The following is a 57,671-nucleotide window of genomic DNA, read 5'->3' as shown; positions in this document are numbered from 1 at the left end:
TGATTTTATGGTTGAAATATATCCATCCCAAATACGTAAGGTCTGATCTCATTGCGTCTTCGCGCCTTTGCGAGAAATTCCATGATCAAAACATCGTATGTCGTGTTTGTTTTCGGAGTCATCCAAGTTATTGTCGCGCCAAGCCGCCAGGTCGCCAAGTTGTTTGTTGTTGTTTTATTGAGTTGTGGTACAATTTATCATCTGACACATGCCCATTCAAATACGTAAGGTCTCATCTCATTACGTCTTCGCGCCTTTGCGAGAAATTCTATGATCAAAACATCGTATGTCGTGTTTGTTTTCGGAGTCATCCAAGTTATTGTCGCGCCAAGCCGCCAGGTCGCCAAGTTGTTTGTTGTTGTTTTATTGAGTTGTGGTACAATTTATCATCTGACACATGCCCATTCAAATACGTAAGGTCTCATCTCATTACGTCTTCGCGCCTTTGCGAGAAATTCTATGATCAAAACATCGTATGTCGTGTTTGTTTTCGGAGTCATCCAAGTTATTGTCGCGCCAAGCCGCCAGGTCGCCAAGTTGTTTGTTGTTGTTTTATTGAGTTGTGGTACAATTTATCATCTGACACATGCCCATTCAAATACGTAAGGTCTGATCTCATTGCGTCTTCGCGCCTTTGCGAGAAATTCTATGATCAAAACATCGTATGTTGTGTTTGTTTTCGGAGTCATCCAAGTTATTGTCACGCCAGGCCGCCAGCTCTCCAAGTTGTTTGTTGTTGTTTTATTGAGTTGTGGTACAATTTATCATCTGACACATGCCCATTCAAATACATAAGGTCTGATCTCATTGCGTCTTCGCGCCTTTGCGAGAAATTCTATGATCAAAACATCGTATGTTGTGTTTGTTTTCGGAGTCATCCAAGTTATTGTCGCGCCAAGCCGCCAGGTCGCCAAGTTGTTTGTTGTTTTATTATTGAGTTGTGGTACAATTTATCATCTGACACATGCCCATTCAAATACATAAGGTCTGATCTCATTGCCTCTTAGCGTCTTTGCAAGAAAAATAATGATCATCATCATTTTCTCCTGCTTACTTTCACTATCTTCGTCCTCAAAATAAACAACGTTGCAATCCATCATCGAAATACAGTCTCTTGTAAAACACTATCCGACAAATATGAGTCCTGCTGTTTCTCAAGTTGATTTCACAGTCTTGAAAGGTGAGAAATTCGGAATATTTGGTCCGAACGGAGCAGGAAAAACAACGTTGATTTCCATGATGTGCGGAATTTTACAACCCACATCAGGCAGCATACACTATTACATCAACGGAAAAGAAATAACTCCTAAAACAGCATTGCATACGATTGGTTATGTGCCGCAGGATTTTGCTTTTTACCCGGAACTGACAGCCGGACAGAACCTGGTGTATTTTGGAAAGATGTATGGTATCCCGACAAAACAACTGCATGAAAAAATTAATGTTTTGCTTGAACAATTAGGGTTGAGCCATGTAAAAAATAAAAAAGTGATGACCTTTTCCGGGGGAATGAAACGGAGAATAAACCTGGCTATCGGGATTCTCAATGATCCTGAAATTTTGTTTTTAGATGAGCCGACCGTTGGAGTAGATGTGCAAAGTAAACATGCAATTATTCATTTGTTGGAAGAGTTGAACAAGAACGGAACCAGCATTCTATACACCTCACACCACCTGAAAGAAGCAGAAGATTTTTGTGACCGGATTGCATTGATTGATCAGGGAAAAATCATTGGATTGGGAACACTGGAAGCATTGACAACACAACACGAAGTCGAAAACCTGGAAGAATTGCTGATTCGTTTAACTGGTAAAACCATGCGCGACTAATGCGAAAGTTATTGGCCTCCATAGTAAAAGAATTGCAATTGCTCGCACACGATAAAGTCGGGTTGCTGTTGTTGTATCTGATGCCTGTTGTACTAGTGTTTATCATTACCGTTGTGCAGGATAGTGCGTTTAAGTTGGTGAATGATAATCAGTTGGAATTGCTGGTTGCAAACAAAGATAAAGGGGCTTTAGGCGATTCTTTGGTGGCAGTACTCAAACAATCAGGGAACTTTTTGCTGGATGAGAAAAACGACCTGTCGGAGAAACAATTGCAGGAAGAAGGATTGTCCGGCGGTAAACTGGCGAGTATCTATATTCCGGAAAACTTTTCCGAGGCCATTGAAAACAATACGAGCACCATCACACAACTCATTTTAACTGAATTTGGTGTTACAGAAGATACACTTGCTGTCGCTGAACGAAAAGAAACAAGTCTTACCATCTATTTTGATCCGATTTTACAGGAAAATTTTCAATATACCCTGGTGACCAATCTTCAAACCATTCTATCGGGAATGGAAAACAAGGTTATGTTGGAGAACCTCTTCGAACAGATGGGCTACGATGAAATTCCTGAACACATTGCTGCGAAAATGACGGGAGAGAAAACGCCCATTATTGCGAAACACGCTTCATTGGACGGACAACAAAAAATGACGCCTAATTCAACACAGCACAATGTTCCGGCGTGGTCCATTTTTGCAATGTTCTTTATGGTGGTGTCATTAGGCGGAAACCTGGTGAAAGAACGGCTTTCCGGAAGTTTTGTTCGGTTGATGACCATTCCTCCGAGTTTTATGTATACGTTGATCAGTAAAATGCTGGTTTACCTGGGAGTTGCTGTCAGCCAGTTATTTTTACTGTTCTGTATCGGACATTTGATTTTTCCGTCAATGGGATTGCCGCAATTGCAAATTCCGGATGCATTTTTACAACTACTGATTGTTTCCATCCTCTCGGGAATGGCAGCAGTAAGTTATGCCGTAGTGATCGGAACGTATGCAAAATCCCAGGAGCAAGCCAATGGTTTCGGAGCAGTTTCCATTGTTATTTTCGCCGCAATCGGAGGGATCTGGGTGCCGACATTTGTAATGCCGGATTACATGCAGACAGTTGCGTTGTTTTCTCCTTTGCACTGGTGCTTAGAAGGTTATTATGTCTTGTTTTTAAAGAACGGCGATTGGAATGCTTTGAGTTCCAGTATAATTTTCCTTTCTTTGTTCGTTATAGTATGTCAAATACTTACATTTGTGAAATTAAAAATGCAGAATTACTTGTAATATGGAAATATCAAGAGACGACTTGAAATTGGAATTTAAACAGCACTTAATTACCTATCTGAACCTGCTGGACATTAAAGTGGAAGACATTAAAGACGATGAGCCGTTATTTGGCGGAGACCTGGGGTTGGATTCGATTGATTCAGTTGAAATGATCGTATTGCTGGACAGAGAATACGGGATTAAAATTAAAAATCCGACCGAAGGACGTCAGGTATTGGTAGATGTAAATACGATTGTTGATTACATTATTGCCAACCGCACAAAATAATGCCTATGCGAAAGGTATTTATAACCGGAATCGGTTCGATATCTTCTTTAGGTTTAACTGTTGAGCAACAGTTGAAAAGTCTTCGTGATGCCCGTTCAGGAATTGGCAAAGCGACACATTTTCAATCGGTATATACCGCTCAACTTCCGTTTGCTGAAATCAATGCCAGTGATGATGAACTGAAAAAACTCACAGTATGTGCCGATCCGGGAGTTACCCGTACCACACTCATTGCACTGAAAGCATTCCAGGAAGCGGTTGCAGACGGAAAACTTTCACAACAGCAACTCAGTGACCCGCGTACAGCATTCATTTCGTCCAGTACGGTTGGAGGGATGTGTTACACCGATTCCTTATATGCGGATGCAAATAACAAAGGAGAAACGTCGGAATTTTACGCATCGTACGAAGGGTCTAATCATACGCTTCAGATTGTAAAAAAATACGAGTTGAAAGGGTATACCGATACCATCAATACCGCTTGTTCTTCTTCTGCAAATGCCATTTTGTTGGGAACGCGACTGATTCAGTCGGGAAGAGCTGACAGAGCAATTGTCGGTGGTGCTGATTGCCTGGCAAAGTTTACGGTAAACGGATTCAATTCCCTGCGCATTTTAAATGAAACACCATGTCGCCCGTTTGATGAACACAGGGAAGGATTAACACTTGGTGAAGGCGCTGCCTATCTGGTGCTGGAAGCCGAAAACCTGGTAGGTGATAAAAAACGATATGCAGAAGTAAAAGGTTTCGGAAATGCCAATGACGCGTTTCATCCTTCCGCTACATCAGATGATGCCAGAGGACCGTTGCGGGCCATGCGGGATGCGCTTCAGTCAGCAGAATTATCTCCGTTTGATATTGATTACATCAATGCGCATGGAACAGGAACGGTTAACAATGACGAAACAGAGTCGTTTGCATTTATAACGATATTCGGTAAGCAGGTTCCGCCATTTAGTTCAACAAAATCATATACAGGGCATACCCTGGCTGCCGCAGGTGCTGTGGAAGCAATCATCAGCGTGCTGAGTATCTGTCACGGAGAAATCTATCCGAATCTGAACTTTGAACAACCCATTTCCGGTCGTGGCTTGATTCCTGTGACGAAATTGCAGCAAAATAAACAGATTAAACACGTAATGTCTAATTCCTTTGGTTTCGGAGGAAACGGAACATCGTTAATTTTTTCAAAATGTACATAAAGGAAGTCTGTGCCATATCGCCCCAACTGACCTACGGAACTGAATTTGAGTCCGGTCATTTTGAACTACATGACAAAGGAATTTTGTATGCAATTGAACCATCCTACCTCGATTTTATTCCTGCTTCCCTGCTGCGAAGAATGGGAAAAGCGGTGCGAATGGGAATTGGTGCCGGGTTGCCCCTGGTCAAAAAATATCCGGGTATCGAAGGAATTATCATTGGAACAGCAAACGGTGGATTGGAAGATTGCATCCGCTTTCTGAATCAGATTGTAGATTACAAAGAAGGTGTTCTGACACCCACCAGTTTTGTTCAGAGCACTCCCAATGCAGTTGCCGGACAATTGGCCTTGATGGGAGAAAAGACCGGGTACAATTCAACACATACCAATGGGTCGCTGGCATTTGACAATGCAATGCTGGATGCGCAACTCGTGCTGGAGACCGCTGTAAAACCGATGGAATTATTAATCGGAGCGGTTGAAGAAATTTCCGATTATAATTACAACATCGATACCTTAAACAGTCATTATAAATCAGAGTCAATAACCAATGAAGAATTGATCCGGTCGACAACTGCTGGCTCACTTTGCGGAGAGGGCGCCACCATGTGTGTTGTTGCCAATACTGCTGATCATGCAATTGCTGAGGTCGTGGATCAGTTCCAGGTCTGCTTTCCCGGAAAAGAAGAATTAACAGGACTTATCAATAATTTCCTGGATAAAAACGGGATGTCTCCAAAGGATATTGACCTGCTGTTGTTCGGAAACTCAGGTGATGGGCGTACAGATCATTGGTACAATGACTTGCAGCAAGAACTGTTTCCCGATAAACAAATAACTACGTTTAAACAATTCTCAGGAGATTACCGGACCGCAGGTGCATTCGGTTGTTATGTTGCCGTGAAACTACTGCAGGGAAATCACCGTATCTATGGTTTCGATCACCTGAGAAGACCCCGGACTGTTCTGGTGTACAACCAATTTGGAGGAGAACGCCACGGATTTATTCTCTTAAGAGGAAATCAGGCGTCAATTGCTTAATGATTAATCACCAAAGCATCTCAACCGAAAAACACATATTTCCCACAGTTGATAATTCATAATTGATAACTTTCAACTTTCAATTCTCTACTTTCAATTTTAATTACTTGATTATTAATTTTTAATACTCGTCTTTCTCCGGCGCAATGCGAATCACAATCATGGATAATTGATAATTAATCATTCATCATTCACTATTCAACATTTATACCCTTAGTTCTTAAAATAGGTTAAAAACTTTTGTCTATACATGAATTATTTCTACTTTGAGTGGAGTTAACAACTAAATCTAAAATAGTATGAAAAAGGTATTGATCGTTATGGCGGCAGGCTTATTGTTTGCGTCATGCAAAAAAGATTGGGCATGTGAATGTACCGCAGGAGACTTGACACATACAGAAACTCTTAACAACAAGACATTAAAAGAAGCAACCGATGAATGCAACGATAGCGGAAGTGTTTTGGGTGTTGATTATGAGTGCAAAGTCAATGTGTTTAAGTAATAATAGTTACACATAAGGTGATATCCGGTCACCATTTTTACAACTAAACAGGCTATCTTTTCGGATGCCTGTTTTTTTATGCGCGGGTATTCCCGAATAGTGACCTACTCTCAGTGAAAAAAAGTACCTTTGTTCAAATTTTTTTGAGAATGGGGAGTAATTTCATCAAGCGCTTAAAATATTACGGAATTGGTTTCGGAATCGGAATTATCATTGTAACTTTCCTGTTGCCCAACAGAAGTTGCTCATGGACACCTGCCAATCGGGTGAAAAACATGATTTTAGGAAGGCTGGTCACCGTGAATGAGGTAGAATGGAAGCTGATGGAGTCCAAAGGGTTGACAAAAGAAGACATTATTTCCGTGCTCAATGACGGAACGTTGAATTTCAAGATCAGTAAAAAGGACGGAGATTCAAAAGTCTATGTCATCGAAAAAGAATTCGACAAAAAAGGAAACTATAAGTTTTACTTCACATTGCCCAATGAAAGTTTTATTTCGGAAGTAAAGATCGGAGAAGTGGATGCGAAGAAGGTAAAAAATACAACTGTGGGGTACGGACGTTTTATCTCTATTCCGAAAGATGAATACCTCGTATATCCTGATTCTACTGCAAAAGTGACTTGTCAGATGGAGCAACTGCAGATCAAAAATGTGAAGCAATTGTACAAAGGAATAGAAAAAACAGGGCGAATCAATTTTGCGAAGTCTAATTTTGATGCAAAACCCAAAGCAGAACACCTGATTGAGTTTGTCGAAAAAGGAGACACAATTGAATTCCAATCGGTTTGGTATAAGAACAAACTATTTATTTCTAACTTTATTTCGGAAAAAGTAAGTAATTGTAATCCAACCGTTCAGGAATAGTTGAAAAAACTGCGTTGTCTGGACGAACTGATTGATTTTTTTATATTTTTGAAACATGGAATTTTCAGCGGAACAAATAGCAGGAATTATTCAAGGAGAAATCGTTGGAAATGCGACTGTTGTAGTTAATGGATTGGCAAAAATAGAAGAAGGTAGTGAAGGAAAATTATCTTTCCTGTCCAATCCGAAATACGAAGAATATATTTATACCACAGGATCAAGTGTTTGCATTGTTAATCATTCATTTGTTCCGGCAAAAGAATTGCCTTCCACCCTGACCCTTATCAAAGTGGAAAATGCTTATGCCTGTTTTGCTAAATTGCTCGAATTCTATGACCAGATGAAGCGCAAGCAACCGAAAATTGAGGCAAATGCATATATTGCTGAGACAGCGAGCATCGGAAAGGATTTATACCTTGGTGCCAATGCCTATATCTCTGAAGGAGTTGTAATCGGTGACAATGTGGTCATTTACCCGAACAGTTTTATCGGTGACAATGTGAAGATCGGAAACAATACTATCATCTACCCCAATGTCTCCATTTATTCGGATTGCCAGATTGGAAATAACTGTGTGATTCATGCAGGTGCCGTGATCGGAGCGGACGGATTTGGATTCAGCCCGGATGAAAATGGTGTGTTCAGCAAGGTTCCTCAGATCGGTATTGTCATCATTGAAGACAATGTAGACGTTGGAGCAAATGCAACGATCGACCGAGCAACAATGGGAGCAACCATCATCCGTAAAGGAGCTAAAATAGACAACTTGTGTCAGATTGCACACAACGTGGAAATCGGTGAAAACTCAGCAATGGCCGCACAGGTTGGAATTGCAGGATCGGCGAAAATCGGTAAGCGCGTATTGATCGGAGGACAGGCAGGTATCTCCGGACACATTACCATTGCCGATGGAACGATGATTGTTGCACAATCAGGAATCCCGAATTCCGTTAAAAAACCGGAAACACTCATGGGAGCACCGGGAATTCCAATCGAAGATTTTAAGAAATCTTACTTCGGATTTAGAAAACTACCATTCATCCTGAACAAAATACAGGAATTAGAAAAGAAAATAAAAGAATTAACTAAAGCAGATTAACATTCATGTCTGAAAAGCAAAGAACGCTGAAAAGCAGCATCAGGCTATCCGGAATAGGATTGCACACAGGGGAGAAAGTAAATGTGGAAATTTGTCCGGCTCCGGACAATCATGGATATAAATTTCAACGTATTGACTTAGAGGGAGAGCCGATTATTAAGGCAGATGCTGATTTGGTTGTTGCCACAGACCGAGGTACAACCCTGGAAGCGAATGGTGCACGTGTGTATACAACAGAACATTTGCTGGCGGCATTATACGGTTGTCAGGTAGACAATGCCTTGATTAAACTGGACGCTCCTGAAGTTCCGATCATGGACGGATCTTCTCTTCCGTTTGTAAAAGCAATTGAAGAAGCGGGTTACGAAGAACAACAGGCAGAAAGAGATTATTTTGTGCTGACTGAAAACATCAAATGGGAGGATGCAGAAAGAGGAATCGAATTTCTGGCTGTTCCGGATAGTGAATACCGTTTGACCGTAATGGTGGACTACAATTCGCCGGTTTTGGGAACGCAGCACGCTACCATCTATAACCTTTCTGAATTTGTTCCGAACATTGCAAAATGTAGAACCTTTGTTTTTCTGCGCGAACTTGAATTCCTGGCAAAGAATAATTTGATCAAAGGAGGAGACTTGGATAATGCCATTGTATTGGTTGAACGAGACAATATCTCCAAAGCAGAGTTAGACAGCCTGGCAAAATTGCTCGGGAAGGAAAACCTGGAAATAAAAGTTGACGGAATCGGTGTGTTGAATAGCACGAAACTGCAATATGAAAACGAACCTGCACGCCATAAATTATTGGATATTGTTGGAGATTTAGCGTTGGTTGGAAGGCCGATTAAAGCACATATTCTTGCAGCGAGACCCGGACATTCCGGAAATGTTCGGTTTGCAAAAGTATTAAAAGAACAAATCAAAAAACAGGAAAAAGGAGGTCGCTCATTTGATCTGACACAAACCGTATTTGATATCAATACGATCGAAAAAATGCTGCCTCACCGGTTTCCATTCCTGATGGTGGACAGAATCATTGAAATTACGGAAAATTCCATTGTAGGAATCAAGAATATTACCATGAATGAGCCGATCTTTACCGGTCACTTTCCGGGGAATCCCGTGTTTCCGGGAGTATTGCAAATTGAGGCGATGGCACAGGTGGGTGGAATCTTTGCTTTAAACCAGGTGGAAGAACCTCATTTATATTCAACATACTTCCTGAAAATTGACAATGTGAAATTCAAACAAAAAGTAATCCCCGGAGATACAGTTGTGTTTGAATTGGTACTTGCCTCACCGATCCGAAGAGGATTGGTGAACATGATCGGAAAAGCATATGTAAACGGCCAGCAGGTCGGAGAAGCAGAAATGTTGGCGCAAGTCATTAAAGATAAAGTGGAAGCATGATCAGTGAATTTGCACAGATATCAGAAAAAGCCCAATTGGGAATAAACGTTCAGGTTGGACCTTTTACGGTGATTCACGAAGATGTAGTCATCGGAGATAATGTACGGATTCACTCAAATGTTGCAATCTATCCCGGAACGCGCATCGGGAACAATTGCGAAGTATACCCCGGTGCAGTGATAGGTGCTGTTCCGCAGGATCTGAAATTTGAAGGGGAAGAGACAACCGTTGAAATCGGCGACAATACAATTATCCGTGAGTGTGTAACCATTCACCGGGCTACAAAAGACAAATGGGTGACCCGAATCGGAAGCCGTTGCCTGATTATGGCCTATGTGCACGTAGCACACGATTGCCAGATCGGAAACGGAGTTATCCTGGCTTCGTATGTCGGTTTGTCAGGGCATTGTATTGTGGACGACTTCGCTATCCTTGAAGGAAATGTGGGAACCCAGCAATTCATGCGCATCGGGAAATATGCCTTTGTAGCAGGAGCAACACTGGTACGAAAAGACGTTCCACCGTATGTAAAGGCGGCGAGAGAACCGATCACTTTTGCGGGAGTAAATTCCATTGGGTTGAGACGCCGAGGCTTTTCAGACGAAGCTGTACGCGAAATTGAAGATGTTTACCGTACTATTTTTGTGTTGAACACCAATGTTTCCAAAGGAATTCAGGCAGTAAAAGAACAAATGCCGGATTCCGCTTATGCAAAAGAAATCATCGAATTCGTTGAATCGTCGGATAAGGGAATTATCCGGGGAATGATTTAGTTTTCTTAGCGAAAACAATCGAAAAAATAAATAGCACCTGTAATTTCCCGGAACGAATCTGTTTCCGGGTTTTTTAATAAGAATAAGATCAGAACAATGTTTCACAGAGGAGAATTAATCACAGTTACAATTTCCGGTTATGCATTCGGAGGAAATGGAGTTGCAAAAATACCGACAGATGATGGTGACTTTGTCGTATTTGTAGGAAATACGTTCCCGGGGCAAGTCGTACAGGCACGTGTAGATAAAAAGAAAAAACGTTATTGTGAAGCAAAATTGATTCAGGTAATTGAACGCTCCCCGCTGGAAGTGGTTTCAGACTTCCAGGAAATCTCAGGCGCTCCCTATATCTACGTTCCCGTTGCAGAGCAGGAAAAAGAAAAAGAACAAAGTACCCTGGAGATTTATAGAAAACTGGGCGGATTCCAGGATATCAAAGAACGTTTTGATACTTTTATTTCTTCCCCCGTGCATTATTTCTACAGAAATAAGATGGAGTACAGTTTCTCGTGTATTGAACACAATATGGAAACAGGAGAAGACATTGACGATGCGTTTGCCGTAGGTTTTAAGCGTCGTGGTACCTGGTGGAAAGTGGAAAATCTGAATAAACCGAGCGGAATGTTTGATCAAGAATGGGAGACAAAACTCATTCAAATTCGGAATTATTTGAAATTATCAGAACTTCCGGCATGGCATCCACCGAAAAAAACAGGATTTTTCCGCCACATTATCGTCAGAAAATCATTCGACCAGGATCAATTGCTCGTCAACCTGGTGACGTCTTCAGAAGGATTGAAACAATTTGATGTAGAAGCATTCGGATTGTTGCTGAAGCAGTTGTTTGGAGAGCGAATCGCAGGATTTCAGCATACCATCAATGACGATGTAGCCGATCGTTCCAAGATTGAGAATGGAAGTTGTAAACTGGTATTCGGAAAACCCATCGTGATTGAGAAATTACTGGGATTGTCGTTTGAAATATCTATGGAAAGCTTTTTCCAGACCAACCCGAAGAGCGCTGAATTGCTCTATACAAAAGCACTGGATTATGTGTTTGAAGAAACAATTCCTGAAAACGATATCGTGATGGATTTGTTTTGCGGGACGGGTACCATCGGACAAATTTTAGCAACCCGTCGCAAGGATGTAAAAATTGTCGGGGTAGACATCGTAGCGGAAGCAATTGAAGATGCACGTCGTAACGCCCGTCACAACGGACTGGAGAATGCGGTAGAATTTTATGCGGCAGATGTCGGGAAATTCCTACGGGAACACCCTGAATTTTCAGGAAGAATTTCCAGTATTATTTTAGATCCTCCAAGAGCTGGAATTGCACCGAAAACACTACAAAAAGTCATTGACCTGGGAGCTAAAAATATCGTGTACGTTTCCTGTAATCCGAGCACACAGGCGCGTGATGCTGATACGTTGAGAAAAGCCGGGTACGAACTCGAAAAACTTTCCCTGGTAGATCAATTCCCGCATACAGGACATATCGAAGCCATTGCAAAATTTAAAAAGAAATAAACACAGATCAAACGCATTAAAATCACGATGCTATTATATGTGTAACTGTTTTTATTTCAAAAATGTGTAGAGAAATAGCTTCATCAAAGGCGGATTAGAAAAGTGCGTTGGGTAGCATTTTTTACCTTGCTTGTTTGTTTCTTTTGGATCAAGCCAAAAGAAAATAAGAATGAATACTGGCACTTTTGTCATTTTACCGAATTTCATAATTACTTTTGAGTATTATTCTTTTAAGCTATGCAAGTCGAAATTATTTCCATCGGAGATGAATTGTTAATCGGGCAAACAATCAATACAAATGCCAGTTGGATGGGACAGGAGCTCTCCCGAAGAGGTGCGTTTGTATCCCGTGTAGTAACCATTTCAGACAAGACAGATGCGATCCGGTCCGCAATTGATGAAGGATTGAATAATGCAGATGTCGTGTTGGTAACGGGAGGCCTCGGCCCCACAAAAGATGACGTTACCAAGAAAGTCATTACCGACTATTTTGAAGATGAATTGTACATTCACGAAGAAACGCTGGAACGTGTAAAAGGGTTTTTCGCACGGATGAACCGTCCGATGCTGGAAGTGAATGTGCAACAGGCCGCTGTTCCGAAAAAATGCACTGTCCTGAAAAATATGCAGGGAACAGCTCCCGGAATGTGGCTGGAAAAAAATAGCAAAATACTCATCAGTCTCCCGGGAGTTCCATACGAAATGAAAGGAATCATGGAACAGGAAGTATTTCCCCGCCTGGAACACTTGTTCGGATTAAAACAATTTTATGCAAAAACAGCTAATCTGCAGGGAGTAGGAGAGTCTTACATTGCCGATAAAATGGCTGTTTGGGAAGATAATTTGCGTAGCAACGGACTGGAATTGGCATACCTGCCCTCTCCGGGGTTAGTGCGGTTGCGTATTACTTCACTCAACGGACAGAGCGATGAAGCATTGATAGATGCCTGTTTCCGGGAATTGGAAGAAGCATATCCTGAAAATCTATATGGCTATGGCGATGCTTCGCTGGCTGAAATCACAGGAAATTTATTGAAGCAGTACGGGGCAACGGTTGCAACAGCTGAAAGTTGTACAGGAGGTGCATTGGCGGCATCCCTTGTTTCCGTTCCGGGTTCTTCGGCTTACTTTCACGGAGGCTTTTTGACGTATACCAATGAATTAAAACACACAATACTGGGCGTTCAACAAGAGCATTTTACGACAGTTGGTGCTGTGAGTGAAGAAGTGGTTCGGGAAATGGCCGCAGGAGGGAAAAATAAATTGAACGTAGACTACTGTGTATCAATCTCCGGAATTGCCGGACCGGACGGAGGAACAGAAGAAAAACCGGTGGGAACAGTCTGGATTGGTATTGCCTCACCCAAACGCGTAGTAGCAAAACGATTTTTATTTTCAGATAACAGGGAACGTGTAATCAACAGGACTGTACTTTCTGCATTGAATTTCCTGAGAAACGAAATTTTGTGGAATCATCAGTGAAATCAGATTATCCTGATGCAATCACAATAAGAAAAAGTTGTTACTATTTTGTATCTTCGCTTTGAAAAAGACACGATAATTCAATGAATATCACTACCAATATCCTTGTTGTCGGAGCCGGCGTTTCAGGAGTCGCGGCTGCAGTCGCTGCTTCCAAACAGGGAAAACAAGTTGTATTGATAGATAATCATTCCTATCCGGGTGGTGCTGCCACTGCTGTTGAAGTAGGTACAATATGCGGGCTGTATTACAACGGAAAACAGGCTGAATCAACATTTATGGTAGATGGTTTTGTGCAGGAATTTGCACTTCGAACGGCTGATTACAGCGGGACGACGCCAAGCTGTAACCAATATGGACTGCATTACCTGCCTTATAACAAAGACGAACTAAAACGACTGATTGAAGACTACATTACCGAAAACAAGATTCGGTTTTTATCGGGATGCATGCTGACAGAAGTCACAGGCGATTCTATGAGTCTGAACCGTGTGAGTGTTGTCCAAAACGGGCAACAACTGACAATCGGATTTGATGCCATTATTGACTGCAGTGGAAATGCAACGGTCGCGGAATTATCAGGCCATCCGTTGGTTGAAAACCATTATTTCCAGGCAGCTTCAATTAGTTTTTACATTGAAAACAGCCAGATCGGAGACAATGAAATTTCAAATTTCAAATTGATCCGTGACTTAAAAACAATCATTCAACAACAGCAATTACCGGACTACTTTAAAAATCTATTTATTATTCCGGGTTCACAATCGCAGAAAAAAATCGGGTTTAAATTTACCATTCCCTGGCAGGTTTCCCATCAGAAAGGGGAAATTGAATGTTTGACAGTTCGTGCGAAGGAATTGGTTAATGAATTGTTTTATACCTTGAAACAACATTCATCCTTGTTCACCAATGCAGGCATTGATCACATTGCAGACGATTTGGGATGGCGAACAGGAAAAAGACCGTTGGGCAAGTATGTACTGACAGAAGAAGATGTGGTTACTGCAAAAAAATGGAAAAGCCCTGTTGCCAGATCATCCTGGCCGATTGAGGACTGGTTGCCCAACAAATCAGTTGATCTCACATTTGTTAAAGAAAACGATTATTATGAAATTCCTGAAGAATGCCTGATTTCTGCCACATATGACAACCTCTTTTTTGCCGGAAGAATTATCTCTGCTTCCGACCGGGCAATTGCAAGTGCCAGAGTCATGGGAGTTTGTTTACAAACCGGTTACGCTGCAGGAAAGGTAGCCGCTCAAATATCTGTAAAATAATATATCTTTGTTCCCCGAAAGAATAAGATCAAAGATCAATGCAGCAGAATAACGTGTACCAGGTTTTAGTGAATGCCGCCAATCAATGGCCGGAACACCCTGCTGTATATGATGATTTTGGAACCTTGACGTTTTCCGGTTTGTATGAAGAGGCGGAAGTATTGAAACAACAACTCATCAGCCGTGGAATCGGAGAGGGGCAGGCTGTTGGAATCATGGCCCGGAACGGACGCAATTTTATTGTCGGGATTTTTGCAGTTCTGGGGACAGGAGCATGTGTGATGCCGATGTCTCATCAGTTAAAACGGGATGAACTGGATGAGCAGATTAAACATGCTGCGTTGCACTTCATTCTCGATGACCTGAGCGGTATTGATCCGATGGGAAGTACTGATTTGATTGCATTGAAAAACGGACAAATCCGTGTTGCTGTAACAACCAACCCAAACATAGTTTTTGCTCCGCATGTCGACAATCCGGCATTTATGCGCTTTACTTCCGGGACAACCGGAACCGCCAAAGGAGTAATCATTTCTCATCAATCAGCAATTGAACGCATTGAAGGAGCAAATACGTCATTGAATTTGGGACCGGATGATACGGTAATATGGGTGCTTCCGATTGCCTACCATTTTGTGGTTTCCATTCTGCTATATGTACGTTACGGTGCTGCGATTGCCATTACAAAAGATTTTTTACCGCAGAGCATCATTGAAAGCATCAACCGGTTCAATGGTACATTGTTGTATGCTTCGCCCATGCAAATTCGTCTGATGGCACGTGCTGAAGAGAAAATCGCAATTCCGTCTATGAAAAACGTGATCTCTACTTCAGCGGCAATCTCTGAGGATGTGTGTGTTGAGTTTTATGAAACGTACGGAATTCCTGTGAGCCAGGCTTATGGAATCATTGAGATCGGATTGCCGATTATTAATTTTGCCAAATCAAAAGAATTTCCGAATGCTGTAGGTTATGCACTACAGGATTATGATGTTGCTATCCTGGACGATAATAATCAACCGGTTGAAGATGGAGAATCAGGACACTTGGCCATCAAAGGAAAGGGAATGTTTGATGCGTATCTCAACCCGCCGCTAACACGGGATGAGGTAACTAAAAACGGCTACTTCCTGACTGCTGATTTTGCCCGAAAGCAAACGGACGGATTGATTATTGTCGAAGGACGGCAAAAATCAGTTATCAATGTGTCCGGAAACAAAGTATTCCCGGAAGAAGTAGAAGGAATCCTCGAAACCCGCCAGGAGATTGAACAAGCAAAAATATCAGGTGTTCCACATCCGATTATGGGGCAGATCATACAGGCGGAGGTTGTGCTGAAAGCAGGTGAAACGATCAATGTGGAAGAAGTGCTGACCTATTGTCGCAAACGCTTGTCGACCTACAAAGTTCCGCAGCGAATTGTTGTTGTGCAAGAATTGGAAATGACGAAAACAGGAAAACTGGTACGGTAATTTGCTGTTTAGTTTACAAAATCAAATCCGAATTGCTCTGCCATTTTCCCTTTCAGAACTTCACTGACTTCTGTCATATCCAGTTCTCTTCCTAACTCTTGTTTTAAAGACGTAACGGCTTTATCTTGTATTCCGCAGGGAACAATATGAGAAAAATAACTTAAATCCGAATTGACATTAAACCCGATGCCATGCATTGTTACCCATCGGGAACTCTTGACTCCCATCGCACATATTTTGCGTGCAGTCGGCAAATCTCCGTCTAACCATACTCCGGTCATTCCCGGTACTCTTCCGGACGAAATTCCATATTCATTCAAGGTCTGGATAACAGATTCTTCCAGCAGACGCATGTATTTATGAATATCAGGAAAAAAATGATCTAAGTCAAAAATCGGGTAGCCTACCAGTTGCCCGGGACCGTGATAGGTAATGTCACCTCCCCGGTTGATTTTATAAAATTTAGCGTCGTGTTCGGACAATTCTTCGTCATCGAGCAGTAAATGCGAAGCATCTCCGCTTTTACCCAATGTAAACACATGTGGATGTTCGCAAAAGAGAAGGTAATTCTTTGTTTCTTCGGTTGTTTCACCATTGCGCGCACGAATCTTCAGGTCAATTGCTTCCTTAAACAATTTTTCCTGGTAATCCCATGCTTCCTGATAATCAATCAATCCAAGAGATTGAAAGATGACTTGCGGTTTCATTTTTCTTCGAAGTTTGCCAATTCCGATTTTAAACGGTCAATGATTTTTATTTCCATTGCATCTGTTTGTTTGAGCTCTGATAAATAGAATGAAGCCCAGTCAACCAGGTGAATGATGTAGATAGAACGCTCAACCAGGTTTGTCCCTTCGGCGTGTATTGTCTGTAATTTTGTTTTGGATGCAATGACTTCACAGGTAATCTCTACGCGTTTTTCATTGCGGGGCAATAAGTCTTTGGTATCAAAATAAACTGCTGAAAAGCGGTTGTCTCCACCTCCCCATCCAACAAGTTCATTGTGATTCATTTCAGGAATGACGTGCGTCCAGCAAAGCATTTTCGCATTTTCATTAAACTGCTGTTTCGCCCGGATTAGCACTGCTTCATATAACGAAGTAGCATAAAAAACAGGAACCGTTCCTTTTAAAAAAGCGGCAAGTGTTTTTGCTTCGGATTGAATGTGCTCTAATTTTTGCTCAATTAAGTGTTGAGCAGAAGCCAGGTTGCTCAGAACAGTATTCGAAATCAATCCTAATTTTGTCAGGATATTGGTGACTTGTACAAGTGAAAATGCCAATGCCGTACGAGGAGGATTTCCCCCCGGAACAATGACACAATCGTAGTTGTTTTTTGTACAATATTCCTGTAATTCTCCTCCGGAACAAACACCGATAATGTGTGCACCTTTCTCTTTTACTTCATCGACAAAGAATAGTGTTTCTTCTGTATTTCCTGAATAAGAAGACGCGATAACCAGCGTGTACTGATCAATGTATGCCGGAGCGGAATAATCATGAAAACATTGTACAGGAACACGGATCTCATTTTGTACCCAGAATGATACCAGACGCCCTCCGATTCCGGAACCGCCCATTCCGCAAATGACAACATTTCTGATTGTATTTTCAGGAGTTTTAAATGTTGCTTTTTCAGCAATTAGTAACGCTTCTTCAATATTTTTAGGGAAAGCTGCAATTAGTTTATCCATGAGTTAAATGAAATATTTTGTAAATATAAATATTCTACCGAAAAGTACAGAAAAATGGAGAATATTGTTTCCTTTTCCGTACGATATCAACAGTAAAAATGACTGATCGTTGTTTCGAACGGTATGTTTTTATCAATTATTACAAGTTGAGTTTTACCTGGTTCTGAAACTCCCTCCGCTTCGATTCCAAGCAGTTGAATACCAAATTGCAACAATGTTTCAATGTCGTGGGAAGAAAATAAAATCAAGCGATTCATTTCTATTGAAATAAGCGATAGCACTTCCAGCAACCGGCGCTTGTTCCTGTAATCCAGGTATCCTGTCGGTTCGTCTAACAGAATAATGGGAGTTTGTTGTGCCAATGCCCTGGCTACAGAGCATAACTGACGTTCACCATCACTGAGCTGACTGATAAATTTATCAGCAAGATGCCTGATGTTGAGCTGCCGGATTGTTTGCTGCACACATTCTTTGTCTACCTCTGAAAGAATCCCGAGACTGTTCTGGTAAGGTGTTCTCCCAAGAGAAATAAAATCAACTACCCGGACAAACTCTGCTTCCGGAAATCGACTCGGAACAAATGCAACTAATCGGGCCAATTCTGATCGGGATAACTCTGTTGTATTTCTTCCGTTGATGAAAACATTGCCTGCAAGTGGTCGCTGTTGGCCGGTAATTGTTTTCAGAAATGTAGATTTCCCGCTTCCGTTACTTCCGATAATTGCATAGATATTACCAGGAGTCAGTGCCGGAATAGTTACATGGGCCAGCGGCCGGTGATGTCCTATTGTTAAGTTGTTAAATTCAATCATGACCAGCGTTTTAGAATGATGTATATAACAAACGGCGCACCGATCATAGAGGTGATGGCATTGATGGGGAGAAGCATGAAACCTGAAAGTAATTGTACCAAAATGTCACACATGAGCAGAAAACTTCCGCCGGTAAGTAAACAACCAATGATGAGCAGACGGTGATTGTGTGTTGTAAGAATCATTTTCACAAGGTTGGGGACAGCCATTCCTAAAAATGCAATTGGTCCGCAAAAGGCGGTGATGAGCCCTGTTAGAACCGCCGCGATTAGAATCGCAAACACACGCATATTTCGAACGTTAATACCCAATAATGATGCATTTTCCTGTCCGAGAATGAGCGCATTGAGCGCACGGATGAAGAAAAAACTAAGGAAAACAGTCCCTGAGAACATGAGGCAGACCAGTGGCAATTGTTGAAAGGAAACTTGTTGCAGAGATCCCATTGCCCACAACGTATATAATTTAAGTTGATGGGCGTCACTCCAAGCCTGAATAATGCTGATAAAAGCGGCAGAAAAGCTTCCAAGCATGATGCCGACCAGGAGAAGAGAACCCTGCGATCGGACAAAGCGGGCAAAAAATAAAATAATGGTACCAAAAATGAACGCACCGAACAATGCACTTGCAATTAACCCCCAATCCGATTGGAAAAAGGAGATTCCGGTTAAAAGTGTGATCGCAACAAACAGACTTGCTCCTGTGCTGACACCCAATATATTTGGTTCTGCAAGCGGATTTTTAAAAATTGTCTGCATCAACAAACCTGCAAGTGATAAACCCGCACCGGCAATCATGGCCATAAGTGTCCTGGGTATTCTCAGGTCGCGGGCAATGATGTGATTGGTGTTGGAGTAATCGTAATCGGCAAGGGCGTTATAAAAATCTGATACTGAAATAGTAGTGCTTCCGGCAAACAGGTGCCAGATCGCCAGACCGATTAGTAACAACGTACCAATGAAAATTTTCAAACGAAAAGGTATTGCTTTTCCGCGCAAAATGATCGTGTTTATTTCAACGAAAATAGAAAAAGTTCCCGTAACAGGCGCGTTGTTGGGATAAATACCGGGAGCTTTTTACCCTTTTTCTGCTTTTTCAGAGGTAAAACCAATTGGTTTTCTTTTTACCTGCTGTTGGTGTAATTGATCTTTGCGTAGAAGATAGTTCATTACCTCACAAATGTCATCCTGTTTGATTTCGAGTTCTTTTAATTTTTCACTAATTTCTGTGTGAGAAAGAACGCATTGTCGCATCAGGACAAACGTGCGGATAATTCGAATATTTACATCAATCGCTTTGGGGCTGTTGAGCACACTTGAAAGCATCGCAACGCCCTGTTCAGTGAATGCGAAAGGAAGGTAACGCATTCCTCCTCGTTTTGAGGTCACGGATTGTGACCTCAAAACGAGAAATTCCGCTTCGGAAAGTACAAACATGAAGTCTTCGGGAAAACGGCTGATATTTCTTCTCACAGCTTGTTTCAGGACTTTGGTTGCTACACCATATAACTCCGCCAGGTCAAAATCAAGCATTACTTTTTCATTGCGGATTTCATGAATTTTTTGTTGAATAGTGTATAGTTGCATAAAGGTTTGTTTAAAGTTTCTTGACTTAAGATACTAAAAAATACCTCATCCAAAACAGATAAGCGTAACTTTGTTGGATAAACAATACAAAATGGCATTAATAAAATCATGTAGAGGATTCTCCCCGAAGTTTGGATCCGATTGTTGGATGGCTGAAAATGCGACAATTGTCGGGGATGTGGAAATGGGGAATGAATGTTCGGTCTGGTTCGGAGCTGTTGTACGCGGAGATGTGAATTCCATTCGAATGGGGAACCGTGTGAATGTACAGGATGGAGCAGTGATTCATTGTACGTATGAAAAAACGAAAACCACCCTTGGAAATAATGTTTCAATTGGTCACAATGCACTGGTGCATGGTTGTACGGTTGAAGACAATGTATTGATCGGGATGGGATCCATTGTGATGGACAATTGCTACATCGAATCCAATTGCATTATTGCTGCCGGAGCGGTGTTGCTTGAAAATACACGAGTGGAGAGTTGGAGTGTATATGCAGGAATCCCTGCCAGGAAAGTAAAGACACTGAGTCCGGAACTCTTTGAAGGGGAAGTACAGCGGATTGCAAATAACTATGTGAAATACTCCGGTTGGTTTAAAGAGCAGGAGTAATTTATTTTTCTTCCAGCAGTAAATCGATGTCTTTGATCAACTTGTCTACCTCCTGTGTACTTGTTCCGTCATAATAGCCGCGAATTCTCATTTTCCGGTCAACGAGAACAAAATTGTTGGTATGGATAAAGTCACTGCCTGCATCCCCCAGGTTTTGAGCTTCCGCAGGTTTGAGCACGAAAAATGACGTTCGTGCTAACTTATAAAGTTGTTCTTTTTTTCCGGTGAGGAACCACCATTGCTGATTGTCGGCATGATGTGCATCGGCATACAGCTTCATCTGTGCTACATCATCTACTTCCGGATTAACAGTGAAGCTGAGAATTTTAAATTCTTTTTTCCCGGAATGCGCTTTCTGAACCCGCTGCATTTGTTTATTCATTACAGGACAAATCGTTCCGCAGGTTGTAAAAAAGTATTCAACCACATAGACTTTTCCTGTTACGTCTTTTTGCGTGATGGTAGTACCTTCCTGGTTCAGGAACGCAAACGAACCGATGGTGTGTCCTCTTCCGACTCTCAATAATTCCGGATCAACGACATCCGGATCCAGATCAACCGGGTTATAAATTGGAAGTGTTTCTTCTTTTTGCTTATTCCTGATGGAAGAATAATAAAACAACCCGATTCCTGCGATGCAGAAAACAACTAAAAAGATAACTCGTGCCATAGTGCAAAGTTAGTAAACCTTGCAGTATGGTGCATGGAAATTCGTTATTAATACGTGAAATCGGCCGATTTACTTCTTTTTCAAATCGTTTTTAATGTATTGTTCAATTGCAGCCGGCATCGATGGTGCATTTGGTTGTGGGGCATGTACGTCCAGACGAAGATTGTTTTTCAGAACAGCCTGTGCTGTTGTCGGACCGAATGCGGCAATTAACGTTTTGTTTTGTTTGAAATCAGGGAAGTTTTTAAAGAGTGATTCAATCCCTCCCGGACTGAAAAATACCAACATGTCGTAATACACATCTTCCAGGTCAGATAAATCTGATGCGACAGTTCGGTACAAAATTGCTTTTGTGAAGTTGATTTTGTGCTCGCTGATTGTTTCAGGAATGTTGTCACGTAAAATATCGGTACACGGCAATAAGAATTTTTCATTCTTGTGTTTCTTCATTACCTCTACCAGATCATTGATTGTTTGTTTCCCGAAAAAGATTTTTCGTTTTCTGTACGTAACATATTTCTGGAGATACAATGCGATTGCCTCAGAGATACAAAAATACTTCATGGTATCGGGAACTTCAAAACGAACTTCCTTCGCCATTCTGAAGAAATGATCAACACCAACTTTAGATGTCAGAATAACAGCAGTGTGCTCTGATATATTGACTTTCTGGGTTCTGAATTCCTGAACATCTACCCCTTCAACATGTATAAATGGTCGAAAGTCAATCTTCAGTTTGTATTTTTCCGCCAAGTCAAAGTATGGCGACTTTTCACCTTCAGGTTTTGGTTGAGAAACCAAAATAGTTTTGACAGCCAAAGTTTAATAGTTTTGTAGTTAAACAATTTTTTAGAAATAAGCCACGTAGTAATACAGCACTACAATTGGTAATATTTCAAGGGTGCAAAGATACAAAATTATATAATACCAAGCGACGCCTTCTAAAAGTGAGGCGATCAGAATTTTTAGTAAACGTACAATATAGAAACCTGCAAACAGGTATAGAAACGCATGAAAAAAATAGCTGCCTGCAGAAGAATTCAACAGCCAGATGACCCCAAGTGTAAAAAACAAAAAACCAAAGAACAACTGGTTGACCCACGATTGAGTAATAAAAATTCGCATCAGGCTTTTCTCACCTGTTAGCCAGGAAGTAATAATAAGTCCTAAAAAGTTATAAACAATAAGTGAAAGAATAATCAACATCGTTGATGTTGCCAGTTGAATGCTTGTCAATTCAAATCCTGCAACATACCAGGTCGCGTGTTCTACCGTTCCCATATGCTGCACATAGAGTGTAAAGCAGACCCACAAACTGATCAGAAAACTAAATCCCAGTAGTACAAATCCGGTAGAATTGAAGCGGACTTCAAATTTCTGCAGGCTTTCCGGGGTGCCCAATGTGAAAAATGATTGGAGTGTTGTCCCGAATATCCTTGGTTCCAGTCGCTTGGCCAATGCCAGCAAGAGAAAGGCGATGAATAACATCATGCCTAAAATCCAGCCGTCCGTTCTGAAAACCGAATCAAGGTGCATAGGAATATCCTTTGTTTCTGTTCCCACAACAGAAAACAAGGACGGGAAATTTAATGGAAAAATAATATTACCCACAGTTTTGAGCTGGTTTCTTTATAAAATCACTTTCAGACAACAAAAATATGCTATTTTTGCCTATCATTAATTGAAAATAAAAATGAGAACGGATTTATACACTCATCCAGATTATTACAACGTGGATGATTTGCTGACAGATGAGCAAAAATTAGTTAGAGAAGCTGCCCGTGCATGGGTTAAAAAAGAAGTTTCTCCTATTATTGATGAACATTACGAAAAAGCGACATTTCCAAAACACCTGATCAAAGGATTGGGTGAAATCGGTGCTTTTGGACCTTATATTCCTGAGCAGTACGGAGGTCCGGGACTGGATCAGATTTCTTATGGATTGATCATGCAGGAATTGGAGCGTTGCGATTCCGGTTTGCGTTCAACGGCATCTGTACAATCTTCGTTGGTGATGTATCCGATCTGGAAATACGGTTCGGAAGAACAACGGATGAAGTACCTTCCGAAGCTTGCAACAGGTGAATTCATGGGGTGTTTCGGTTTGACAGAGCCGGATCACGGATCAAATCCGGGAGGGATGATCACCAATTTTAAAGATGCCGGAGATCACGTGATCCTGAACGGTGCAAAAATGTGGATTTCAAATGCTCCGTTTGCAGATATCGCAGTTGTATGGGCGAAAAATGAAGAAGGGCGTATCCACGGATTGATCGTTGAGCGTGGAATGGAAGGATTCACAACTCCTGAAACCCACGGTAAATTGTCCTTGCGGGCATCAGCAACGGGAGAGTTGGTATTTGACAACGTAAAAGTTCCGAAAGAAAATATTTTACCGGGAAGATCAGGTCTGGGAGCTCCTTTGAGCTGTCTGGATTCGGCTCGTTTTGGTATTGCGTGGGGAGCATTGGGGGCAGCAATGGATTGTTACGACCAGGCATTGCGTTATTCCAAAGAGCGTGTGCAGTTTGGTGTTCCGATCGGTGCATTCCAGTTGACACAAAAGAAATTGGCTGAAATGATCACGGAAATTACAAAAGCACAGTTGTTGTTGTTGCGTTTGGGGCAATTGAGAGATGCCGGAAAAGCAACTTCAGCACAAATTTCTATGGCAAAACGCAATAGCTGTGAAATTGCATTGAACATTGCACGTGAAGCACGTCAGATCCACGGAGGTATGGGAATCACGAGCGAGTATTCCATCATGCGCCACATGGCCAATCTGGAATCTGTCGTAACATACGAAGGAACACACGACATTCACTTGTTGATTACAGGAATGGATGTGACAGGTTTTTCCGCGTTTACACGAGAGATGCCGGAATTGAAATAAACTAATACTGTAAAGGACGATTTGTTCTTTTTAATATTAAAACCAGTGTGGGCAGATGATTGAATTATCTGCCCTAACTGTTATCTGAAAATCAATCATGCAAAAACTGACAATTTACAATAGTTTAACGGGAAACAAGGAAGAATTCAAACCAATACACGAGGGAAGGGTAGGGATGTATGTCTGCGGACCTACATTGTACAGTGAGCCGCACATGGGAAACATGCGAACGTTCATTAATTTTGATTTGGTATACCGTTACTTGTTAAAATTGGGTTATCAGGTAAAGTATGTGCGTAACATTACAGATGCCGGACACATTACAAACAGTGCCGGAGAAGATGTGGATAGTATCGGAAAAGCAGCACGCTTGGAACAGGTGCAGTCGCTGGAAATTGTTTACAAATTCAATCGCAAATTTATAGAGCTGCAACGGATTTATAATTTATTGCCTCCGAGCATTGAGCCCACAGCAACACAACATATCCAGGAACAGATCGAGATCATTGAAAAAATTATAGAAAATGGTTTTGCATACGTTGTAAACGGATCTGTTTATTTTGATGTAAAAGCTTATTCGGAAAAATTTAATTACGGAATTTTAAGCGGCAGGAAAGTTGACGAATTGGAGGAAGCGACCAGGGAATTAAATGCACAGGGTGAAAAACGCTTTTTTGCTGATTTTGCACTGTGGAAAAAGGCAAATCCGGAAGACATGCAAATCTGGCGTTCTCCATGGGGAAACGGAAACCCTGGCTGGCACATTGAGTGTACAGCGATGAGTACAAAATATTTAGGTAATCACTTTGATATTCACGGAGGAGGGATGGATTTGAAATTCCCCCATCACGAGGATGAAATTGCGCAAAGTTGCGGTTCATTTGGCTGTAATCCTGCAAATATCTGGATGCATGCGAATATGTTGAATGTAAACGGACAAAAAATGAGTAAATCCTTCGGCAATTTCTTTTTACCGATGGAAATCATTGAAGGAACGACAGACATTTTTGACAAAGCATACAGTGCAAATGTGGTGCGTTTCTTTATGATGCAGGCACATTATCGTTCGACGATAGATGTCTCCGGAGATGCATTGGCCGCTTCAGAAAAAGGATTCCAACGATTGAAAGACGCATTGGTATTGTTGCCGAAACTAAAAGTGACTGATCATTCTACTTTTGATGCACCATCACTTGTTCAGTCATTGTATGATGCAATGAATGATGATTTCAATGCACCAATTCTGATTGCTCGGTTATTTGATGCAGTCACACACATTAATAAAGTAAACGACGGCGCGGATACGATTACAGCAGGTGATCTGAAACTGCTGACAGAAGAAATGGAAAGCTTTGTGTATGATGTTTTAGGATTGCAGTCGGAAGAATCTGGTTCAAATGACCGTTTATCTCCGGTAATGGATCTGGTACTTGAGTTACGGGCAAAAGCACGTGAAAATAAAGACTGGACTACTTCTGATCAGATTCGTGATGCCCTTGCAAAAGCAGGAATCGTTGTGAAAGATTCAAAGGAAGGAACTTACTGGAGCTGATGTGAGGTTGAATTATGAATGTTCAATTATCAATTACTCAATTATCAAGAGTTACGATTGGAGTTTTCGTTTACAGTAATTGTATTTTCATCATTTGATAATTAACCCATTGATAACTGATAATTCCAAAACCGTACTAAACGGTTTACCAAGTACAAATGTTAAAAATCATTTAAAAAGGCAAAATATTCATACTAAACCGATAAATATTCATTTGCCAAATGTTGTTCAAATCTTTCGGTGTACTTTAGTGTCAGAAATAAGGAGAAATAAATCAGGTTACTTCTTACGTTGCTTTGACATAATAAAGATGGGGGCACTGCTTGGAGAGGCAGGTTTCATTTTCTAGTTTGATTAAAGAGTATAACAGTTCTTATTCCTCATTTTTATTCTCATACGCATCAGGCGTAAGAAGTACCTGTTTTGTTATTATTAAAGAAATTACAACTGCTCTACATACAGAAAACTACACTTTATAAATTAACGTACTGCTAACTGGTACTTTTGATTGAATAGGGAGTTGAGAAATCAACTCTTTTTTCTTTTTATAGGGTACAAAACCGGTCTGCTTGGACTTGCATCATTTTCGAAGGGGGCAACCTGCAACGAAAGTAGGTACATTCCGTCAGCAACGGTATCCGGAACAAAAATCAATTCAGTGATTGTTTTATGAAATTGCGGGTTTTCAGGGACTTGCCAGAATGCATGATGCATTGCAAGTACTCCGTTATCCGATTCCCGGTCAACGGAAGGTAAATCCAATAATAAATGTTCGATTCCTGCTTCATTCAGTACGTCGATGCAGCTGACGTCCATGTATGCAGGATTCGTGGAAGAATAATCCCGGTCCAGTTTGGCTGTTTCATTGGGAAAAGTACGAATTAGCAAGGCACTTGCCATTTTGCCTCCGATTTCTTTTTTCAGTAGCTCTTTTGTGATGACGCGATCACCGTTTTCGATTGTTTCGGGCGTAACAGAGATTAAGAGCGCCTCAAAGATAAATTCCTTTAAATGTTCATTAACAGAATAAACCTCCCGGGTAATGTGTCCCAGGCATTCGGTATGTGTCCCGTTTCCATGCGGGTTAAAAAAGATATTTCTAAAATTGACACTTCCTCCTTCTGCCACACTCCCGACAAAACCATTGGCATGTACAGGCTCAATTACAGGAGAATTTACATACCATGCTTTTGCGTCTGCAGATGTACCACCCATCGGAATGGAAATGTCAATTCCTTCCTGTGTGTCAATGTAGTCGGTGTCGTTCAGAAACAGTTTCATAATTTTTTTGCATTAAATGTACACAAAACTATGAAATTCAATTCTGTCAAAATCAATGGAATTATATAGTGCGATAAAATTTATAAGATAAATCGTTTAGTTCACCTAACTTTCTCTTTTTTAGTAAGATATTAATTTTTAGCGTTTTATACCTAATGGGGTCTGTGGTATTGATATTTTTTAACTTCCGTATAGTTCCTGTCGGGTTTTCTCGTACAGCACCATCCCTGCTGCTACACCGACATTTAAAGACGCAATTTCACCACGCATCGGAACTTTTGTGGAAATGTCACTCATATTAATTAAATCCTGTGTGATACCACTCTCTTCCGATCCCATGACAATGGCTACGGATCCACGTAAATTTGTTTCGTACAAGTTACTTTTCGCTTTCTCCGTACATGCAATGATACGAATACCGCTTTGTTGGAGGTAGAACAGTGAATTTTTCAAATCATCTGTTTTGCAGACTTTGATTCTGTTCAATGCACCTGCTGATGTCTTAATTGCATCGGAGGTAACCAATGCGGAACCTTTGGAAGGAATCAGAATAGCGTCTACTCCCTGGCATTCAGCTGTGCGGGCAATTCCTCCGAAGTTGCGAACATCTGTAATACGATCCAGGACAAGAATATTCACTTTTTTACCGGCAGTCAGCAGCTCGTCGGCCAATGTTTCTATGTTTCCATATTCAACCGGAGAAACATAAGCAATCACTCCCTGGTGATTATTCTGCGTAATTCCATCCAGCTTTTGAGACGGAACATATTGCAGGTTAAGATCCTTTCCTTTCAGAGCTTCTTTCAGTTCAAAAAATAAATCTTTATTGATTCCCTTTTGAATCAGAATTTTGTTGATCTCCCGATCAGCTTTTACTGCTTCAATAACCGCGCGAACCCCGAAAATGATGTCTTTATCTTCTTTGCGCTGGTACTTTTGATCTCTATCTCTCATTTAAAATGTAATATCGAAAACGATGGTGATTTCTTCGTGTACAGATTTTGCAACAGGACATGCTTTTGCTGCCCGAGAAACTTTCTCCTGCTCTTCTGAGGTCCAGCCATTACCACTCAAATCCATTTCAATAATGATTTCCGTAATTCTTCGCGGAGCTGTTCCCATGATTTTTGTTACCTCTGCCTCGCCATGTGTGTAGTTTAAACCATGCTCGTTGCAATAAATTCCAATGATGGAAAGCATACAGGATGCATAAGCAGTTGCAACCAGGTCAGTAGGGGAGAATGCTTCTCCTTTCCCGTGATTATCAACAGGCGCATCTGTAAGAATCTCTGTGCCTGATTTCAAGTGTGTGCATTTGGTACGTAAACCACCCAAATATTCAACTCTGGCTGTACTCATAATCGTTTTGTTTTGAGAACAAAGGTAGGTAAATTAATGCTGACATTGCAACAGATGACACGTGTGTTTTTTTTAAATGATAAATCTCTGATTGTTAAAATAGTTACTATATTTATAAACAACAATTAAAATTACAACTATGAGTTATTACAAAACTATTGACGGGAAGAAGTACGATGGAAAATTAATCGAACTGGCCGATGAATTAATTGCAGGCTCCGGAGACGGACGCATTTCGACGGAAGATGCCAAACAGCTATTGGAAGCGGTAAAGGATGGAGATGCGTATACAGACATTGAAAAAGATACCATGTCGTATTTGCGGGAGCATTATAAATGGACAGAAGCTGCAGACGAGTGGTTCCGGACGGAAATCCGGAAATGGGCTGCAACGAAGTAAATCATATTGAAATAAATTACATGAATCCTGTCTGATGAGGGCAGGATTTTTTGTACAATATGTGAACGTTGAATATAGCTCTGTAGTACAGATTACTTCCTTCCCTTGGGGAGGGGATAGAATTTTTTCTCATACACGTTGAAAATCAGGAAAAAAACTGTTAGTTTGGTCGCAGATTATTGACCCCTTTATGAAAACATTATTGATTGTTGTTGCATCCATCGGATTATTCAGTATAACCCCGTCACAAAGTACGACTGCTTATATTTGCAACAGTCCTTCCGCCAAAAAATATCATTATTCCAAAACCTGCAGAGGTTTACAGAAATGTACCCACGAAATCAAGAAGACAACCGTCGATAGTGCCAAAAAATCAGGATATACAGTCTGCCTGATTGAAAGCTAATGCATCACACTGGATAACCAACGTTCCATTGTTTCAACGGAAAATCCTTTGCGTTTCGCCAGATCTTCCACCTGGTCGTTTCCGATTTTCCCCAACCCGAAATACTTTGCCTGCGGATGCGCGAAATACCACCCGCTGACAGAAGCTGCCGGGAACATGGCCAAACTGTCTGTTAGTGTGATTCCAACCCGTTCAGCAACGTTCAATAAACTGAACAATCCTGTTTTTTCCGTGTGATCCGGGCAAGCAGGATAGCCGGGGGCCGGACGGATTCCCTGATACGATTCTTTGATCAGTTCTTCATTATTGAGTTGCTCATTGGAAGCATAACCCCAATAGTTTTTACGAACTTCTTCGTGCAGGTATTCAGCAAATGCTTCGGCAAAACGATCTGCCAATGCTTTGAGCATAATGGAATTGTAATCGTCGTGATTGGCTTCAAACTCCTGTATGTATTTCTCAATTCCCAAACCGGAAGTGACTGCAAATCCACCAATGTAATCGTGAATCCCACTTTCTTTTGGTGCAATAAAATCCGCTAAAGCGATATTGGGTTGCCCCTGTGCTTTTTTTGTTTGCTGCCGCAATGTGCGTTGAATGTGAATCACTTCAGTTGGTTGCTCCGGGTGGTAGATTTCAATGTCATCCCCGATACTGTTTGCCGGGAATAGGCCGATAATTCCTTTCGGTTGTAACCAATTCCCCCGGATTATTTTTTCCAGTAAGTTATTGGCATCTTCAAACAATTTAGTGGCTTCCGTTCCAACGATCTCATCTTCCAGGATGCGTGGAAATTTACCGTGGAGTTCCCAGGTTTGAAAGAACGGTGTCCAATCGATGTAGTTTACCAATGTTTCAAGGTTCACACTTACTTCCTGAACCCCCAGAAAATTCGGACGGATACAATCTGCCTGTTTCCAGTCGATTTGAAATTTATTGGCTCTTGCAGCTTCCAGCGACAGAATTTCTTTTGCTCCCCGGTGCTTTTCATGGTGTGCACGTAATTTCGCATAATCAGCTTTCAGTTCTGTAACAAAATTTTCTTTTTTGCTACCCAACAGACTTTCAACAACAGTAACACTTCGCGAAGCATCCAGTACGTGAACCGTTTGATCTTTCGTATAATGTTGCTCAATTTTTACGGCTGTGTGTACCCGCGAGGTCGTTGCTCCTCCGATCATGAGCGGAATGGAAAGGTTGGCGCGTTCCATTTCTTTTGCAACAGTAACCATTTCATCCAGTGATGGTGTAATTAATCCGCTCAGTCCGATCACATCTACCTGGTGATTAATGGCTTCCTGGATAATTTTTTCCGGTGGAACCATTACTCCCAAATCGATGACTTCGTAATTGTTGCAGCCGAGTACAACACCCACGATATTTTTCCCGATGTCGTGCACATCTCCTTTGACCGTTGCCATCAATATTTTTCCGGCACTTGATGTAACTCCGTCTTTTTCTGCTTCAATATAAGGCAATAAATAGGCAACTGCTTTTTTCATCACCCGTGCGGATTTCACTACCTGTGGCAGGAACATTTTCCCGCTTCCGAACAGGTCTCCGACGATGTTCATTCCATCCATCAACGGACCTTCAATCACTTCAATTGGTCGTTTAAACTGGTGACGGCATTCCTCTACATCTTCATCAATAAAATCGACGATCCCTTTTACCAATGCATGAGAAAGTCGTTCATTGACTGGTTGTTTTCTCCAGGTCAGGTCAACTTCTTTCTTTTTTCCGTCTCCTTTTACGGTTTCAGCATATTCCAGCAATCGTTCTGTTGCATCCGGTCTGCGGTTGAGCAATACATCCTCAATGTAGACCATGAGCTCTTTGTCTACTTCATCGTAAACCTCCAGCATGGTTGGGTTCACAATTCCCATGTCCATCCCGTTTTGAATGGCATGATACAGAAACGCGGCATGCATAGCTTCGCGTACGGCGTTGTTCCCTCTAAATGAAAATGAAACATTGGAAACACCTCCGCTGACATGTGCTCCGGGCAGGTTTTCGCGAATCCATTTGGTCGCACGGAAGAAATCCAGCGCATTATTATTGTGTTCTTCCATTCCCGTTGCAACAGGGAAAATATTCGGATCGAAAATGATATCTTCTTTCGGAAATTTGACCACATCGACCAATATGTCATAAGAACGCTTACAAATTTCGATTCTTCGTTCGTAACTGTCCGCTTGTCCGGCTTCATCGAATGCCATCACAATCACAGCAGCACCATATTTTTTAATCAGTTTGGCATGATGAATAAAGTTTTCTTCTCCCTCTTTCAAGGAAATAGAATTTACAACGCCTTTTCCCTGCACACATTTCAGTCCGGCTTCAATGATTTCCCATTTGGAACTGTCAATCATTACAGGAACGCGTGCAATATCCGGTTCGGAAGCAATTAAATTCAAAAATCGGATCATGGCTTCTTTTCCATCAATCATCCCTTCGTCCATATTGACATCGATGATCTGAGCACCTCCCTCAACCTGGTCTCTTGCTACAGCCAGTGCAGCTTCGTAGTCACCATCTTTGATCATTCGCAAAAATGCCTTGGATCCGGTCACATTGGTGCGCTCACCGACATTGACAAAGTTGGATTCTTTTGTAACAATTAATGGTTCTAAACCTGATAACTTTAATGTAATTTCCATTGGGGAATACTGATTATAAGTATTGAATTATAAATAGGGTTTTAATTTTGATTTAAGTTTTAAATGATCAGTTATCAATTTTCCAATTATCAAGGGTTGTGATCGGTATGTTCGTTTTCAGTGATTGAATTTCCATCATTTGATAATTAATTCATTGCTAATTGATAATTGCACATTCACATTTCAACAGTCACCACCCTCGGCTGATAGTTTTTTGCTAATTCTGCAATTGCTTTAATGTGGTCCGGAGTTGTTCCGCAGCATCCACCAATAATATTAATGATTCCGTCATCCAGAAACTCTTTGATTTGTTCCGCCATTAATTCCGGTGTTTCATCGTATTGTCCGAATTCATTAGGCAATCCTGCATTCGGGTGAGCACTTACCCCGAACGTCGTATTCTTGCTCAGAATTTGCAGGTAAGGGCGCATCATGCTTGCTCCCAGTGCACAGTTCAAACCAACGGAAAGTAACGGAAAATGTTCCATCGAAATCAGGAACGCATCTGCTGTTTGACCTGTCAATGTACGCCCGGATTGATCTGTAATTGTTCCTGAAATCATTACCGGAAGTTCGGTAGCTCTCTCTTCAAATACATCCTGAACAGCAAATAATGCCGCCTTTGCATTGAGTGTATCAAAAATGGTTTCGATCAATAAAATATCCACACCGCCATCCATTAACGCATGGATTTGTTGTTTGTAAGCCGTTACCAGTTCATCATAGGTGATCGCCCGGAACCCGGGGTCATTCACATCCGGTGAAATCGAAGCCGTCCGGTTCGTCGGACCGATAGAGCCCGCTACAAAACGCGGTTTATCAGGGTTCTTCGCAGTAAATTCATCGGCTACTTCACGGGCTATTTTTGCACTGTGATAATTGATGTCATAAACAGCACGTTCCAGATCATAATCCGCCTGTGCAATCGTCGTTCCTGAAAACGTATTGGTCTCGGCAATGTCTGCGCCTGCTTCAAAATACGCGCGGTGAATTTCTTTAATGATTTCAGGACGTGTCAATGACAATAAATCATTGTTTCCTTTAAGTGGCTTGTGATGATCGTCAAACCAACCTTTTCGAAAGTCTTCTTCTTCCAGCTTGTAACGTTGAATCATCGTCCCCATCGCGCCATCCAGAATGAGGATCCGTTGTTTAATAATATCGTGTATTGAACTCATAGTTGTCTGCAAATTAATCAGAACCTAACTATGAAAAAAGACGGGAGTTAACCATCAATCACTTATCTTTTCCGCCGGCTGACGAATAGGAATTGGCACCTTTTCCGTATCAACAGATAGGTTGCCAAGGTTTCAAAGGGCCTGTCCCTCCACCTTTCTTCATAAGTTATGGCAATGAACTTTTTTACAAAGTTAGAAAGTATTTTTATTAATAATGATTCTAAAAAATAAAAAATGTAAATAAACGTATGTAGTATTCAGCATACCTTTGTGTTTAGTGAATGAAACAGTCGTCTACTTATCAATTGTTCCGGATGAAAAAAATAGTTGTTTTAACGGTGGCTTTAATTGCTTCCGTTTCCTGCTCCAAGGATAAAAAGTCAGCATCTGCCGCGGTGAAAATGCAGGATTTTGTGATTGACATTTCTGCCTACGCCCGGCAGTCAGACCCTGATTTCATCATCATCCCGCAAAATGGAATCGAACTGGCATTTAACGGACTGGAGCCGGAAGAAGGTCTGCACACAGTGTATATGAATGCAATTGACGGATTCGGAGTGGAAGAATTATTCTACAACGGGACTGCAAATACAACAGACGAACGCTATGATTACTTGCAGCAATTAAAAACGACAAAGAAAATCATGGTTTCGGAATTCGTGAGTAATGATGCTGATATTCCGGATGCGTACGCAAAAAATGATGCGGAAGGATTTGTTTGTTTTCCCAGAAGTAATGACAACTATTATTACAATCATGTTCCCGGGAGCATTCACCAGGAAAATGCAGCAGACATCAATCAGTTGTCAGATGTGAACAACTATTTGTACCTGATCAACCCGGAGAATTTTTCTTCCAAACAGGACATGATCAATGCATTAGCCCTTACCAATTACGATTTATTGCTCATAGATCTGTTTTTTAACGGAGAATCACTGACAGCATCGGAGGTCAATCAACTCAAAACCAAAGCGAATGGTGGGAAACGTCTGGTCATTTCCTATATGAATATCGGTTCTGCCGAGAAATACCGGTATTACTGGCAAAGCAACTGGAAAAAGAACCGTCCGGGATGGATCAAAAAGAAATACGACGGGTATGATGATGAATTTTGGGTGAAATTCTGGCACAAAGACTGGCAAACGATTATTTACGGAAATGATGATTCCTACACGAAAAAAATACTCAATGCAGGTTTTGACGGCGTGTACCTTGATAATGTTGAGGCCTATTATTTTCTATATCATAAAGAATAATCTTTTCTGTCATCTTTCCGTGCATTCTTATTTCATAATTAAAATGGAAATAATAACTTTGCAAAAACTTTACAATGGAAAATAATACCCCTGCAGTTTTAGTTCTTGAAGATGGTACTACATTTCACGGGAAAGCGATCGGAAAAATAGGTACAACAACCGGAGAAATTGCTTTCAATACAGGGATGACAGGTTATCAGGAAGTCTTTACAGACCCTTCTTATTTCGGACAAATTTTGATTATGACAACTGCACACATCGGAAATTACGGTGTTCACGCAGAAGAAGTTGAGTCTGACTCCATGATGATTGCAGGTTTGGTAACCAAGAAATTTTCGCCTAATTTTTCCCGCACATCTGCAAACGGTTCATTGGGAGATTACATGGTGCAGTACGAAAGAGTCGGAATTTCGGATATTGATACCCGTGCATTGGTCCGACACATCCGACACAAAGGAGCAATGAACGCGATCATTTCTTCCGATAACCTGGACGTTGATTCGCTGAAAGCGGAGTTGGCAACGGTTCCTTCCATGGACGGATTGGAATTGTCTTCTAAAGTATGTACCAAAGAAGCATACGAAGTGCAACCTGAAAATCCAATCTGCAAAGTCTCTGTTGTCGATTTCGGAATCAAGAAAAATATTGTTCGTTGCCTGGTAGAAAGAGGTGCGCATGTGAAAGTATTCCCGATGGATGCAACATTGGAAGAATTGAACAGCTTTAATCCGGATGGATATATGTTGTCCAACGGCCCCGGTGATCCGGGAGCAATGCCTGCTTCGATCGAATTGGTGAAACAAATCGTCAATGCAGGAAAACCGGTATTCGGAATCTGTTTGGGACATCAGTTGTTGGGATTGAGCCAGGGATTGAAAACGGTGAAAATGTTTAACGGACACAGAGGAATCAATCATCCGATTAAAAACCTGAAGACCGGAAAAGGAGAAATTACCTCACAAAACCACGGATTTGTAATCTCTAAAGAAAGCCTGGATGCCAATGCGGCAATTGAACTGACACACATTCACTTGAATGACAATACAGTGGCAGGAATAGCATTGAAAGACAAACCGGTTTTTTCCGTTCAGTACCACCCGGAAGCATCTGCCGGTCCACACGACTCAAGGTATTTATTTGATCAGTTTATAACCAATATAAAATCACACAAAGCATGAGTTACATTGTAAAAATCGTAGGGAGACAAATTCTGGATTCAAGAGGGAATCCGACAGTCGAAGTAGATGTTGTTACTTCTAACGGAATTGTAGGAAGAGCAGCTGTTCCTTCAGGTGCATCTACCGGAATCCACGAAGCGGTTGAGTTGCGTGATGGTGATAAATCGGTTTATTTGGGAAAGGGAGTTCTAAAAGCTGTTGCGAATGTCAATGGACCGATCAATGATGAATTGGTTGGAATGGATGTTACAGAACAGAAGATTATTGATAAAACATTACTGGAGTTGGATGGAACAGAAAATAAGTCCAACCTGGGGGCAAATGCAATCCTTGGAACGTCATTGGCTGTTGCACGCGCAGCTGCACAGGAATGTGGGTTGAGTTTGTTTCAATACATCGGTGGAGTAGGAGCTGTAACGCTTCCTGTACCAATGATGAATATTTTGAACGGAGGTTCGCACGCGGATAACAAGATTGACATCCAGGAATTCATGGTGATGCCGTTTGGTGCATCCAGTTTCTCAGAAGGATTGCGTTGGGGAACGGAAATTTTCCACCACCTGAAAAATGTACTGAAAGAAAAAGGAATGTCAACAAATGTTGGAGATGAGGGAGGTTTTGCACCGAACTTAGGTTCTAACGAAGAAGCAATCCAGGTGGTATTGGAAGCTATTTCACGAGCAGGATACAAGCCGGGAGAGGACGTCTGGATCGCATTGGATGCAGCATCTTCCGAATTCTACAAAGAAGGAAAATACGTATTTGAATCTACCGGAGAATCCCGTACTTCCGAAGAAATGGTTGCTTTCTGGAAAGAATGGTCGGAAAAACACCCGATTATTTCCATTGAAGACGGTTTGGCAGAAGATGACTGGGCAGGATGGAAATTGTTGACAGAAGCAATTGGCGATAAAGTGCAATTGGTTGGTGATGACCTGTTTGTTACCAATACAAAACGTCTGAAAAAAGGAATTGAAGAAGATACAGCCAATTCAATCCTGGTGAAAGTAAACCAGATCGGGACATTGACAGAAACAATCGAAGCGGTACAATTGGCAACTGCTAATTCATATACCTCAGTGATGAGTCACCGTTCCGGAGAAACAGAAGACAATACAATTGCGGACTTGGCCGTAGCACTGAACTGTGGACAAATCAAAACGGGATCCGCATCACGCAGTGACCGGATGTCAAAATACAACCAGTTACTGAGAATTGAATCAGAATTGGGAGAAGCCGCAGTCTACCCGGGAAAACGATTTAAGTTTATCAAAAAATAAAAACAGTTAAGTTTTCTTTGTTAAAGACTTAGAATGCAGGAGCTCAACAAATTTGTTGGGCTCCTTTTCTTTTTTAGGATACCAAGAATGGATAAAATATTACCGCAATATGAATGACGGATTGTGTTAATTTTAAGGCAACGTGAAAGAAAATTGAACGTCTACTTTAAAACTAATACGAAGCTCCGCATGAAAATCATTGCTTTATCCTTCTTTTTCACCGCCCTTATTAATGTGTCTTTTTCACAGACAACGAGTGACCACCAGGAAAATTCCTCAAATAAGTTGTTTTTTACACAGTGTTTGATCAATAATCTGACAGAGGCGAACATGGACGAGTTAAAGGCAAGATTAAGTGCGAACACAGAAATAAAAACAATTCGCATTAACCCCGAAGAAAAACGATTGTTCATTCTAACAAATCCAATCGAAACGTTAAACAATTCCATTTTACTTGGATGGATAGGAGACTTTTCCGATACAATCTCATGCATTGAGATCGGAGTATGGGGAGTTGATCAAGTAAGTACCTTCCCTTTCTCTAATTGCGAATAAACAGATATGACGATGATGAAAACCTCGATACTAAGCTTATACCTGATACTGTTCTTCACAAGTTGTAGCTTTTATAACCTGTATGGGCAGCAAATTGATGTTTTTGGCCCGACCGGATCAGCTCAGACGTATACCGTTCCCCCTTGTACTGAATCAATCAGTGTTGTTTTATCAGGTGCCGGAGGAGGTGGACCAAACGGAGGATTGGGAGCCGTTCTGGATCTTACTGTTCCTGTTCAACCCGGAGATGAAGTGACGATCATTGTCGGTGAGACTGCTACAGGTGTGGCTGGCGGATATCCGAACGGAGGGAACGGACAAACAGCGAATAACACAGGGAATGCCTCTTTTGGAGGAGGAGGTTCGTCAATGATCTATGTAAATGGTGTGCTGGTAGCAGTTGCCGGAGGGGGAGGAGGTACCGGTGGTGGTACCCAGGATTCCGGAGGTGCTTCCGGAGGATGTAATACCGGATCAGGAACGGCAGGTGCACCTTTTGGTGTCGGTGGTGGAAATGCTTCACAAACTGCCGGAGGAGCAGGAGGTCCCCCGTGGATTTCTTCCGGAAATTCCGGCCAGCCGGGGTCTTCCATGCAGGGAGGAAACGGCGCTACGGATCCTTGTTATAACAACTCCCCGGGAGGAGGAGGTGGTGGTGGTTACTTTGGCGGCGGCGGCGGCGGAAGTGACTGCTTTGGTTCTTCTCCGTATGGTGGTGGAGCTGGTGGTGGCGGATCAAGTTACAATCCGTCCGGAGATCCGTGTACTCCCGCACAAAATGCCGGGAACGGACAAGCGGTAGTTACTGCTAATGCAGGTGTTGCTGCATCTAATTCAGGGCCATATTGTGTAGGGAGTACGATTCAACTAAATGCAACTGCAGGAGCGGCATCCTATGAATGGACAGGGCCGAACGGATTTACTTCCAACCTGCAAAACCCGACAATCCCGAACGCAACGATAGCAAATGCCGGAACATACACATTGATCGGTGTGGGAACCGGATGCGATGAACCTTCGACTACACAGGTTGTTGTGGTTGCACCCCCTACACCAAACGCGGGACCAGATACCGTGATATGTCTCGGACAACCGATTCCGTTGAATGGAACGATCACAGCAGGTTCTACAATCGCATGGACAGTAAATACGACTAGCATAACGCCTACGCCAACGGTAACGTTCCAACCGAATGCATCATCAGTGTCGCCTACAGTAACGGTGAATCAACCGGGAGTTTATACATTTACATTATCGGAAAATAACGGGGTTTGTCCTGCCGTGACAGATCAGGTGCAGGTAACAGTTTCAAGAACAACCCATACGACGAGTTGGACGGGGCCTTCCTGTGCCGGAATGACAGACGGTACAATAACCGTTACAAATCCGGATGCTGTTGAGTACAGCTATGATGGCGGAACAACCTGGGTTACAAATGCTACACAGGGAGGGTATGGAGTAGGAACATATACGGTTTTTTCACGTAATCAATACGGTTGCTCATTCAGTTCCAGCGTTACGATTACTGAACCGGATCAGCTGTATGTATTTGCATCCGAAGATACGTTGATTTGCCAGAATGGTAGTGCTGATCTGGTTGCTTATACAAGTGCTCCGGGAATGACAACGCTGTATCACTGGAGTCATACAAGCAGTACCGATTCTGCTGTTACAACCGTTCCCCTTACAAATAATTTAACCATTGAAGTGTATGCGGAAGGTCCGGGAGGATGTCTTTCCGATACAGCAGAAATAATTGTTTCCGTACGACCACCACTGTCAGGAACGATTTCTCCCTACGATACCATTTGTCCGGGATACCCGACTACCATCGGTGTTTCTTATATCTCCGGAGGTTTGGCTCCCTACAACATTTTATGGGATACAGGAGATATAACAAGCGGAGCTTCCTCTATGGAGATAACTGTCAATCCGCCGCAAACACACATGTACACAGTGACGATAACGGATGTCTGTGAAACAACACCATTGGTACTATCGACACAAGTGTATGTTGCACCACTTCCGGTACCGCTAATGAGTGCAGTGGAGCCGGAACTTTGCGAACCGGCAGTATTTGAAATTCATTATGAAACGGATGCTGCAATGACGCAAAGTTATGTGTGGTATTACCCGACGGGAGAAAGCGCGATTAATGAACCGGTGATCTATACAGATACATTAATGGAAGGTAAATATAATGTCCAGTTGATTGTAACGTCTCCGTTGGGTTGTATCGACTCAGTGACCATGATTGACTTCTTAACCGTTCAGGCAAAGCCAGTTGCTGATTTTTCCTGGAGTCCGAATCCTGTTTTGATGTTCAATACAGAAGTTCATTTCCAAAATTTATCGCATTTGGATGTTGAATACGATTGGTCACTTCCCGGGGCTGTTCCGTCTTATTCTAACCTGGAGCGTCCAAAAGTAACGTATCCGGACGGAGAGACAGGAACGTATCCTGTAACACTGATCGTTACTTCTGAGATGGGATGCACAGACACCATAACAAAAAATTTGATCGTGTACCCGGAAGTAACATTATATGCTCCCAATACTTTTACTCCTGATGGCGATGAATACAACCAAAACTGGAAAGTTTATATCCAGGGAGTTGATGTGTATGCCTTCAATCTTCAGGTGTTTAACAGGTGGGGAGAAATGGTATTCGAAAACCATGATAGCAACGAAGGGTGGGACGGGATGTACAATGGAAAACCTGTTCCGACGGGGATGTACACCTGGAAGATTTCTGCCCGCGATATTCACAATGACGGGAAGTATGAATGGAACGGGTATGTAACCATCCTGCGGTAATTGGTCGAATTCATGATAATGCATTGTATAGCTGAAATTTGTTGAACGGGATTTTCTGTCTGTTGTTCAACAAATTTCTTCTGTTTTGTGACGCTACTTTCTTAGTTTTATATTAAATTCGCCAGTGAAAATTCTGATTCAATAATTTAATAGATTTAACATGAAAGTAACTGTAGTAGGAGCAGGAAATGTTGGGGCAACATGCGCTGATGTACTTGCTCACCGGGAAATTGCCAATGAAATTGTTTTACTAGACATCAAAGAAGGATTTGCAGAAGGAAAAGCATTGGATATCTGGCAAACAGCTCCAATTAATTTGTACGATTCACGGGTAACGGGATCTACAAATGATTATTCCAAAACAGCTGATTCAGATGTAGTAGTTATTACATCCGGATTGCCAAGAAAACCGGGAATGTCTCGTGATGACTTAATCGCTACGAATGCCGGAATTGTTAAATCAGTTACGGATAACATCATTAAATACTCTCCGAACGCAATTATTGTTATTGTATCAAATCCATTGGATGTGATGACATACTGCGCGTACCTGACTGCAAAAGTTGACTCCAAAAAAGTATTTGGTATGGCAGGTATTTTGGATACAGCCCGTTACCGTGCATTTTTAGCGACAGAATTGAATGTATCACCGAAAGACATTCAGGCAGTATTGATGGGTGGACATGGAGATACAATGGTTCCGCTTCCTCGTTATACAACAGTTGGAGGAATTCCTGTTACAGAACTGATTGAGAAAGATAAACTGGATGCCATCATTGAGCGTACAAAAGTAGGAGGTGGAGAAATCGTTAAATTATTGGGAACATCTGCATGGTATGCTCCGGGAGCTGCTGCTGCACAAATGGTAGAGGCGATCGTAAGGGATCAAAAACGTGTATTCCCTGTTTGTGCATGGTTGCAAGGTGAATATGGTCTGAAAGATATTTACCTGGGAGTTCCTGTAATTCTTGGTAAAAACGGAATCGAGAAGATCATCGAACTGCAATTGACAGAAGATGAAAAAGCGTTGTTGGACGAATCTGCGACTGCAGTGAAAGATGTAATGAACGTATTGGATGGAATGAACCTCTGATTCGTCGACTATACATATTGAAAGGCTGTTATCACTTTGATGACAGCCTTTTTTGTTGGTGTTACCGCGTTGTGATGCAAGCCGTGACATTGTTAAATAAAAAACGCATTGATATACCCGTTATTTTTATTTCACTACCTAAATGAATTAAATTTGTGTGCTCATTATGAGGTGATTACTATTTGTGTAGGAGGTTATCCATAAGGCTACTTAAAAAACAAACTTGCATCTTATTCATTATGAAAACACACGTATGGGGAATCATCTTCTGGATTTCCGGCATTTCTTCGTTAGGTTTCGCACAGCTTGCATCCTGGCCCTTATCGACGGATATTAACGGTACAGGAGGCGCCGGAATTATTGCTCACCCTGTCGCTTTCGGGTCAGGTTACAGCGCCCCTAATACATTGTTGTATGATTTTGGAACGAATTGTGGCTGCTCAGGGCTTCGGATCTGGAACTGGAGAGTTACCGGGTCACCGGCGCCGTCTTTAAATGCAAATACAGCTCTTAGCCAAAACCGGTATGTTGAATTTTCTTTTACCAACAATACAGGTGGTCCTGTTACAGTCAACCAGTTTTCGTTCGAAGGAAGCGGTGCGTTAAGCACAAATTGCAGTTCTTCGATTCCATATGGTTATGTACGTTGGTTAGTTGATGAGGTACATGGAACAACAACACAATGGATCAGAAACCCATCTACCTGTTCAGCAGAGCACCCTCTTACATTGACAGGGGCCAGTGGAAGTTGTTACAGTTATAGTCGCCCTTCTGCAGCTACGTGCTCCTCTTCCTCTCCTCCGGGGTGGACACTTGCTACTCCGGTGACGGTTGCTTCCGGAAACAGAATGCGTATCCGTATTTATGTAGCAACCTCCAGTGACCAGAATGCATGGAGATTGGTATTGAGAAATGTAACCATTACAGGAGCTAACCCATTAGCTGTTGCATTGAAGGAATTTAATGCCGGTTGTGGAAATGACGGGACAGAAGTAAACTGGGTAACTGCCAGTGAACAAAACGCCTCTCATTTTGATTTAGAGTACAGTAGAGACGGTGCCAGCTGGGAACGAGTGACCCGGGTTCCTGCCCATGGTAACTCTACAGTGATAAGAACATACGGATTCAAAGACATTGCACGCTTTGCCAGCCCTTTTTATTACCGTTTACGTCAATTTGATTTTGACGGGATGGAAACAGTGTACGGCCCCATTGTTGTCAATTGTGAAACGAAAGAAAAGAACCTGATGGTATTTCCCAATCCTTCTTCGGGGGCATTTACAGTAATAATGAATGCTCCAGAACTTTTGGAAGACGCCGCGATTGTTATCTACGATCTGAGTGGAAAACAATTATTAAAACGACCTGTTTCGGATCAGTTGAGTGGAACACACATCATCTATTTTGAAGAGGATCAATTGGCATCCGGAACCTATTTACTCGTTTTGAAAAGCAAGTCGGGAAATAACTTTTCCCCCGTTAAGTTGATCATTCACTAATTGATAAACTCTCATCAATCAAAATACCGGTTTTTATAAACTGGTATTTTTTTTGCCGTGTATTTTTCTGAAAGTAACCAATTAAAGTCTTTTTACGTATTATTCAGTAAAAATAAAGCGGTCATTTGAACGTTAACAACTAAAAAGAGCAATTGTGAGAACCGTATTTCTTGTTGTATCGGCCTTTTTGTTTTTATCTGTCCAGTTTAAAGCTGAACTACGGACCGTTTTTGGTGTGCGTGTTGCTTACCAGTCTACAGGACAAATGCTAACAATTGTTGCTTTCTTTAGTGACGGACAAATGCAGTCGCACCGGAAAACATTGTCATTCAAAGAATTTGTACATTATGCATCAGGAGACTGGCCGAGTATTTACAACCGGAACCGGATGGATTTATTTGAGTTGAACGGTGTATTGGGTGGCATCTACCAGGATTCAATTACACTGGAAAAATTGCCGTATTGTTTTGCAATGGACAGTTTATGGAAACTGCGTTTCAGCCATCATCCATTTAACAGAGGAAATGAGATCGGATGGAGTCAGGATCAGTTTTTGCCAAGCCCCCAGCAACAGAAATATTTGTACAATCACTATGGAATGAACCACATCGATACACAGTTTTTCATTGACACAAGTTTTTGGAAATTACTGCGCGATGTCACGAATCCTGAATGGATTGAGACCTACAAGAATATCCCGCTGGAATAAATTACTTCAGCACATTGACAATTCCGTTCCAGGTATACCGTGCATCATTCAGACGATCTTTAGCTTGAATGCTCCACGTATAGGTTCCCTCTTGAACTAATTTTCCGTTATACGTCCCGTCCCAGGTTTCGGAAGGGTCTTTTGATTCCCAGATCCGTTCCCCCCAGCGATTGTAAATATCCAGTGTGAAACCATAGATATCAACTCCTTCTATGTGAATTCCCCAATGTTGATTGAACTCGTCGCCATCAGGAGTAAAGGTGTTCGGAACATATAAGATGACTTCCGGGAGTACTTCTATGATTTTAGTAATGGTATCCTTGCACCCATGTTCCGTAGTTGTAATCAATGTTGCTTCATACTGCCCTGTAATACCCTCAGGGAATTTCACTTTTGGATTTTCTAAAGTTGAAGAAAGAATTGATCCGTCTTCAAAGGTCCATTCATAAGAATACCCATTGATGGACTGATTAATCAGGTTTACATCTGTTGCAAACATCTTGATTGGGTTCGGATTCCAGATAAAGTTTGCCACCGGAAGCGGGTATACAGTCAGATAATTCACATTTGTAATGGAATCAATGCATCCCAACAGAGAGGTGACAATCATTTGAACGGAATAATTTCCTGCGGGCATCGGATCGGTGGTGATGGAATCCTGGTCAATGAAAAATTGTCCGTCGGAAATAAACCAACTGATGGATTGCGCCATTGCTGTATCCGTTGTGCTGACCAGTGTAAACGAAGCCGGTTCGCAAATAGCCGGATCGGGAGAACTCATAGAAGGAACGGGCAGCGGAGCAACATACACTTGTGTCGATAACACCAAAGGCGTCGATTCACAGACATCCGTAATTGTAGCTGTATACATGTATGTTTGAGGTGGATTTGCAGAAATAGTCATTGCATTTCCTGTCCCGTTTTCACCTGAATTCCATGTGATAGAGTAAGGTGTCAACCCTCCGGAAATACCAGATACTCCGATGGTAGTCGGATATCCAGGGCAAATCGTATCGTAAGGGGAAATTGTTCCTGCAAGCGGGTTTCTAAGTGTAATAATAATTGACACCGTATCTGATAAACAACCGTTTCCGTCCTCTGCGTATACTGAATAAGTCGTTGTTTGTTGCGGAGAAACATTTTGGGATGCCTGGGTATCAGCGGTATGATCCCAGTGAAAGAAACTCCCGTTTATTCCTGGTGTTGTAGCAGACAGAACAGCAGTTCCGTTTTCACAAATAGTCGTATCATTGGAAGTGATAATTGAAAGCGGAGCAGGTTGGGTTACCGTTACGTTTGTAGAGGTACGGCATCCGTGTTGATTTTCAGACCATACCGTGTAATTTCCTGCTGCAAAACCTCCTTGTGTAGCATTTGTAACCCAGGTTGTTCCGTTATCAAAACTATAATTAACACCATCGGGGTTGTTGATTGCAATCATTCCGGTGTTATTACCAAAACACGTCAATTCAGTTGTATTCACCGTTTGTGAAGTAGATGATACCAGTACCTGAACCGTGTCTTTGAATACACCGCACGCTGTGTTTTGTTCTGTAAGAATAAACAGGTATATTCCGGGCTGATTGGTTGTCACAGTCGGAGTCATCGAGGTCGTGTTCGGACTGTAAGACATGGTTGGTGTAACAGGTACACCAGTGATGTTATGCGACCAGAAACGGGCATTTTGTGTACTGGCAGCAGTCCCGGTTAAACTGATCGGATCACCGATACAAATAATCTGATCAGCACCTGCATTTGGCATCGGACGAGGGGAAACAGTTACTGTTACTGTTCGCGTAGCCGTATTACAACCATCGTCCCCGGTGGCATACACCGTATAGGTAGTGGTAGTTGCCGGGCTGACAGTTTGTGTACTGATATCATCCGGAATGTTACTCCAGTGGTAAGTAAAGTTATTGACAGTTGTCGAAGTTGCCTGAGCCACTAAATTGGTGGAATTATTTTGACAAATCGTATGATTGGCGGTTAACTGGAGGTTGTGATTACCAAATGAAACATTGATGGTGTCGTTGAATGAACAATACGGTGCAAATACGATGTCGTCAATAGCAAAGTCATTTCCTCCCTCTGCGGTGCTTTGGTTTACAATGCTTAACACTGCCTGAGTAGCACCTCCGGAATTCCACACATCATTGATTTCTGTCCAGATGCAGGGTGTAACAAGCGTCGTGTTTGGAGCTCCGATCGGTTGCCCGTTTACAAACAGCTGTAATTGGGAAACATTCGGGTCATTGGTAACATTCATCGCCCAGAAAGAGAACAGGTAGTCCTGGTTGGGATCTACGTTGATGGTTTGACTCCACACAGTTGTATTGGCAGTTGAAGCTCCGTTGGCAATGAACATATTTCCGCTGCCGGATGTGTGATCTCCGCAATTAGAGAAATTATTGTGTGTAAGGGAAGGAGAGGTGCTGATTGCAAATTGTCCCGGATTGGATAAAAGACCCCAAATACCACCTGTTCCCGGGACATAATTACTCGTAAAATTATTAGAAGCCGCAGTTGTCCCTCCCTGAAAATCTCCGTTTAATACCAGGTTTTCACCTAATTTCCCTGCCATCACAGTGTATGTTCCGGTTGTATTCACACTGATTGTTTGTGTTGTTGCGCCCGTAGACCAGTTATAGAAATCATAGCCTGTTCCTGCATCTAATGTATGGTTTTGTGCAGTACAAAAATGAACATCATCTCCCAGATCAATGGGAGAACCTCCGCTTACGAATACAGTTCCCTGAGGTGCGGAGCAAAGAGAAGGATCACTAATGGAATAAGTAAATAAGCCTTCTACTCCTGAAGCAGGATCATACGTTCCCAGATGCCCGTTGCCAAGTGTGGCAGGACCGGTCCAGGTTCCTGTTGTCGGCATATCCGGCGAGAATAAGTCAAATAGATTTACAGGAGCATTCAGGCTACATGTCAACAACACTTTTTGTTCATTAAGAGAACATATTTCGAGAGACATATCATCAATTACCATGTCATTGTTCCCCTGGTTTGCCATGTTATTGACAATCTCTAACCGTAGTGTGGTGGTAGTTGCTGTAAGCTCGGGACTCACCCAGTGATTCCATGTCGTTCCGTTCCATGGAACTGTTTGCGAGGATAGCAATACATTATTGGCATCGTAAATATTAAACGTCGTATTATTGGCTCCTCCCCAGGCATCCCGGTGATAGAAAGAAATCCGGTAGGTACCCCCGATACATACATTATACGGCCGGTCAAATGCGGGGCCTGTATAACCGTCTGCAAAGTTCAGATAAATATGTCTGTTTCCCGTTCGGCTCGGGCCAAATCCCGGACTTAGCTGCGGAGAATCCTGATAAGTGGTATTGGGAATAATATAGGGACATACTGTTGTGTATTCAAATGAATCAAAGTCTTCAACCACAAAGTTTGAACATTGAGAAAACAATGTTTTTGAAAACAATAAGCAGCATCCGATCAGTAAGTTCTTTAACATAACGATAAATTTCATTTTAAAAAACAGACTCAAATTAGTTTTCGTAGTTGCCGATATCCATTAGTTTCTTTCGTTCTTTATCAATCGATTGTTGGAATCCTAAATACAGCCGGTTTTGCAAAAAATTGAGTATGTTAACCGATAGCAAAGATCGTTAACCGGAAGGTTAATAAAAAGTTTACAGGGGGACAAAAACAAGACAATATTGGATTAACAACTACGTGTCTGGTGATGTAATTTACTTTTTATCAGGTTGTTGGTTGTTTTTATGGACGTAACACTAACGGACAAGTGATTTATGAAGCAATTCAACCAGTCCGTCAACAAACAAATCACTGTCATTACAACTTGGAACGAGTGTTACCTGTCCTCCGCCATTTTCATCCAGGAGTTCCTGGTACTCAACACCGATCTCAACCAATGTTTCCAGGCAATCGGCAACAAATGCAGGACTAAACACCAGGAGTTTGCGCTTTCCTTCTTTTCCTAATTGAGCGATCACATCATCTGAGTAGGGTTTGAGCCATTTATCGTCAAGTCTGGATTGAAAACAAACGGTATACTGGTTTTCCTGCAAGCCTAACTTTTCCGCCAGCTTTCGGGTTGTGGCATAGCAGGTAGCTTTGTAACAGAAGCGGGTTTTACCTGTCAATTCTGAGGGGCAAATGTGGTTGGGACATGCATAGTCAGGATGTACTTTATCAACCTGTGACTCAGGTAATCCGTGATAGGAAAATAAAATGTGGTCGTGTTGTTCAGGATTCAGTTTCCGGGCATTTTCGACCAGTGCATTAAGGTAACCTTCGTTATCCCAGAACTGACTGATGAATTCGATGTTCGGAATGACCCACCATTTTTTTACTTCATCCATTACTTTTTCAATCGCAGAGCCATTAGAAGCACTTGCATATTGCGGGAACAAGGGAAGTATCACTATCTTTTCATAGTTTTTCTTCTTCATTTCCGCCAGTACGGAAGGAATGGACGGGTTTTTATACCGCATGGCAACATATACATCCGCCTGGTCAGCTAAGCGGGCAGCTACTTTCTTGCGGAGATTTTCCGTATACACCAACAGTGGAGAGACACCTTTTCCGATCTCCCACAGTTCTTTGTATATTTTTGATGAATTCTTTGTCCGGAAGGGAACGATGATGCAATTGACTAACAGGGTCCGTTTCAGACAGGACAGGTCAATTACCCTTCTGTCATTCAGAAATTCCGTTAAATAAGGGCGGACGTCTCTCTTGCTCGGACTGTCCGGTGTCCCCAACTGTATCAATAAAACTCCGGTCTTGTTCATGGGATTAATTAAAGCGGGATGTTTCCGTGTTTTTTATAAGGAAGTGTTTCTGCTTTGTTCTCGAGCATCTTGAATCCTGCAATTACTTTTGCGCGTGTTTCCTCAGGAAGAATAACATCGTCTACAATTCCGCGTTCTGCGGCACGGTATGGATTAGCAAATAATTCCGCGTATTCAGCTTCTTTTTCTTTCCATTTTTCTTCCGGGTTTGCAGCTTCAGAAATTTCACGTTTAAAAATGATTTCTGCTGCTCCTTTCGCACCCATCACAGCGATTTCAGCGGTAGGCCATGCAAAGTTCAAATCAGCCCCGATGGATTTGGAATTCATTACGTCAAAAGCCCCTCCGTACGCTTTGCGCGTGATTACAGTAATTCTCGGAACCGTAGCTTCTGAGAATGCGTACAACAATTTGGCTCCGTGCGTAATGATTCCCCTCCATTCCTGGTCTGTTCCGGGTAAGAATCCGGGAACATCTTCAAACACCAGTAACGGAATATTGAATGAATCGCAGAAACGGACAAATCGCGCTCCTTTTCTTGAGGCGTCAATGTCCAGTACACCCGCTAATGCAGCAGGTTGATTGGCAACGATTCCTACTGTTTTTCCTTCGATGCGGGCAAACCCGACAACGATGTTTTTCGCAAAATCTTCATGTACTTCACGGAAAGAATGGTCATCAATAACGGAGTCGATCACTTTTCGTATGTCGTATGGAAGATTGGTATTGTCCGGTAAAACGGATTTGATTGTTTCCAGTTTTGACGGGTTAAATTCAAATGTTGACGGCTGAGGAGGCAACTCACGTGCATTCTGAGGCATATAAGTAACCAGATCTCTTACTTTCTTCAGGCATTCTACATCATTTGAAGCTGTAAAATGGTTCACCCCGGATTTTTCGGCATGCGCTTTTGCTCCTCCCAGGTCTTCGGAACTAACTTCTTCATGGGTTACCGTTTTCACAACATTCGGTCCCGTTACAAACATATAGGAGGTGTCTTCTACCATGAAAATGAAATCTGTCAGGGCCGGAGAATAAACCGCTCCACCGGCACAGGGTCCCATGATCACGGAAATTTGAGGAATGACTCCTGATGCCCGTGTATTTCGATAGAAAATATCAGCATATCCTGCTAATGAAACCACACCTTCCTGGATACGCGCCCCTCCCGAGTCGTTTAACCCGATAACCGGTGCTCCGTTTTTCATTGCCAGGTCCATTATTCTGCAAATCTTGGCAGCATGTGTTTCTGAAAGAGAACCTCCCAAAACCGTAAAGTCTTGTGAGAAAATGTAAACCAGACGACCGTGAATTGTTCCGTATCCTGTGATGACTCCATCTCCCGGAAACTTTTGCTTGTCCAATCCGAAAGACGTTGCTCTGTGTTCAACAAACTGACCGATTTCCTGGAAGGAACCTTCGTCCAATAAAAGCGTCACACGTTCACGTGCCGTTAATTTTCCACCTTGGTGTTGTTTGTCTATTCTTGCTTGTCCGCCTCCCACTTGAGCGGCTTCTCTTCGAGCGAGTAAATCCTGATTTTTATCCATTCTAATAGTTGTCTGTTTAATACTACTCCTTCGTTGTTTTGAGTGGACACAAATATAAGAATATAACTACACTTCGAAATGTTTTAATCAAGGAATTAAGCAGGAAACAGGATGGTAAAAGAAGGCATCCCGAATCCGTTACTTTTGTGTAAGTAAATGAATCAGGGTTGTTTTAAAGGTGTTGATCTGTTCAGAATCAACGTGTTTTCGCGAAAAAACAATGTGAAAATTCAACCGGTTGTGGTAGGTGTAGAAATTGACTGTGAATCCCGGAGGGTAAGAAAACGGAGGTAAAATCCATTGTTGTTTCACCAATTCCGTGTTTTCTTTTTCTCCAGCTTCTGTCGAGGAATACAGGAAACTTGCAATTTTTCCTTTGGATGATTGAGTGGTTACCAAATGATTGAACCAGGCAGGGAAAAAACGCATTAACTGTAACAAGTCGTTGTATTTTTCCGGTAGTCCGCATTTTAATTGTTCGTTCATCTGCTGCTGCAGTTGTACTGCAATTTCGCGTAAAGATGTTTCCGGTGTGACATTTAACCGGTGGAAAATAAAGGAGGTGTGATTCGAGATAATGGCCCCGGGTACTCCTCGTTTTCTACCGTTGTATGGGATTGGAACCCATTGCGAATCTGTTTCTGTAAGTACTGTTCGGAATGCTTTTGCGATACAGGCCACCTGGAAGAAGTTTAATCCGAAACGAACTCCGTTTTTTATGGCATTTTCGCGGATGAACGCGGTTTCCTCTTCTGAAAAAAGGTGTGAAGTCATGCCAAAACCCGTTTCCCGGTTATTTTTAACTTCCAGATAGGCAGTTTCTGCTTTATTTGTCTGTTCAACCTGCTTTTTTACCCGAATGAGGTTTTGCCACTGACGAAGCGGATTTTTCCACTTGAGTTGTTGTGGAAACAGACTGCTGAAAGTTGTGTTATCAACCGGTAATTGCCCGGTGAGGTGCTGCAGCATCATTCCTGCCCCTTTTCCATCAAATAAAACATGGTGGAAAGTGAGAAGCAGGTACTGTTTTCCATTAAATGAATAGGCGTCTATTCTGAAAAAGGAATTGTTCTTAAGGGAAAGTGTGTCGTTGAGTAGCTGTGCCGGAAATTGTTCTGTAAAATTTTCGTGATGCCGGACTGTTAAGGTATTTCCCTGGTTCATATACCTGAAAAACGGAACTCCGATCTGCGGATTGATCAACCGTATATTTGCAATCCAGTCGAGCAGTGGAGATTGTTGAACAGTTTGTTCGATTGTTTCCAATGCTTCGCGTGTCTGTAGTTGTACACAGAGGTAAAACTGGTTATTACCTTCCCGGGTCAATTCCCTGCTTTTTTCCAGCATCAGGTGAAAACAATCAGAACCGTTCAGGTATATTTTTTTGGGGAGAAATGTCATGATTGAGCTGTCAGGAGGGGAAGGACCTCGATGGTTGTAGCGTTTTTTAATGAATTTGCCGGTTGTTGAGAAGAGCTGCAATTGTTGCCACTGTTACAAAGTTTTCCGATTTCAACAAATGATCGGGCATGACATAATTGTATTGGCGTTCAATGAACAGAATAATCTCAACAATAGAATACGAATCAATTCCTGTTTCGCGCAATACAGTTTGTGGAGTAACGACCACTCCTTCTGCCAGGATGTTGTTTGTTAAAAACGTAATGATATCTGATTCGTATGTTTCTTGTGTCATAAAATTTATGCTCTTTTTTTGTAGCGATTAAACAGTGAAGCACCCAACAGGAACACGAATGAAAGTGCGATAAGTTTCATTCCCGGAGCAAAGGTACTGAAAAATCCTTCGCCTCTGAACAACAATTTATAGAACCCGTCCATCGCCCAATTCATCGGAGAGAATTCACTGATTGTTCGCATCACTCCCGGCATGACGTAAGCCGGAACCCAAATTCCGCCAAGTGCCGACAACAATAATACCGATAATGATCCTAAAATGGCACCTTGCTGTTCACTTTGAGCAACCGTTCCAATCAGTACACCAAACGAAGTCGCAGCGAAAGCAGTTGAAATACCAATGAAAAACAATCCAACATAACTATCACCCGGATCTAACGCCGGAAGTCCCAGCACGGGCATGAAATAGACCCCAACGAGCATCATTGCAAAAAACTGGAGTGTGCAGACGGTGACATATACAATGAGCTTCCCGATAATCAGTTGGCTGTAACTTGTAGGCATGGTATGCAGGCGAAATGCACTTCCGTCTTTTTTCTCTTTCATGATGTTGCTCACAACTGAAACAACAATAAAGAAAATTCCGAAGATGGTCCATGCGGGAACATTGTGCTGAACGGCATTGGGAGTGACTCCGCCTTCTAATTTCGAGGCATACTCCTGTTTGTAGGACACGATCTGCGTTTTTGCGTATGCATTGGAAGGTTTAGACACACCATCAGGAACAATTTCCCCGATTTGCTCAGAAAACGTCTCGAACATCAGTTTTGTTTTCATTGCTGCAATGAATTCATGTAAATTACTGGTAACGGTCACCACGATTGAATTCTTTGCAACGGGATCGATATACATCAGAATTTCGACGGAATCAACATAGTGCCGGATCTCACCGATCTCACTCAACCCCATTGTTTCTTCTACTAATCCTTCAACGCTGGTGCGAATTTTCTGTGTTGCATGTTCAGGAATAATTACCGCGATCATGAATTTCCCTTCACTGACAGCTGCTCTCGCCGTTTCTGCCGTTGCCGGTTTTCCGTCTATTTGGTCGGAAAAAGCACAGAGGGTTGATTCTTTCAAGCCGTTTCCGATTGAAATCCCCAATGAATCTTTGTCATTATCAACAAATACAAGCGGAACTCCTTCTTCACTGATGGAATGAAACGCTGCATCCTGAATGACCGTCATAACAACAATCAGAACCAATGGCATGATAAAGAGAATCGATAAACCGATCTTATCGCGGAGCAACATTCTCAACTCCTTGGTGATGATGGCAATAAATTTTTTCATCAATCCCTCAATTTTCGATTGGTTAATGCCAGAAACACATCTTCCAGGTCTCTTGCTCCCGGTGTTTGTTCAATCAATACATTCGGCGAACCGCTGGCGATAATTGTCCCGGCATCGATAATTCCGATTGTATCGCAGAAATTTTCCGCTTCAGCAAGGTGATGGGAGGTGTATATGATGGTCATTCCACGTTTATTCAACTCCACCAGCTGATCCATGATCTTTGTCCGTGACTGGACATCTACACCGACGGTAGGTTCGTCCAGGAACAATAGTTGGGGATTGTGCATAATGCTTGCAATCAGGTTGATCCGACGCTTCATCCCGCCTGAAAATTTATCAATTCTTCGGTTGGCTGCGTGTGAGAGTTCGAATTGATCCAACCAGAATTGAATCTTTGATTGCAGATCAGCACCATGTATTCCATACATAGCGCCATAAAATTCCAGGTTTTCCCGCGCTGTTAATGTCGGATACAAGGCGATATCCTGCGGCACGACACCAATTTCTTGTTTCAATTGCCGGATGTTCCCGGAAATCGGGTGGTTGCGGTACAGAATTGTTCCCGAAGAAGGGGCTACAACGCCACATAAGATGGAAAGGAGTGTGGTTTTTCCTGCACCGTTTGGTCCCAGTAAGCCGTAAACTTCTCCTGATTTTACCTGAAGGGAAATACCCCGCAGTGAAGGTTCCAGCGCACCTGCATATGTCTTTTTTAGATCGTTGATTTGAATGATGGGTTGTTCCATGCGGTAAACACCTGTTTCAACAGCGATTAAAGATGCATGAAGTCTTTCTTTGCGATCAGCTCATCATCTGATTCACGGTAATCCGGATCGTCTACACAACAGTCAACCGGGCATACTGCGGCGCATTGAGGTTCATCATGAAACCCGACACATTCCGTACATTTATCCGTTACGATGTAGTAAACATCCATATCTTTCGGCTCAAATTCATCATCCGCCATCACTTCCTTCCCGTCCAATGTGGTGATTAATCCCGTAAGAGAGGTACCATCTGAATAACGCCATTCAGCCCCTCCTTCATAGATCGCATTGTTTGGACATTCCGGCTCGCATGCACCACAGTTGATGCACTCATCCGTAATCATAATTGCCATTTTACTACACTTAAAATTGTGTGCAAATATACTGAATTTGAACAGAACTTCTTTTAAATAGGGCAATTAAATTTGCCAAATCGATGAAAATGACCCGATCGAACAGACAGGTTGTATTCTGTAAATGAACGGGTTGACATTATCTGTGACATGTGTTGCCGGCAACGCTTCTTTTTGGACAAATCAATCTGATTGCTTATATTTGAGGATGATACTACTATTTACAACACTATGAAGCTACTCACCGCGTCTACATTAATTTTTTGGTTGTCCTGTTATTGTGCGGGCATGCTTTTCTTCCTCATAGATGTTCATACCCAGGTTTTTATAATGGTGGCGGGTTGTTTTCTGTCAGGGTGTTTTGTAAAGTATATTCCGGATGCTATTCGTCTTTACCTGGTTTGGATTCCTTTGTTTTTTGCTATTGGCTTTTTATCAATGGAACGTGTTTTTCCCGGCCAGAATGTTTCTTTGACCAACGGAGAAAATTATTACCTGGGCAGCGTTGAGCAACAATTGAGTACAGACCGGGCATGGAATGCCAATTTAGTACGATTGGAAGCTGCCATGACAAAAGAAGGGAGGTGGAAAAAAACAGCTGAAAAAGTTGTGTTACTCACTGAAAATGACGGAACACTATTGAACAAACACGATCAGCTGCTCTTTCGGACAACGTGGAGAGAAATAGAATTGACGCATAATCCGGGAGAGTTTAACTCGAAAATGTATTGGATATCAAAAGGAGTGAGGTACCAGGGATTTGGAGCCTCAGAACAATTGAAATTAATCAGACACGTTCCTCCCGGATGGTTTGACCGGCTCTTGGATGCAATGCGTACTCATTCGGGGAATGCTATTGACAAGTGGGTGGGAATTGAAAATGCCCCTGTGATCCGTGCAATTTTATTGGGTGATAAAAGCGACCTGGATGTAGAGACCAAACGTAGTTTTTCGACAGCAGGGGCGATGCATTTGCTTGCTGTTTCGGGGATGCATGTTGGTTTGATCGTACTGTTGCTCCTCGGTATTTTTAAACGATTATTTCTGCATAGGGGGCGGGTTGTTGCCTACATACTGATTCTGATACTGCTTTGGTTGTATGCATTTCTGACCGGGTTTTCAGCATCCGTGGTGCGGGCAGTTTTGATGTTTACGTTTCTGTTGTTGGCAAAAAGCATGCGAAGGGACTATCAACCAGTGAGTGCACTTTCCATTGCCGGGTTTTTTATTTTGATGTGGGACCCTGTAGCGATTTTTGCTGTAGGGTTTCAACTTTCATTTTTAGCGATGTTGGGAATTTTTAGTGTATACCCACTGTTGGAAAAGGCAATACTCTTCAGAAGAAAATGGCTGAATACAGTCTGGCAGGGCACGGCTATCGGATTGGGAGCTCAAGCCTTTACGCTTCCTGTTTCACTCTTTTATTTTCACCAATTTCCCAATTACTTTATTCTGACGAATCTGGCAATAATACTGTTTGCGAGTATGATTGTCGGATTGGGAATCGGTCTGATTGCTGTTGGAAAAATTTCATTTTTATCCATTCCCGTCGGTTGGTTACTGGCTGTTTGCTGTTCCATACTGGTTGGTTTTATCGGAATGGTGGAACTGATTCCCGGTGCGCTGGCAGTCGGGTTTTCCCCGCAGTGGGAATGGGTTGTTACAACCTATGTTTTTGCTTTTTGCGGATTGTATTGGGCGGATCGAAAAAAATGGTTGCGGTTGGTGGCTTGTCTGCTCCCTGTTGTAGTATGGATACAGACAGACCGGTTGCACAACCTTTCAAAACAGGAGTGGGTCATTTTCAATTCCAATTACCCCACTTTGTTATTTAATTCCGGTCAACAGCAGGTATGCATATACGGAGGTCACGAAAAGGGATTAAAGCAAGCCCGTAAACTGGTACAGGATTATCAGAAAATTCACCCGGGAATCGTTACATTTTACCCGGTTACAGAAGGGGTGTTTCACTTGAATACAGGAAATCAACAGTTTTTTGATGTGACATTAAAACAAGGCTGGATAGACATTGTTAACAGCACAGATACATTTGCACTGATTACGTATGAAAATACAGCGATTACCGAATTTTCACAAGCTGTCAAAATTATCTCGATGAAGCCATCGGACAATCCCGTCGTACATCACGATCTTTCAGAAGGAGCATACAGGGAGTCGTTATAAGATAACCCGGTACACTATTGGACAACCAGTCGCACAGGCGGGAAGGTATTCTTCTCTGTTCCGTCGATGTAGACAATGTATGTTCCCGGCGACAGATCTTCTCCTTCAAAAATAATTGTGTTTGTCCCCGGTGCAATGTCAATCGTGCGTGACGCAACAATTTTGTTATTTACATCCCGGACGAAAACAGCTGTTTCCTTCATTGTTTCTGTTGCAGTAACGCGGACTGAAAATACTCCGGTAACCGGATTCGGATAAATCAATGCCTGGTTCTTTGTCGCCGTACAGTTGACATGTATGATTTCCAAATCGGTACGCTTACCGTCAAAATCGGTTAATTTTAGTCGGTAATAAACGTCAGCGATTGCATGATCCGTGAATTCGTATGTATTCGATGTGTTGGAATTTCCTTTTCCATGGATTGTTGTTACTTGTTCCCATTGATCACCATCACGGCTTTTTTCAAGTGTAAAATAATCGGAATTTTGTTCGGATGCTGTTGTCCAGTTGAGACGTGTGCCCGATTCATCGCAATGCGCATTAAAATCAGATAATTGTACAGATAACGGAGTAGTAACCGTATTTCCATGCAACCAGAATTCAGAGAATCCGGGAATGCTGAAGTCAGAATAAAATGCATTGACTCCCGCTACCGGATTTGTTGTTCCCGTTCCGCTATTTACGTGGCGGGTTGTTCCCCCGCTTCCACCCAATGCAGGACAGTTATCATCCGGGTTGGCATTGACATTGTTAGGACCGGAATACTTACTGGTGTAGACAGTTCCCTGGTTGGGATAGGTGACCAGATCGTCCGGACTTGACGAAGTCACAGATGCTGTTGCAAGATTATGAAACTCTGTATTGCTGTATGGTAGTCGTACAATTGCTGCTCCGTTCGTAGTTGGATCGATCACCCAATGCCGTTGCATGACTGCCGTTTCATAGGAAGCATCCGCACAAGCGGGCACGAGGTCTACCGTCCCGTCTACGTACACTCGCGCGGTGACATCTCCCAGGTTGGTTCCTGCAGTTGCGCCCCTGATTGAAGCAATATACCTTCCGTTGCTTTCAAAAAAATCTACCCATTGATTTCCTGTAACACGGCATGTCCTGAAATCGTTGTTGACCGCTATCCCGTTTGTGTATCGTTCTATCAGTAATTCAGCATTGTTAGGAGCCCCACCACCACCTGTCCGGACTTCTATGGTTGAATTGTGATCGAGCATATAGACGCCAATTGTCTGTGGAGTACCTGAATATGAATTGTATGTATCCATACCTGCCGGTGTAACATTTATCCCATTGACAAATACACGTGTTTCATTGTCTCTTCGTTGCATGGTCAACCGATAGGTACCACATGGAAATCCTCTTCGTTTATGAATAAATGTATTTTCACTTGCGTTTACTTCACATCCGACCCATGCGGTGTTGGTTGATGAAGATGTTACACTGCTGGGGGAATTATTTCCGCTCCATGCAGTATTGAACCCCAATCCTGTTATTAAATCC

The 57,671-nt window shown here is 42.2% G+C and carries 50 protein-coding genes and 1 riboswitch (1 of these 51 cut by a window edge); of the genes, 28 read left to right on the top strand and 22 right to left on the bottom strand.

Going from position 1 to position 57,671, the window contains the following annotated elements; all coding sequences use genetic code 11:
* Positions 1-1,086: 1,086 nt before the first annotated feature.
* The 14 genes from H9Y05_RS01720 (at position 1,087) to H9Y05_RS01655 (ending at position 16,037) form a co-directional block, all read left to right on the top strand.
* Positions 1,087-1,830, top strand: a complete 744-nt coding sequence (locus H9Y05_RS01720; RefSeq protein ID WP_235992064.1) for an ABC transporter ATP-binding protein — start codon at positions 1,087-1,089, stop codon at positions 1,828-1,830.
* Positions 1,830-3,110: an ABC-2 transporter permease gene (locus tag H9Y05_RS01715; protein ID WP_216713327.1), complete on the top strand. Its 1,281-nt coding sequence runs from the start codon at positions 1,830-1,832 to the stop codon at positions 3,108-3,110. The genes H9Y05_RS01720 and H9Y05_RS01715 overlap by 1 nt, the downstream gene beginning before the upstream one ends.
* Position 3,111: 1 nt before the next feature.
* A complete protein-coding gene (locus H9Y05_RS01710) occupies positions 3,112-3,381 on the top strand; it encodes a phosphopantetheine-binding protein (RefSeq protein ID WP_163492339.1) in 270 nt (89 codons plus the stop codon).
* A 5-nt stretch (positions 3,382-3,386) separates the two neighbouring features.
* On the top strand, positions 3,387-4,583 hold the full coding sequence (locus H9Y05_RS01705) for a beta-ketoacyl-[acyl-carrier-protein] synthase family protein (RefSeq protein WP_216713326.1): 1,197 nt from the start codon (positions 3,387-3,389) through the stop codon (positions 4,581-4,583).
* The gene (locus tag H9Y05_RS01700) at positions 4,574-5,626 is read left to right on the top strand and encodes a beta-ketoacyl synthase chain length factor (protein WP_163492341.1); all 1,053 of its coding nucleotides are present in this window, start codon (positions 4,574-4,576) and stop codon (positions 5,624-5,626) included. Before H9Y05_RS01705 ends, H9Y05_RS01700 begins: the two co-directional genes overlap by 10 nt.
* 299 nt (positions 5,627-5,925) lie before the next feature.
* The gene (locus tag H9Y05_RS01695; protein WP_163492342.1) at positions 5,926-6,129 is read left to right on the top strand and encodes a hypothetical protein; all 204 of its coding nucleotides are present in this window, start codon (positions 5,926-5,928) and stop codon (positions 6,127-6,129) included.
* A gap of 149 nt (positions 6,130-6,278) precedes the next feature.
* Positions 6,279-6,995, top strand: coding sequence for a hypothetical protein (locus H9Y05_RS01690; RefSeq protein ID WP_163492343.1), 717 nt, complete (start codon positions 6,279-6,281; stop codon positions 6,993-6,995).
* A gap of 55 nt (positions 6,996-7,050) precedes the next feature.
* Entirely contained in the window at positions 7,051-8,094 is a 1,044-nt protein-coding gene (gene lpxD, locus H9Y05_RS01685) for a UDP-3-O-(3-hydroxymyristoyl)glucosamine N-acyltransferase (protein ID WP_163492344.1), read from the top strand.
* 5 nt (positions 8,095-8,099) lie between these two features.
* Entirely contained in the window at positions 8,100-9,503 is a 1,404-nt protein-coding gene (locus tag H9Y05_RS01680; RefSeq protein WP_163492345.1) for a bifunctional UDP-3-O-[3-hydroxymyristoyl] N-acetylglucosamine deacetylase/3-hydroxyacyl-ACP dehydratase, read from the top strand.
* Positions 9,500-10,276: an acyl-ACP--UDP-N-acetylglucosamine O-acyltransferase gene (gene lpxA / locus H9Y05_RS01675; protein WP_163492346.1), complete on the top strand. Its 777-nt coding sequence runs from the start codon at positions 9,500-9,502 to the stop codon at positions 10,274-10,276. The genes H9Y05_RS01680 and lpxA overlap by 4 nt, the downstream gene beginning before the upstream one ends.
* 96 nt (positions 10,277-10,372) lie before the next feature.
* Positions 10,373-11,806 (top strand): 23S rRNA (uracil(1939)-C(5))-methyltransferase RlmD, encoded by a 1,434-nt coding sequence (gene rlmD, locus H9Y05_RS01670; protein ID WP_163492347.1) that lies wholly within the window; start codon positions 10,373-10,375, stop codon positions 11,804-11,806.
* Between the two features lie 237 nt (positions 11,807-12,043).
* The gene (locus H9Y05_RS01665) at positions 12,044-13,288 is read left to right on the top strand and encodes a competence/damage-inducible protein A (protein ID WP_216713325.1); all 1,245 of its coding nucleotides are present in this window, start codon (positions 12,044-12,046) and stop codon (positions 13,286-13,288) included.
* An 83-nt stretch (positions 13,289-13,371) separates the two neighbouring features.
* Entirely contained in the window at positions 13,372-14,565 is a 1,194-nt protein-coding gene (locus tag H9Y05_RS01660) for an FAD-dependent oxidoreductase (RefSeq protein ID WP_216713324.1), read from the top strand.
* Positions 14,566-14,603: 38 nt separating this feature from the next.
* On the top strand, positions 14,604-16,037 hold the full coding sequence (locus H9Y05_RS01655) for a class I adenylate-forming enzyme family protein (protein WP_216713323.1): 1,434 nt from the start codon (positions 14,604-14,606) through the stop codon (positions 16,035-16,037).
* 8 nt (positions 16,038-16,045) lie between these two features.
* On the opposite strand, the gene lipB is transcribed toward H9Y05_RS01655, so the two are convergent.
* The 5 genes from lipB to H9Y05_RS01630 all read right to left on the bottom strand — a co-directional run bounded on the left by lipB (position 16,046) and on the right by H9Y05_RS01630 (position 20,128).
* Positions 16,046-16,744, bottom strand: a complete 699-nt coding sequence (gene lipB / locus H9Y05_RS01650; protein ID WP_163492351.1) for a lipoyl(octanoyl) transferase LipB — start codon at positions 16,742-16,744, stop codon at positions 16,046-16,048.
* The gene (locus tag H9Y05_RS01645; protein WP_163492352.1) at positions 16,741-17,730 is read right to left on the bottom strand and encodes a bifunctional phosphoglucose/phosphomannose isomerase; all 990 of its coding nucleotides are present in this window, start codon (positions 17,728-17,730) and stop codon (positions 16,741-16,743) included. The genes lipB and H9Y05_RS01645 overlap by 4 nt, the downstream gene beginning before the upstream one ends.
* 86 nt (positions 17,731-17,816) lie before the next feature.
* A complete protein-coding gene (locus tag H9Y05_RS01640) occupies positions 17,817-18,542 on the bottom strand; it encodes an ABC transporter ATP-binding protein (protein ID WP_216713322.1) in 726 nt (241 codons plus the stop codon).
* Positions 18,539-19,513 (bottom strand): FecCD family ABC transporter permease, encoded by a 975-nt coding sequence (locus H9Y05_RS01635; protein WP_216713321.1) that lies wholly within the window; start codon positions 19,511-19,513, stop codon positions 18,539-18,541. The genes H9Y05_RS01640 and H9Y05_RS01635 overlap by 4 nt, the downstream gene beginning before the upstream one ends.
* A 105-nt stretch (positions 19,514-19,618) precedes the next feature.
* A complete protein-coding gene (locus H9Y05_RS01630) occupies positions 19,619-20,128 on the bottom strand; it encodes an ORF6N domain-containing protein (protein WP_216713320.1) in 510 nt (169 codons plus the stop codon).
* Between the two features lie 91 nt (positions 20,129-20,219).
* Between H9Y05_RS01630 and H9Y05_RS01625 the strand changes: the two genes are divergently transcribed.
* Complete coding sequence (locus H9Y05_RS01625; protein ID WP_163492356.1) at positions 20,220-20,741, top strand: gamma carbonic anhydrase family protein; 522 nt, start codon at positions 20,220-20,222, stop codon at positions 20,739-20,741.
* Position 20,742: 1 nt separating this feature from the next.
* Here the strand turns inward: H9Y05_RS01625 and H9Y05_RS01620 are convergent, their stop codons facing one another.
* From H9Y05_RS01620 to H9Y05_RS01610, 3 genes are all read right to left on the bottom strand, one after another.
* Complete coding sequence (locus tag H9Y05_RS01620; RefSeq protein WP_216713319.1) at positions 20,743-21,411, bottom strand: SCO family protein; 669 nt, start codon at positions 21,409-21,411, stop codon at positions 20,743-20,745.
* Positions 21,412-21,480: 69 nt separating this feature from the next.
* Complete coding sequence (locus H9Y05_RS01615) at positions 21,481-22,230, bottom strand: uroporphyrinogen-III synthase (protein WP_163492358.1); 750 nt, start codon at positions 22,228-22,230, stop codon at positions 21,481-21,483.
* Positions 22,231-22,260: 30 nt separating this feature from the next.
* Positions 22,261-23,022: a DUF4271 domain-containing protein gene (locus H9Y05_RS01610; protein WP_216713318.1), complete on the bottom strand. Its 762-nt coding sequence runs from the start codon at positions 23,020-23,022 to the stop codon at positions 22,261-22,263.
* Between the two features lie 82 nt (positions 23,023-23,104).
* Between H9Y05_RS01610 and H9Y05_RS01605 the strand changes: the two genes are divergently transcribed.
* Together H9Y05_RS01605 and cysS are read left to right on the top strand one after the other, a co-directional pair.
* Positions 23,105-24,304, top strand: a complete 1,200-nt coding sequence (locus H9Y05_RS01605) for an acyl-CoA dehydrogenase family protein (protein ID WP_163492360.1) — start codon at positions 23,105-23,107, stop codon at positions 24,302-24,304.
* 97 nt (positions 24,305-24,401) lie between these two features.
* A complete protein-coding gene (gene cysS, locus H9Y05_RS01600; RefSeq protein ID WP_216713317.1) occupies positions 24,402-25,856 on the top strand; it encodes a cysteine--tRNA ligase in 1,455 nt (484 codons plus the stop codon).
* 528 nt (positions 25,857-26,384) lie between these two features.
* Here cysS and H9Y05_RS01595 read toward each other — a convergent pair.
* The 3 genes from H9Y05_RS01595 to H9Y05_RS01585 all read right to left on the bottom strand — a co-directional run bounded on the left by H9Y05_RS01595 (position 26,385) and on the right by H9Y05_RS01585 (position 28,496).
* Positions 26,385-27,137, bottom strand: coding sequence for a cyclase family protein (locus H9Y05_RS01595; protein ID WP_216713316.1), 753 nt, complete (start codon positions 27,135-27,137; stop codon positions 26,385-26,387).
* 180 nt (positions 27,138-27,317) lie between these two features.
* Entirely contained in the window at positions 27,318-28,091 is a 774-nt protein-coding gene (gene rlmB, locus H9Y05_RS01590; RefSeq protein WP_216713315.1) for a 23S rRNA (guanosine(2251)-2'-O)-methyltransferase RlmB, read from the bottom strand.
* The gene (locus H9Y05_RS01585; RefSeq protein WP_163492364.1) at positions 28,092-28,496 is read right to left on the bottom strand and encodes an OsmC family protein; all 405 of its coding nucleotides are present in this window, start codon (positions 28,494-28,496) and stop codon (positions 28,092-28,094) included.
* A gap of 139 nt (positions 28,497-28,635) precedes the next feature.
* On the opposite strand from H9Y05_RS01585, the gene H9Y05_RS01580 reads away from it, so the two are divergent.
* The gene (locus H9Y05_RS01580) at positions 28,636-28,896 is read left to right on the top strand and encodes a hypothetical protein (RefSeq protein ID WP_163492365.1); all 261 of its coding nucleotides are present in this window, start codon (positions 28,636-28,638) and stop codon (positions 28,894-28,896) included.
* Between the two features lie 190 nt (positions 28,897-29,086).
* Positions 29,087-29,302, top strand: coding sequence for a hypothetical protein (locus H9Y05_RS01575; protein ID WP_163492366.1), 216 nt, complete (start codon positions 29,087-29,089; stop codon positions 29,300-29,302).
* Here H9Y05_RS01575 and metH read toward each other — a convergent pair.
* Both metH and H9Y05_RS01565 read right to left on the bottom strand, forming a co-directional pair.
* Positions 29,299-31,962, bottom strand: coding sequence for a methionine synthase (metH, locus tag H9Y05_RS01570; protein WP_163492367.1), 2,664 nt, complete (start codon positions 31,960-31,962; stop codon positions 29,299-29,301). The two genes, H9Y05_RS01575 and metH, sit on opposite strands and share 4 nt — an antisense overlap.
* Before the next feature lie 176 nt (positions 31,963-32,138).
* Positions 32,139-33,140, bottom strand: a complete 1,002-nt coding sequence (locus H9Y05_RS01565) for a homocysteine S-methyltransferase family protein (RefSeq protein WP_216713314.1) — start codon at positions 33,138-33,140, stop codon at positions 32,139-32,141.
* Between the two features lie 59 nt (positions 33,141-33,199).
* Positions 33,200-33,308, bottom strand: a riboswitch (SAM riboswitch).
* A 146-nt stretch (positions 33,309-33,454) separates the two neighbouring features.
* Between H9Y05_RS01565 and H9Y05_RS01560 the strand changes: the two genes are divergently transcribed.
* From H9Y05_RS01560 to H9Y05_RS01525, 8 genes are all read left to right on the top strand, one after another.
* Positions 33,455-34,396, top strand: a complete 942-nt coding sequence (locus tag H9Y05_RS01560) for an endo alpha-1,4 polygalactosaminidase (protein WP_216713313.1) — start codon at positions 33,455-33,457, stop codon at positions 34,394-34,396.
* A gap of 74 nt (positions 34,397-34,470) precedes the next feature.
* Positions 34,471-35,574 carry a glutamine-hydrolyzing carbamoyl-phosphate synthase small subunit gene (gene carA / locus H9Y05_RS01555; RefSeq protein WP_163492370.1) on the top strand — a complete coding sequence of 368 codons (1,104 nt, stop codon included), beginning with the start codon at positions 34,471-34,473 and terminating at the stop codon, positions 35,572-35,574.
* Positions 35,571-36,854, top strand: coding sequence for a phosphopyruvate hydratase (eno, locus tag H9Y05_RS01550; RefSeq protein WP_216713312.1), 1,284 nt, complete (start codon positions 35,571-35,573; stop codon positions 36,852-36,854). The genes carA and eno overlap by 4 nt, the downstream gene beginning before the upstream one ends.
* Positions 36,855-37,043: 189 nt before the next feature.
* Positions 37,044-37,409, top strand: coding sequence for a hypothetical protein (locus H9Y05_RS01545; protein WP_163492372.1), 366 nt, complete (start codon positions 37,044-37,046; stop codon positions 37,407-37,409).
* Positions 37,410-37,421: 12 nt separating this feature from the next.
* Positions 37,422-40,226 carry a T9SS type B sorting domain-containing protein gene (locus H9Y05_RS16440; protein ID WP_163492373.1) on the top strand — a complete coding sequence of 935 codons (2,805 nt, stop codon included), beginning with the start codon at positions 37,422-37,424 and terminating at the stop codon, positions 40,224-40,226.
* Positions 40,227-40,386: 160 nt separating this feature from the next.
* Entirely contained in the window at positions 40,387-41,319 is a 933-nt protein-coding gene (gene mdh / locus H9Y05_RS01535; protein WP_163492374.1) for a malate dehydrogenase, read from the top strand.
* Between the two features lie 239 nt (positions 41,320-41,558).
* Positions 41,559-42,818: a T9SS type A sorting domain-containing protein gene (locus tag H9Y05_RS01530; protein ID WP_216713311.1), complete on the top strand. Its 1,260-nt coding sequence runs from the start codon at positions 41,559-41,561 to the stop codon at positions 42,816-42,818.
* 154 nt (positions 42,819-42,972) lie between these two features.
* On the top strand, positions 42,973-43,527 hold the full coding sequence (locus tag H9Y05_RS01525) for a hypothetical protein (protein WP_163492376.1): 555 nt from the start codon (positions 42,973-42,975) through the stop codon (positions 43,525-43,527).
* Position 43,528: 1 nt separating this feature from the next.
* Here the strand turns inward: H9Y05_RS01525 and H9Y05_RS01520 are convergent, their stop codons facing one another.
* The 8 genes from H9Y05_RS01520 to H9Y05_RS01485 form a co-directional block, all read right to left on the bottom strand.
* Positions 43,529-47,011: a T9SS type B sorting domain-containing protein gene (locus H9Y05_RS01520; protein ID WP_163492377.1), complete on the bottom strand. Its 3,483-nt coding sequence runs from the start codon at positions 47,009-47,011 to the stop codon at positions 43,529-43,531.
* Positions 47,012-47,291: 280 nt separating this feature from the next.
* A complete protein-coding gene (hemH, locus tag H9Y05_RS01515; RefSeq protein ID WP_216713310.1) occupies positions 47,292-48,314 on the bottom strand; it encodes a ferrochelatase in 1,023 nt (340 codons plus the stop codon).
* 8 nt (positions 48,315-48,322) lie between these two features.
* Positions 48,323-49,864: an acyl-CoA carboxylase subunit beta gene (locus H9Y05_RS01510; protein ID WP_163492379.1), complete on the bottom strand. Its 1,542-nt coding sequence runs from the start codon at positions 49,862-49,864 to the stop codon at positions 48,323-48,325.
* A 138-nt stretch (positions 49,865-50,002) separates the two neighbouring features.
* On the bottom strand, positions 50,003-51,265 hold the full coding sequence (locus tag H9Y05_RS01505; RefSeq protein ID WP_163492380.1) for a hypothetical protein: 1,263 nt from the start codon (positions 51,263-51,265) through the stop codon (positions 50,003-50,005).
* A gap of 46 nt (positions 51,266-51,311) precedes the next feature.
* The gene (locus H9Y05_RS01500) at positions 51,312-51,560 is read right to left on the bottom strand and encodes an acyl carrier protein (protein ID WP_163492381.1); all 249 of its coding nucleotides are present in this window, start codon (positions 51,558-51,560) and stop codon (positions 51,312-51,314) included.
* A gap of 5 nt (positions 51,561-51,565) precedes the next feature.
* A complete protein-coding gene (locus tag H9Y05_RS01495) occupies positions 51,566-52,852 on the bottom strand; it encodes an ABC transporter permease (protein WP_216713309.1) in 1,287 nt (428 codons plus the stop codon).
* Positions 52,852-53,601 carry an ABC transporter ATP-binding protein gene (locus H9Y05_RS01490; protein ID WP_216713308.1) on the bottom strand — a complete coding sequence of 250 codons (750 nt, stop codon included), beginning with the start codon at positions 53,599-53,601 and terminating at the stop codon, positions 52,852-52,854. The genes H9Y05_RS01495 and H9Y05_RS01490 overlap by 1 nt, the downstream gene beginning before the upstream one ends.
* 26 nt (positions 53,602-53,627) lie before the next feature.
* Positions 53,628-53,975: a 4Fe-4S dicluster domain-containing protein gene (locus H9Y05_RS01485; protein ID WP_163492384.1), complete on the bottom strand. Its 348-nt coding sequence runs from the start codon at positions 53,973-53,975 to the stop codon at positions 53,628-53,630.
* 231 nt (positions 53,976-54,206) lie between these two features.
* Between H9Y05_RS01485 and H9Y05_RS01480 the strand changes: the two genes are divergently transcribed.
* On the top strand, positions 54,207-56,159 hold the full coding sequence (locus H9Y05_RS01480) for a ComEC/Rec2 family competence protein (protein ID WP_216713307.1): 1,953 nt from the start codon (positions 54,207-54,209) through the stop codon (positions 56,157-56,159).
* 14 nt (positions 56,160-56,173) lie between these two features.
* Here H9Y05_RS01480 and H9Y05_RS01475 read toward each other — a convergent pair whose 3' ends face one another.
* Positions 56,174-57,671, bottom strand: the 3' portion of a protein-coding gene (locus H9Y05_RS01475; protein WP_216713306.1) for a T9SS type A sorting domain-containing protein. The gene runs 245 nt beyond the window's last position; 1,498 of the gene's 1,743 nt are visible here — the last part of the coding sequence; its start codon lies beyond the right edge, outside the window — the gene reads right to left on this strand; the stop codon is at positions 56,174-56,176.

Origin of the sequence: Taishania pollutisoli (genome assembly GCF_014518315.1) — a bacterium.
In the GTDB taxonomy this organism is placed as follows: domain Bacteria; phylum Bacteroidota; class Bacteroidia; order Flavobacteriales_D; family Crocinitomicaceae; genus Taishania; species Taishania pollutisoli.
This window is presented reverse-complemented; position numbering and strand designations above follow the sequence as displayed.

Excerpts from the sequence above, each read along its gene's own strand:
- H9Y05_RS01715 (WP_216713327.1), top strand. The coding sequence starts at position 1,830 with ATGCGAAAGTTATTGGCCTCCATAGTAAAAGAATTGCAATTGCTCGCA.
- H9Y05_RS01710 (WP_163492339.1), top strand. The coding sequence starts at position 3,112 with ATGGAAATATCAAGAGACGACTTGAAATTGGAATTTAAACAGCACTTA.
- H9Y05_RS01705 (WP_216713326.1), top strand. The coding sequence starts at position 3,387 with ATGCGAAAGGTATTTATAACCGGAATCGGTTCGATATCTTCTTTAGGT.
- H9Y05_RS01700 (WP_163492341.1), top strand. The coding sequence starts at position 4,574 with ATGTACATAAAGGAAGTCTGTGCCATATCGCCCCAACTGACCTACGGA.
- H9Y05_RS01695 (WP_163492342.1), top strand. The coding sequence starts at position 5,926 with ATGAAAAAGGTATTGATCGTTATGGCGGCAGGCTTATTGTTTGCGTCA.
- H9Y05_RS01690 (WP_163492343.1), top strand. The coding sequence starts at position 6,279 with ATGGGGAGTAATTTCATCAAGCGCTTAAAATATTACGGAATTGGTTTC.
- lpxD (WP_163492344.1), top strand. The coding sequence starts at position 7,051 with ATGGAATTTTCAGCGGAACAAATAGCAGGAATTATTCAAGGAGAAATC.
- H9Y05_RS01680 (WP_163492345.1), top strand. The coding sequence starts at position 8,100 with ATGTCTGAAAAGCAAAGAACGCTGAAAAGCAGCATCAGGCTATCCGGA.
- lpxA (WP_163492346.1), top strand. The coding sequence starts at position 9,500 with ATGATCAGTGAATTTGCACAGATATCAGAAAAAGCCCAATTGGGAATA.
- rlmD (WP_163492347.1), top strand. The coding sequence starts at position 10,373 with ATGTTTCACAGAGGAGAATTAATCACAGTTACAATTTCCGGTTATGCA.
- H9Y05_RS01665 (WP_216713325.1), top strand. The coding sequence starts at position 12,044 with ATGCAAGTCGAAATTATTTCCATCGGAGATGAATTGTTAATCGGGCAA.
- H9Y05_RS01660 (WP_216713324.1), top strand. The coding sequence starts at position 13,372 with ATGAATATCACTACCAATATCCTTGTTGTCGGAGCCGGCGTTTCAGGA.
- H9Y05_RS01655 (WP_216713323.1), top strand. The coding sequence starts at position 14,604 with ATGCAGCAGAATAACGTGTACCAGGTTTTAGTGAATGCCGCCAATCAA.
- lipB (WP_163492351.1), bottom strand. The coding sequence starts at position 16,744 with ATGAAACCGCAAGTCATCTTTCAATCTCTTGGATTGATTGATTATCAG.
- H9Y05_RS01645 (WP_163492352.1), bottom strand. The coding sequence starts at position 17,730 with ATGGATAAACTAATTGCAGCTTTCCCTAAAAATATTGAAGAAGCGTTA.
- H9Y05_RS01640 (WP_216713322.1), bottom strand. The coding sequence starts at position 18,542 with ATGATTGAATTTAACAACTTAACAATAGGACATCACCGGCCGCTGGCC.
- H9Y05_RS01630 (WP_216713320.1), bottom strand. The coding sequence starts at position 20,128 with ATGCAACTATACACTATTCAACAAAAAATTCATGAAATCCGCAATGAA.
- H9Y05_RS01625 (WP_163492356.1), top strand. The coding sequence starts at position 20,220 with ATGGCATTAATAAAATCATGTAGAGGATTCTCCCCGAAGTTTGGATCC.
- H9Y05_RS01620 (WP_216713319.1), bottom strand. The coding sequence starts at position 21,411 with ATGGCACGAGTTATCTTTTTAGTTGTTTTCTGCATCGCAGGAATCGGG.
- H9Y05_RS01605 (WP_163492360.1), top strand. The coding sequence starts at position 23,105 with ATGAGAACGGATTTATACACTCATCCAGATTATTACAACGTGGATGAT.
- cysS (WP_216713317.1), top strand. The coding sequence starts at position 24,402 with ATGCAAAAACTGACAATTTACAATAGTTTAACGGGAAACAAGGAAGAA.
- H9Y05_RS01595 (WP_216713316.1), bottom strand. The coding sequence starts at position 27,137 with ATGAAACTGTTTCTGAACGACACCGACTACATTGACACACAGGAAGGA.
- rlmB (WP_216713315.1), bottom strand. The coding sequence starts at position 28,091 with ATGAGAGATAGAGATCAAAAGTACCAGCGCAAAGAAGATAAAGACATC.
- H9Y05_RS01585 (WP_163492364.1), bottom strand. The coding sequence starts at position 28,496 with ATGAGTACAGCCAGAGTTGAATATTTGGGTGGTTTACGTACCAAATGC.
- H9Y05_RS01580 (WP_163492365.1), top strand. The coding sequence starts at position 28,636 with ATGAGTTATTACAAAACTATTGACGGGAAGAAGTACGATGGAAAATTA.
- H9Y05_RS01575 (WP_163492366.1), top strand. The coding sequence starts at position 29,087 with ATGAAAACATTATTGATTGTTGTTGCATCCATCGGATTATTCAGTATA.
- metH (WP_163492367.1), bottom strand. The coding sequence starts at position 31,962 with ATGGAAATTACATTAAAGTTATCAGGTTTAGAACCATTAATTGTTACA.
- H9Y05_RS01565 (WP_216713314.1), bottom strand. The coding sequence starts at position 33,140 with ATGAGTTCAATACACGATATTATTAAACAACGGATCCTCATTCTGGAT.
- H9Y05_RS01560 (WP_216713313.1), top strand. The coding sequence starts at position 33,455 with ATGAAAAAAATAGTTGTTTTAACGGTGGCTTTAATTGCTTCCGTTTCC.
- carA (WP_163492370.1), top strand. The coding sequence starts at position 34,471 with ATGGAAAATAATACCCCTGCAGTTTTAGTTCTTGAAGATGGTACTACA.
- eno (WP_216713312.1), top strand. The coding sequence starts at position 35,571 with ATGAGTTACATTGTAAAAATCGTAGGGAGACAAATTCTGGATTCAAGA.
- H9Y05_RS01545 (WP_163492372.1), top strand. The coding sequence starts at position 37,044 with ATGAAAATCATTGCTTTATCCTTCTTTTTCACCGCCCTTATTAATGTG.
- H9Y05_RS16440 (WP_163492373.1), top strand. The coding sequence starts at position 37,422 with ATGATGAAAACCTCGATACTAAGCTTATACCTGATACTGTTCTTCACA.
- mdh (WP_163492374.1), top strand. The coding sequence starts at position 40,387 with ATGAAAGTAACTGTAGTAGGAGCAGGAAATGTTGGGGCAACATGCGCT.
- H9Y05_RS01530 (WP_216713311.1), top strand. The coding sequence starts at position 41,559 with ATGAAAACACACGTATGGGGAATCATCTTCTGGATTTCCGGCATTTCT.
- H9Y05_RS01520 (WP_163492377.1), bottom strand. The coding sequence starts at position 47,011 with ATGTTAAAGAACTTACTGATCGGATGCTGCTTATTGTTTTCAAAAACA.
- hemH (WP_216713310.1), bottom strand. The coding sequence starts at position 48,314 with ATGAACAAGACCGGAGTTTTATTGATACAGTTGGGGACACCGGACAGT.
- H9Y05_RS01510 (WP_163492379.1), bottom strand. The coding sequence starts at position 49,864 with ATGGATAAAAATCAGGATTTACTCGCTCGAAGAGAAGCCGCTCAAGTG.
- H9Y05_RS01505 (WP_163492380.1), bottom strand. The coding sequence starts at position 51,265 with ATGACATTTCTCCCCAAAAAAATATACCTGAACGGTTCTGATTGTTTT.
- H9Y05_RS01500 (WP_163492381.1), bottom strand. The coding sequence starts at position 51,560 with ATGACACAAGAAACATACGAATCAGATATCATTACGTTTTTAACAAAC.
- H9Y05_RS01495 (WP_216713309.1), bottom strand. The coding sequence starts at position 52,852 with ATGAAAAAATTTATTGCCATCATCACCAAGGAGTTGAGAATGTTGCTC.
- H9Y05_RS01490 (WP_216713308.1), bottom strand. The coding sequence starts at position 53,601 with ATGGAACAACCCATCATTCAAATCAACGATCTAAAAAAGACATATGCA.
- H9Y05_RS01485 (WP_163492384.1), bottom strand. The coding sequence starts at position 53,975 with ATGGCAATTATGATTACGGATGAGTGCATCAACTGTGGTGCATGCGAG.
- H9Y05_RS01480 (WP_216713307.1), top strand. The coding sequence starts at position 54,207 with ATGAAGCTACTCACCGCGTCTACATTAATTTTTTGGTTGTCCTGTTAT.